This is a genomic window from Oceanimonas doudoroffii, from assembly GCF_002242685.1.
GTDB classification, from domain to species: Bacteria; Pseudomonadota; Gammaproteobacteria; order Enterobacterales; family Aeromonadaceae; genus Oceanimonas; species Oceanimonas doudoroffii.
The window spans coordinates 113,153-169,773 of the sequence record NZ_NBIM01000002.1; the positions used below are offsets into that span (position 1 = coordinate 113,153).

Below are 56,621 nucleotides of genomic sequence, written 5' to 3' on the forward strand. Positions count from 1 at the left end.
ATGGCAGGCCGACCGCCGGGCCGGCGACGGTGCGCAGTTCGTGAGGCCAAGGCTGTTGTGGCTGCCGCCGCCGGGAGTGGCGGCGCTGGTGGCGGGCCTGATGTGGCTGGTGACCGAATGGCTGCCGGCGCTGTCGGCAGGCTGGCCGGTCTGGCTGGCGTGGCTGCCGTTAACGGCGGGGCTGATGCTGATGATGCTGGCGGCGATATCCCTGTGGCGGGCCGGCACTACCCTGTTGCCCTTTGAACCCGAGCGTTCGTGCCGACTGGTGACCACAGGGGTATTTGCCCGCTCGCGCAACCCCATTTACCTCGGCGATCTGCTGCTGTTGCTGGCTTTTACCCTCTGGCTGCAAAGCTGGCCGGCCCTGCTCGGGCCGGTATTGTTTGTGCGCTACATGAACCGAGTGCAGATACGCGCCGAGGAACAGGCCCTGGCCCTGCGCTTTGGGCAAGCCTATACCGACTATTGCGCGCGGGTGCGGCGCTGGCTTTAACACCTTGTCTGTTAGCCCGAGCACCCTCGTTGGACCAAGCCCACGGCGAAGCAGACACGCTTTGCCCTCCTGGGCCAGACACAGAGTTGTTTGTCGAGATACTGTCAGACAGCGCCAAAATTTCACGAAGCAATGAAGCAATGAAGCAATGAAGCAATGAAGCAATGAAGCAATAGCGGGGATTGCCGGAACCGACCGTCACTTGCCATGGAAGGCATGTGCCGAGCGTCCATGGGGCGAGCTTGCTCGCCGTGACGAAGTAAAAAATCCTGACCGAACATTGAATATGTTCGCAGCAGGTTTTTTATGAGTGACCTTTAACGAAGCGTGTCGGTGGAGTGCAACCGCGCTGTTGCTTCGCGTGACGAGTCTTTCAACAATGCCAGCCCTTGCGGGGTGAGGGGCGGGGCCTTACACTGGCGCGCTTTGGCCAGGCCTGCTTGTAAACAGCCTTTGCCCGGCTGTTATGACATGACCACCGAAAGGGAGCCTGAGCCCATGACCGCAGACAACGGCGATACCCGCCTGAATAAATTCATCAGTGAAACCGGCATCTGTTCCCGCCGGGAAGCCGACCGGCTGATTGAACAGGGTCTGGTCAGGGTGAACGGCGAGGTGGCCGGCATGGGCGTGCGGGTCAGTGATGCCGATCAGGTCACCGTGCGCGGCAAGCCGTTGCGTGCCAAACCCAAGGCCGTGTATCTGGTCTATAACAAACCCATTGGCATTACCTGCACCACCGACCGTGCCATTCCCGAAAACATAGTGGATGCGGTTAATTACCATGCCCGCATCTTTCCCATCGGCCGGCTCGACAAGCCGTCCTGCGGGTTGATTTTGCTGACCAACGACGGCGATATCGTCAACAAGATACTGCGCGCCGGCAATGCCCACGAAAAAGAATATATCGTGTCCATGGACAAGCCCATTACCGATGACTTTGTCGCGAAAATGTCGGCGGGCGTACCCATTCTCGATACCGTGACCAAGCCCTGCAAGGTGCGCAAAATCGGCCCCAGAACCATCAATATCATTCTGACCCAGGGGCTGAACCGGCAGATACGGCGCATGGCGGAATACCTGGACTATCGGGTGACCAGCCTGAAGCGGGTGCGCATCATGAATATTCACCTTGGTGAGCTAAAGCCGGGCCAGTGGCGTTATGTCAGTGAGCAGGAGCTGGGGTTGATTAACCGTATGATTGCGGGCTCGAGCAAAACCGAGGAAGCCTCGGTGCTTGAGCAGCCCAAGGCGGCTCGCCAGGGGCCGCGTATTCGGGACAAGGCCCCGGCCCGGGGCCGGTCAGCCGACGACGGTCGGCGGGAAGGACGCCGAGGCCCGACCGGTGCCGGCCGGGCCAACGTCCGCACCGGCGGTAAGGCTGATCGTCCTGGTACCCGCTCCGGCGGCAAGGCCGGGGTCCGTTCCGGAGCGCGACCCGGCGCCAGGCCGGGCGGGAAAAAGCCCGGGCGTTAAGCGCCGTCCCGAACGAGTTCGTCTTCAAAACGCAGCAGGTGGAACTGCTTTTTGCCCCGGCGCAGGATCAGGTAGCGCCGGTGTAACCGCGGCAGGGTGAGAGTGTCGGCGCTAACCGGCGCGCCATTGACCGCGATGGCACCGCTGCCGATCAGCTCCCTTGCCTGGCGCAGCGAGCTGGCCAGGCCGGCCTGTTTCAGCAGCCCGCTGAGCGAGGGGGGCTCAGTAGCCGCCGTGGCTTCAATGCGGGTCATGGGAATGCCGTCCTGCTCCAGCTGCGCAAACTCCTCCACACTCAACCCGTTAAACTCACCGGAAAACAGCGCCTGGCTGATGCGCTCCGCCGCCGCTAGTGCCTGCTCGCCATGCACCAGCCGGGTCAGCTCCCGGGCCAGCACCCGCTGGGCCTCGGGCTTGCCGGCCCGTTGCCGGTCACTGGCTTCCAGGGCGGCGATGTCTTCGAGCTCGATAAAGCTGTAGTAACGCAGCAGGCGGTATACGTCGTCGTCACTGGTATTCAGCCAGAACTGGTAAAAGGCGTAGGGCGAGGTTCTGGCCGCATCCAGCCAGACGGTGCCGCTTTCGGTCTTGCCGAACTTGGTGCCGTCCGCCTTGGTGATCAGCGGCAGGGTCAGGCCAAACACCTGCCGGCCGTTGAGACGGCGGGTGAGATCGATGCCACTGGTGATGTTGCCCCACTGATCGTTGCCGCCAATCTGCAGGGTGCAGTCGTATTGCTGGTTGAGCATGACGTAGTCATAGGACTGCAGCAGGCTGTAGGAAAACTCGGTAAAGGAAATGCCCTGCTCGGGCCGGGCCAGGCGCTGGCGCACCGACTCCCGGGCGATCATGGCGTTGACCGAGAAGTGTTTGCCGATGTCCCGCAGAAAGGGCAGTACCTCCATGCCATGCATCCACTCGGCATTGTTCACCAGGCGCACGTTGGCTTCATTCACGGCGTCGTGACCTGTGTTCAGCAGCCGGCGTATCTGGGCGCTCAGCTCATTGCTCCAGGTTTGCACGGTGCCGGCCTCATTGAGGCTGCGCTCGCCGGCCTTGAAGCTGGGATCGCCAATCATGCCGGTGGCACCGCCCACCAGGGCCACCACCCTGTGCCCGGCCAGGCTGAACCGGCGCAGCATCAGCAGGGGCACCAGATGGCCGATGTGCAGGCTGCCGGCGGTGGGATCAAAGCCGCAATACAGGGTGCGCGAGCCTTGCTCAAGATGGGCCGCCAGGGCGGCGGCATCGGAAGACTGGGCGATCAGCCCGCGCCGGTGCAGGTCGTCCAGCAGGGACAGGGAATGGCTCATGCAGGGCTCCGTTGATAAAAGCCCGATACTGACTCGAACCGCCTTGCCCCGATATGTCCTTTTCAGGATAGTTTGCGATAATGACGGCGCGAGATTGTAACGGGGGCACCCCATGACCGAACTGGATGAAACCCTGCTGACCCGGACCATCAATGCCCTGGGCAGCGCCAGCTTTCCCCGCTGTCTGGCCCGGCTGCTGCAGGCCCGTATCGACTGTGACTGCCTGCTGATGGTGAGCTACCGCAACGGCGGCCCGGCGGTGTACCTGTTTGATAACCTGCGCCACAGGCGCGAGCTGCTGTTTCAGCGTTACCTCAACGGCCTGTATGCGCAGGATCCGTTTTGCCGGGCGCTGAGCCATGGCCTGAAGGACGGGGTCTATTCCCTGCGCACCCTGGCCCGGGACCAGGGCATGTCGCCCGATTATTCGGCGGCCTTTTATCAGGACACCGGCTGGCAGGAAGAGCTGGGGCTGGTATTCCGCCTGCCCGGCAATCAGTGGCTGATGATCTTTTTTGGTCGCTTGCAGGCCAGGCCCTTTACCCCGGCGGAGCAGGGGGCGTTGCGAAATCACCTGGCGCTGGTGCGGGCACTGTGTCATCGGCACTGGCCGGCGGGGGCCGGCCCGCTGGCGCAGTCGCCGCCGGCTCCGGCCCGAGTGGACACCCTGGTAAAGGCGGCCCTGGCCAGTTTTGGCCGGGGACGGCTGACCCGGCGCGAAGCGCAGGTGGCCGCCCTGCTGGTGCAGGGTTTAGACAACGAGGCCGTTGCCGCCAGCCTGGGCATAGGCGCGGGCACGGTCAGAAATCACCGCAAGCACCTCTATGCCAAACTGGGTGCAGACTCGCAAGGAGCTCTTTTTGCGCTATTTCTTAATCACCTGATCACCGGCGAAGGGGAGCGAACATAGCCAAAAGAGCAGTCCAGACGTCCTTTGGCCCTCGCTCAAATTCGGCACCGGTGTATAATGGCCGCCACTCTGGGCAATACCGACAAGGACAAAGGGGACGCAGGTCATGATCCCAAGGTTAGCGCTGCAACAGCAGACAACCCCCATCTACCATTCATTTCTAGAGGCCCTGGCCGACAGCGGCTTTCGCGGCGACATCGAGCGCAGCTACGCCAGTCGGCTGGCGGTGGCCACCGACAACAGCGTGTATCAGTGCCTGCCCCAGGCGGTGGTGTTTCCGCGCTCATCCCAGGATTTGGTGGTAATGCTGACTCTGGCCGCCAAGGACGCCTACAAGGACATACGCTTCTCCCCTCGGGGCGGCGGCACCGGCACCAACGGCCAGTCCCTGAACGACAATATCGTGGTAGACCTGTCTCGCCACATGACCCAGCTGCTGACCCTGGATGCCGATGGCCGCCGGGTGCGCATTCAGACCGGCATGGTCAAGGATCGGCTCAACCAGCTGGTGGCGCCCCACGATTTGTTCTTCTCGCCGGATCTGTCCACCAGCAACCGTGCCACCGTGGGCGGCATGATCAATACCGACGCCTCCGGCCAGGGCTCACTGGTGTATGGCAAAACCTCGGATCACGTATTGGGGGTGACCGCCGTGCTGGTGGACGGCACCCTTATCGAAACCGGGCCGGTATCCGGCGAGGACTTGAATAAAAAGCTGGAGGAAGACAGCCGGGAAGGGGAGTTGTACCGCTGCGTGTATCACAGTGTCACCGGCCATGCCGATGAAATTGAGCGGCGCTTTCCCAAACTGAACCGCTTTCTGACCGGTTACGATCTGCGCCATGTTTACGACCAGGCCAGCCACACCCTGGATCTGACCCGCATTCTGTGCGGCTCGGAAGGCTCCCTGGCCTTCATTACCGAGGCCTGGCTGGATCTGACCCCCATTCCCAATTTCCGTACCTTGGTCAACGTCAAGTACGACAGTTTTGAGTCGGCCTTGCGTAATGCCCCGCTGATGGTGGAAGCCAAGGCGCTGTCGGTGGAAACCGTGGACTCAAAGGTGCTCAACCTGGCCCGGGAAGACATTGTCTGGCACTCGGTGAGCGATCTCATTCAGGACGTGCCGGGCCGTGTGATGGACGGCCTTAACATGGTGGAATACGCCGATCAGGACGAAGCCGCCCAGCGTGAAAAAGTCGACGCCCTCTGCGCCCGCCTCGATGGCCTGATCGAGCGCGGCGAGGCCGGCGTTATCGGCTATCAGGTGTGCAACGATCTGGCGTCCATCAACCGCATCTATGGGATGCGCAAAAAGGCGGTGGGCCTGCTCGGTAATGCCAAGGGCCGCAAAAAGCCGGTGGCCTTTGTGGAAGACACTGCCGTGCCCCCGGAGCACCTGGCCGACTACATCATGGAATTCCGCCAGTTGCTCGACGATCACGGCCTGCAATACGGCATGTTCGGCCATGTGGACGCCGGCGTGCTGCACGTTCGCCCGGCCCTGGACATGACCGATCCGGAGCAGGAAGTGATGTTGCGGCGCATTTCCGATAAGGTGAACGCCCTTACCGCCAAATACGGCGGCCTGATGTGGGGTGAACACGGCAAAGGCTTTCGCTCCGAATACAGCCCCACCTTTTTTGGCGAGGTGCTGTTTACCGAGCTGCGCCGTATCAAGTCGGCCTTTGATCCCTTTAACCGGCTGAACCCGGGCAAAATCTGCACGCCGCTGGACAGCCTGGAGCAGCTGGTGTCGGTGGACGCCACCAAGCGCGGCTATTTCGACCGGCAGATTCCGGTGCACGTGCGCGACGGTTTTACCCAGGCCATGGATTGCAATGGCAACGGCCTGTGCTTTGATTTTGATGTGCGCTCGCCCATGTGTCCGTCGATGAAGCTCTCCGCCGACCGCCGGCACTCGCCCAAGGGCCGGGCCGGCCTGGTGCGGGAATGGCTGCGCCAGCTCTCGTCCCAGGGCTTTGACCCCATGGCCGGGGAGGCCGCGGTGCAAAGCCGCGGCACCAGCGTCAAGGACATGGTGCTCAGAGTGAAAAACACCCTGGACAAGCGCCGGGGCGAATACGACTTCTCCCATGAAGTGAAAGAGGCCATGGACGGCTGCCTGGCGTGCAAGGCCTGCTCCAGCCAGTGTCCGATCAAGGTGGATGTGCCTACCTTCCGCGCCCGTTTTCTGCAGCTGTATTATCAGCGCTACCAGCGTCCGCCTCGGGACTATCTGGTGTCCTGGGTGGAAAGCTATACCCCCTGGATGGCCAAGGCCCCGGGCCTGTTCAACCCCATCATGAACCACAAGTGGCTGCAGGGTGGAACGTCCTCATTGCTTGGCATGGTGGACATGCCGCAACTGAGCCAGCCATCGCTCAAGGCCCGCCTCGGCAAGGGGCCGGCGGCCCGGTTCGATCTGGAACAGCTGCAGGCCATGAGCGACGAGGAGCGCGCGAAAACCTTGCTGGTGGTGCAGGATCCCTTTACCTCCTTCTACGACGCCGGCGTGGTGCACGATCTGGTGCGCCTGGCCACGGCACTGGGCTTTAACCCTGTGGTGCTGCCGTTCAAGCCCAACGGCAAGCCGGCCCACGTAAAGGGTTTTTTGCGCCGTTTTGCCGCCATGGCCGCCGACAGCGCCCAGTTCCTCAATCGACTGGCCCGGCTCAATATTCCCATGGTGGGGGTAGATCCGTCACTGGTGCTTTGCTACCGGGATGAATACGCCAAGGTACTGGGCCCGGCCCGGGGCGACTTTGACGTCTTGTTGCCCCAGGAATGGCTGCTGACCGTGCTGGAGCGGATCCCGGCCCGAGAAACGACCGGTGAGCCCTGGCACCTGTTTGCCCACTGCACCGAGAAAACCGCCAAGCCCACCACCCATCAGGACTGGAGCCGTATTTTCACCCACCTGGGCGCCAAGCTGGAAGCCGTGCCTGTGGGCTGTTGCGGCATGGCCGGCACCTATGGCCACGAGCGGGAGCACGCCGAGGGCTCGCGCACCCTGTTCACCATGAGCTGGGCCGAGCCCCTGAGCAAACTGCCCAAAGAGCGCTGTCTCGCCACCGGCTTTTCCTGCCGCAGCCAGGTCAAGCGCATTGAAGGTGAGGGCCTTCGCCATCCGGTGCAGGCCTTGCTAAGCTTGTTGGCCTGAGGCTGGATGTGTGAGGACAGAGGACAGAGGACAGAGGACAGAGGACAGAGGACAGAGGACAGAGGGGAGAGGTGAGGGGTACACCTCACACCTTACCCCTCACTCCTCATCACAGGATAAGGAGCGTGTATGGGATTACTCTGGGGATTAATCATCGGTGGCCTGGCCGGCTGGATTGCCGGCAACCTGATGAAGGGGCAAGGCTTTGGCCTGCTGGGTAATATCGCGGTGGGCCTGGTGGGCGGCTTTCTCGGCGGCCTGGTATTTCGGTTGTTGGGGCTGGCGGCCACCGGTATTATCGGCTCGCTGGTGATGTCGGTGGTGGGCGCCGTGTTGCTGCTGTTTATCGTGGGCAAAATAAAAGGCCGACGATAAAGACGCGGCGAGGAGTGAAGGGAAAGGGTGAAGGGCCCATGCCCGTTCACCTCACCCCTCATGTTTTCCCCTCTCGCCTTACGTCTTAGCCCCCAAGTACTACCCCTCACCAGGGTTCTTTTATGTGGCAACGTGAATTTACGCTGGACAGTTTGAATCAACTGTCAGAGAATACGCTCGCAGCCCAGTTGGGCATGACCTTTTGTGAAGTGGGTCACGATTATCTACGCGGTACCATGCCGGTAGACCATCGTACTCACCAGCCTCTTGGCATGTTACATGGCGGCGCGAGTGTCGCGTTTGCCGAGACCCTGGGTTCAGTAGCTGCCAATATGTGCGTTGAAGCGGGTTTTTATTGCGTTGGGCAGGAAGTTAACGCAAATCACGTCCGCGCCAAACGAAGCGGCCTGGTAACAGGAACCGCACGTCCCCTCCATTTGGGCGCGACGACACAAGTCTGGCAGATCGACATCCATGACGAGCGTGACCGCCTGGTGTGTACCAGCCGGTTGACCATGGCGGTGTTGAGACAAAAACGGCCAGATTAGCCTTGTGTATTCATGTGTGACACCTTTCGTGTGAAGGAAAGCCCTCACCCAGTGTGAGTAGGGCTGTCCTCGGCCTTTTACTGTATCAGTCCGCCGACATTTTATTTATTCGGAACTGTTAAATGACAAATACCTCTGTAGTACCCGGTTTTGCCGATCTCGGCCTGGCGCCTGCCGTTCTTCAAGCTCTGACCGACATGGGTTACGAGCAGCCTTCTGCCATTCAGGCCGCCGCCATTCCGACTCTGCTGACCGGGCGCGACGTGCTGGGCCTGGCCCAGACCGGTACCGGCAAGACCGCCGCCTTTGCCCTGCCGATGCTGAGCCGCATCAGCGGTGGCAACGCCTACCCGCAGGTGCTGGTACTGGCCCCGACCCGGGAGCTGGCCATTCAGGTGGCCGAGTCCTTTGAAAACTACGCCAAATACCAGAAAGACATTCGCATTGTCTCCATCTATGGTGGCCAGGCCTACGACAGCCAGATCCGCGCCCTGCGCCGTGGCGTCGACATTGTGGTGGGTACCCCCGGCCGAGTGATGGACCACATGCGCCGTGGCACCCTCAAGCTCGACAACCTGCAGGCCCTGGTACTGGACGAAGCCGACGAAATGCTGCGCATGGGCTTTATCGACGACGTGGAGTGGATTCTGGAGCACACCCCGGACAGCCGTCAGATCGCCCTGTTCTCTGCCACCATGCCGCCGGCCATTCAGCGCGTGGCCCAGAAGTACCTGAAAGATCCGCAGGAAGTGCGCATCGCCAACAAGACCCGTACCAACGCCAGCATTCGCCAGCGTTACTGGTTTGTGCGTGGCATGCCCAAGCAGGAAGCCCTGTGCCGTCTGGTGGAAACCGAAGACATGGACGCCTGCCTGGTGTTTGTGCGTACCCGTAAAGACGCCGAAGACGTGGCCGAGCTGATGAGCCGTGAAGGCCACGCCTGTGAGGCCCTGCATGGTGATATTCCCCAGAAGCTGCGTGAAAAAGTGGTGGATCGCCTGAAGAACGGTCGCCTGAACATTCTGGTTGCCACCGACGTGGTTGCCCGTGGTCTGGACGTGGAGCGCATCAGCCACGTTATCAACTACGACATGCCCCACGACAACGAGTCTTACGTGCACCGCATTGGCCGTACTGGTCGTGCCGGCCGTGAAGGCGACGCCATTCTGTTTGTGACCGGCCGTGAAAAGCGCAGCCTGTACAACCTGGAGCGCCACACTCGTCAGCCCATCGAAGAGATGAGCATGCCGACCGCCGACGATATCAACAAGATCCGCGCCGAGCGCTTCAAGGCTCGTATTCGCACCAGCGTGGACGCCGACGAAAAGGCCCTAGCGCCCTTTGTGGAAATGGTGAGCGAGCTGCAGGCCGATGGCATGGACACCGCCGCCCTGGCCGCCGGCCTGGCCCGTCTGCTGCAAGGCGATCGCCCGCTGTTCGTGGAAGACAAGCCCATGGCTGCTCGTCGTCCGGACGTGCGTGAAGCCCGTGAGCCTCGTGCCCGTGGTGACCGTCCCGAGCGGGGCGAGCGTCCTCGTCGCGGCGGTAAGGATGACGTATCCGGTGTGACCATGGAAACCTTCCGCGTTGACGTGGGTCGAGTGCACGGTGTCAAACCGGGTCACTTGGTGGGCGCCATTGCCAACGAGGCGGATCTGGAGTCCCGTTACATCGGCCAGATCCAGATCCACGACGACTTTTCCACCGTGGATCTGCCCGAAGGCATTCCCACCGAGCTGCAGCAGATCCTGCAGAAGGTGCGCGTCTGTCAGCGTCCGCTGAACCTGGCCAAGTACGAGGGTGGCCCGCTGCCCCGTCGCCAGTTCCGCCAGAAGGACGATCGTGGCGGTGACCGCGGCGGCAAGTTTCGCCCGCGCCGCAACGACAAGCGCCTGAACGGCTAAGCCCGTTTCACGCCGATTAAAAAGCCCGCCGGTGTTCCCGGCGGGCTTTTTTATTGCGTGGAAGATGGAGGACCTTGGAGGAAAAACGTAAGGGGGGAGGAGGCAGAGTGAAGATAGCCTGTTTGTTTACTGGATCGGCGTTAGCCTGGAACAGCAGGCAGTGAAGCTGGGTGGTTTTCAGACGGTGATAAACGACGTTAACTCACCATATTTATGGTGAAGGTGGTTGCTCCCCGGTGTACTGGGCGGCCCATAATGGACACGTCTCACGTCTCACGTCTCACGTCTCACGTCTCACGTCTCACGTCTCACGTCTCACGTCTCACGTCTCACGTCTCACGTCTCACGTCTCACGTCTCACGTCTCACGTCTCACGTCCACGTCTCACATTTCACAGGCACAAAAAAGCCCCGCACGTTGGCGGGGCTTTGAAGGCTTGCTGTTGGTCGGCCTTAGTTGGCCAGTGACTCGGGCAGGTGCTCGCGAATGGTGGACAGCATCACCTTGAGCACCTTGGGGTTGGCACAGACCACGTTGCCGCTGCGGTCAAAATTGTGGCCACCCACAAAGTCGGTCACGATGGCACCGGCTTCGCGGGCGATCAGGCTGCCGGCGGCGGTGTCCCAGGGCTTCAGGCCCAGCTCCCAGTAACCGTCTACCCGACCGGCGGCCACATAGGCCAGATCCAGGCTGGCGGCACCGGCGCGGCGAATGTCGGCGCACTGCACGAACAGGCCCTGGAACATGGCCAGATAGGCCTCGGCCTGATGCTTTTGCTTGAACGGAAAGCCGGTGGCCAGCACGGTGTTGGTCAGATCCTTGGCCTTGCCGGTACGAATGCGGTAGCCGTTAAGCTGGGCGCCGGCGCCGCGGCTGGCGGTGAACAGTTCGTCACGAATGGGATCGTAAATCACGGCCTGCTCGGTGCGGCCTTTCACCCGCAGGGCGATGGACACGGCGAAATGGGGAATGCCCTTTACGAAGTTGGTGGTGCCATCAAGGGGGTCGATAATCCACTGGTAGTCGGGATTGCTGCCAGTCAGCTCGCCGCACTCCTCACCAATAATGGTGTGTTCGGGGTAGGACTTGCGAATGGTGTTTATTACGGCGTTTTCCGCGTCAAGATCGACATTGGTAACGAAATCATTCTGGCCTTTTTGACGAGTTTCCAGATTGTCCGGATTGGCAAAACCCTTGACGATAACCTGACCGGCGTTACGCGCAGCGCGCACCGCAATATTCAGCATCGGATGCATATGAGAAGACCCACTTGATGTTAAAGAACAAAATTCGAGCGCGAATTATACCAGCGTCCCCAAGGCAGGCAAGGATTAAAATGGATGGCTAAAATTTAATCAGGCTTGTAAGGATGAGGTAGGCCGGCATGAACAGGGTAAGCGGCTGTGTGTGGTTGGTGGTCATGCTGGCTTTACCCTTGCGTGCGGATCCTTCCCTGATGGTGTCGGGGGGGAAGGGCGACGACGCCGAACGCTACGGCATTGGGGTGGGCTGGCAGCAGGACTGGCGGGAGCTGGCCGGTGGGCGCCTCGATTTAGGCGTGGACCTGGACGGCAGCCGCTGGCGCCTGGGCGGCGACCACCTGACCCAGCTCAGCGTGGTGCCAAGCCTGGTATATGAAGGCGGCCGGCGCGGGTTGCGACCGCTGGCTTATGCCGGGGTGGGACCTGCCTGGATCAATCGAAGCCGGCTCGGTCCGCGTAATCTGTCCAGCCGGTTGCAATTTAACAGCCGGGCCGGGCTGGGGATGGCCGTGGGGCGCCACAGCCTGGCACTGGAGGCCTGGCACCTGTCCAATGCCGGGCTGAAAAAGCCGAACGACGGCCTCACCTCCTGGGGCGTCAGTTATCGTTACCGGTTTGATTAGAAAAACTGGGTCTGGCCATTATAAAAGCTCGCATGAATCTCGATTGCCAGTGAATCTCTCCGTTCTCTATGATGTGAGCCATATCACGTACCTTTTTTTTGGAGAGAGTGGCCATGTCGGGCCTGTCCTTGGTGTTGCTTACCGTATTGATGGTGGCGGCGGGTCAGATGACCCAAACCCTGTATGTGCCCGCCATGGGCGATATGGCCGATGCGCTGCAGGTCAGCGGCCAGGCGCTGCCCCTGGTGATGGCGTTTTATCTTATTCCCTACGGCCTGTTTCAGTTTGTTTATGGTCCGCTGTCGGACCGATATGGCCGGCGTCCGGTGCTGCTGGTAGGCCTTGGTATCTATGTGCTGGGCTCGGCGCTGATCCTGCTGGTGCCGACTTATCCCATGCTGCTGCTGGGCAGCTTTGTGCAGGGGGCGGGCACGGCAGCGGCGGGCAGCCTGTGCCGCAGCTTGATGCGGGATCGCTTTGAGGGCGCCGAGCTGGTGCGTTACAACGGCTATGTGTCCATGGGCATTATGCTGGCGCCGTTGCTGGCGCCCCTGGCCGGAGGCTGGCTTAACCTTCACTTTGGCTGGCAGTCGATGTATGGCTTTCTGCTGGCAACCGGGCTGGTGATCCTGCTGGTGATGAGCCTGTGTTTTCGGGAAACCCTGCCCGCCGAGCGTCGTCATGTGCAGCCCATGCTGCCGGCCTATCAGTACGTATTGCATCACGGTGGCTTTCGTCGTCAGCTCGGCATGCTGATCGCTACCTTTGCCGGCCTGATCCTGTACGAGGCGGTGTTCAGTGTGCTGGCCGGCCGGCAGGGCAACCTGACCAGTGCCGAAATCAGCCTGCTGTTTATTCTGCCATTGCCGCTGTATTTCGGCGGGGCCATGCTGGCGTCGATGAAGGCGGCGGTATGGTCGGTGCGACGCATGCAGTGGCTGGCCAGTGCCGGGCTGCTGGGTGGTGCCGTGCTGGTGTTGGCGGGTGGGCTGCTGCCGGAACTGGGTCTGTTTATGCTGGTGCTGGGTGGGGGCCTGTATTTTGCCGGAGCGGGCCTGCTGTTTCCGGTGGCCACCTCCAAGGCGGTGGCGCCCTTTTCACAGCATGCCGGTACCGCCGGCGCCCTGCTCGGGGGCAGTGCCAACCTGGGGGGCGGTTTATTCCTGCTGGTGCAGGGCCTGTTGCCGGAGATGGATCAGCGCGTGCTGGGCGGGTTATTACTGGCCTGTGCCGGCCTGGTGGTATGGTTTCTGCTACCTGAGGAAGAAGCCCTGCCCGCACCCGGGGTGTGAGCTTCGGAATATGAACCCATGAAAAAGCCCCGGTCTTCTGGATCGGGGCTTTTTGTTCAGGCGTGATGCAGCAGCACGAACTTATCCCATAACTGCTCTTCGCTCTCCCGGTGGTCGGGGTCGTCAATAATGCAGTCGATGGGACAGACGCTGATGCAGGTCGGCTTGTCGTAATGCCCGACACACTCGGTGCACAGATCCGGGTCTATCTCGTAGATCTCCGGACCGTAATAAATGGCACCGTTCGGGCACTCCGGCTCGCACATGTCGCAGTTGATACAGTTATCCTTGATTAACAGCGCCATCGGCTTGCTTCACATGAGGGTTGCGGGTGTCCTGCTGGTCACCCAGGTTGCGCATCAGAATACCGTAGGTCACGTCAATGTTGGCGTCGAGGGGAATGTACATCACATGGCCGTTGCCCGGGGCCACCTCTACCTGCTCGCCCTTGCGGTTTTTCATTTGCTCCAGGGTAAAGGTGAGGTTGCCCTTTGGCGTCATCAGCTCCAGGCTGTTGCCTACCAGAAACTTGTTTTTGACTTCCACTTCCACCCAATCGCCGTCGCGGCCGGTGATCTCGCCCACAAACTGCTGGCTGGTGGACACCGAATAGCCATAGTCGTAATTCTGGTAATCGCCGTGGGCATGGCGCTTGAGGAACCCTTCGGTGTAGCCGCGATGGGCCAGGTTTTCCAGGGTGCTCATCAGGGTGGTGTCAAAGGGCTTGCCGGCCACGGCGTCGTCAATCGCCTTGCGGTATACCTGGGCGGTACGGGCCACGTAATAGAAGGACTTGGTACGGCCTTCAATCTTGAGGGAGTGCACACCCATGCCGGTCAGGCGCTCCACATACTGCACCGCGCGCAGATCCTTGGAGTTCATGATGTAGGTGCCGTGCTCGTCCTCATAGGCGGCCATGTATTCGCCCGGACGGTTGCCTTCTTCCAGCAGCACCGGCTCATCATGGGGCTTGCCGGCCCCAAGAGTGGGGGTGATGTCGCTTTCCACCGGCTGTACCATGATCGGCTCCTGCTTGTGCACGATCTGGCCGGCGTCGTCTTCCTTGGCCTCGTGCACCTTGTATTCCCAGCGGCAGGCGTTGGTGCAGGTGCCCTGGTTGGGGTCGCGCTTGTTGATGTAGCCCGACAGCAGGCAGCGGCCGGAGTAGGCCATGCACAGGGCGCCGTGTACGAACACTTCCAGCTCAATGGTGGGGCAGTGTTGGCGGATTTCCTCGATCTCTTCAAGGGACAGCTCCCGGGACAAAATCACCCGCTCGATGCCGTAGTCCTGCCAGAATTTCACCGAGGCCCAGTTGACCGCATTGGCCTGCACCGACAGGTGAATGGGCATCTCGGGAAAGTGCTCGCGCACCAGCATGATAAGACCCGGGTCGGACATGATGAGGGCATCGGGGCCCATGTCCACCACCGGCTTCATGTCGCGCAGAAAGGTTTTCAGCTTGGCGTTGTGGGGCTGAATATTGACCACCACGTAGAACTTCTTGCCGAGGGCATGGGCTTCGTTGATGCCAATCTGCAGGTTCTCGTGGTTGAATTCGTTGTTGCGCACCCGCAGGGAGTAGCGGGGCTGGCCGGCATACACGGCGTCGGCGCCATAGGCAAAGGCGTAACGCATGTTCTTGAGGGAACCGGCGGGGGAAAGCAATTCGGGTACAAACATGATGATCTCGTCTGATGTCAGGTCAGCGGGCCGCCACCTGATGGCGGCCGGGGCCGGCATTTTACTCCCATGCGCCGGTGATTTCGAGTTATCGTTACCGATAAGCGGGCCGTACCCGTTCCACTTCCAGCTTCACCCGGCGTTTGTCCCGGTCCACCTCGGCCCAGATCAGCAGCTGGCCCCGGCGGTGGCGGCGCAGCTTGCGCCAGTCGTCGTCATCCATGTCGATTTTGATGGTGCCGGTGCTGTCGCGGAACAGAAATTCGTCGTCATTCAGCCGCCGCACAATATGGCCGGACAGAATAATGCGGCTGTCATCGGCCAGCCGCCGAGCCTCGGCCACGGAGGTGACGGGCAGGCGCTCCCGGCGATATTCGTTACGGTACTCATGGCGGTATTCCCGCTCATATTCATGGTGGTGCCAGCGCTGATCGTCGTGGGCCGAGGCGGCGCCGGCCGCCAGCCATAGCAGTCCCAACAGGCCGGCAAAAGAAGAAGGGCGCATGGTTGAACTCCTGCAAATGCGATGGTGAGCCACCATAGCCGTCGCCCGCGAAGAAAACCGTCGTTAGCAGTCAGTGATATATGAAAAGGGCCGTAAACACGAGAAGCGTGGGACAGCTTTGGTCATATACGTGCGGAGAAGGCCCCACTGTCGTGGGGCAAAGGGTGGTTTGTTGGCGGGGTTGCTCGGCTGAAGCCAGTCCTTGATTAACGGCTTTCCTCGCCGCCCATGGCGTCAATCAGCTCGGGAATAAAGCGGGACAGTTCTCCGGTGACCAGGGCGAAGTCGGCGTCGAAGCGGGCGGCCGGGTCTTCACTGGTGACGTCGTCGTTTTGCTCGCGCAGCTCTTCCGAGAACTTGAGTCGCTTGATGCTCATGTCGTCGCCCAGAATAAAGCTGATGGTATCGCCCCAGTTCAGCGCCAGCTTGGTCACCAGCTTGTCGGCGTCGAGGTGGGCCTTCATTTCGTCGCTCAGCAGATCCTGCTGCTTGGCGCGAATAATGCCGCCGTGCTCCAGCGCCGAGCGGAGTTCGGCCTCGTCTTCCAGGGCAAACCCGGCGGGGGCGGCCCCTTCTTTGAGCCAGTCGGTCAAGGTCAGCTCGGGGGGCGTGGTCATGGCCAGGGGGACTACCGGCAGGCTGCCAATGCATTTGCGCAGCAGTGCCAGCAGATCTTCGGCACGCTTGGCGGAGCTGGCGTCCACGGCAATAAAGCCATCGTCGGGGTTGATCCAGGCAAAGGTTTGCTGAAAGCGGCTAAAGGCGCGAGGCAGCAGGCTGACGATCACCTCTTCCTTGATGGCGTCCTTTTCCTTTTTCTTCAGGGCCCGGCCCTGCTCGGCTTCCAGGCTTTCCACCTTTTCGGCCACTTCATCGTTCACCACCGAGCCCGGCAGCATTTTTTCTTCCTTTTTGGCGCACAGCAAAATCTGGTTGCCGGCGCTGTGAGTCAGGGCCTGACCGCGCTTACCCAGGGGGGAAATCCAGCCCACCTTGGCCTGATCCTGGCTGCCGCAGGGGCTGAAGGTCATGGCGTCAAGCTGCTTTTCCAGCTCTTCCAGGCTGAGCTCAAAAGGGCGGGTAAAACGATAAATTTGCAGATTTTTAAACCACATGGAGTCCTCGGTGACAGGCCGGAAAAGCGGCATTGTACTGCAATCCGACTTTGTGATCAGTCAGTCATTCCTGCACAACAAAGACGGATCCCGCTCACAGGAGTGAACAAATTCGGGCTGGCCGGGCTTCGGCCGCCATACACTGGACTCAGATGCCGGTGAAAGGGGAAAGCATATGATACGACAGGCCAGGCCGGAGGATACCGAGGCCATTCTGAATGTCTGGCTATTGGCCTCGCTGCAGGCGCATGACTTCGTGCCTGCCGCCTATTGGTGGCGGCAGCAGGAGCAGATGCGGGCGCGCTATCTGCCGTCGGCGGAGGTGTGGGTGTGCGAGCGGGAGGGAGAAGTACAGGGGTTTATTGCCCTGGCCGGCGATTATCTGGTGGCGCTGTTTGTGCGCCCCGACTGCCAGAAAAAGGGCATTGGCAAGGCACTGATGGCGACCGCCAAGCGGCTGCGTCGTCAGCTTACCCTTAAGGTATTTTGTGAAAATGACATTGCCGTGCATTTTTATCGCCGGCATGGCTTTGCCATTACCGAGGAGCATCTTGACCCGGGCACCGGCCAGCCTCAGCTGTGCATGGATTACGATTCCCCCTGAGAAAAGCTTCGTTTGAAACCTTCGCGTCACAATTTCATAAAACTGTCATACTTGCTTCCAATAATGGGCATGAACACAAAACCATAGCAGAAGGCGGTTGAAGAATGACACGGAAAATACTGGTGGTGGAAGACGAAGCGCCCATTCGGGAAATGCTGTGTTTCGTGCTGGAGCAAAAGGGATTCTCAACCCAGGAGGCGGAGAGCTACGATCAGGCCCTGGAGCTTATCAAGGAGCCCTACCCGGAACTGATCCTGCTCGACTGGATGTTGCCTGGCGGTAGTGGCATACAGCTTATCAAGCACCTCAAGCAGGACGAGCTGACCCGCCAGATCCCGGTGATCATGCTGACCGCCCGGGCCGAGGAAGAAGACAAGATAAAGGGCCTGGACGTGGGCGCCGACGACTACATCACCAAGCCGTTTTCTCCCAATGAACTGACCTCCCGTCTCAAGGCGGTGTTGCGCCGAGTGGCGCCCACCTCGGTGGAAGACGTGATCGAGGTGCAGGGGCTGCGCCTGGACCCGCTCAGCCACAGGGTCAGCGCCGAAAACCAGCAACTCGACATGGGGCCCACCGAATTCAAGCTGCTGCACTTTTTCATGACCCATCCGGAGCGGGTATACAGCCGCGAGCAGTTGCTGAATAATGTGTGGGGCACCAATGTCTTCGTGGAAGACCGCACCGTGGACGTGCATATTCGCCGGTTGCGCAAGGCCATTTCGGCCTGTGGCCACGACAAGCTGATCCAGACGGTGCGGGGTGCAGGTTACCGTTTCTCCGTTCGCCCATGAGGCTCCCATGCAGCAACAGAATACCAACCGGGGCAGGTGGTGGCAGTTGGGACTGTTCTATACGGTCTTTGGTCTGCTCGGCCTGCTGCTCGACAATCTGGCGCTGGGGCTGCTGGCCGGCACCCTGATCCAGCTGGCCATCTTTTATCGTTATCAGCATACGCTGCTGGTGTGGCTGTGGCGGGATCGCAGCCTGACGCCACCCGAGGGCAAGGGCAGCTGGGAAGATATCTTCAACGGCATTTACCGGCTGCAGCAGCGCCAGCGCTCGCGCCGGCGCGAGCTGGGGGTGTTGGTGCGTCGTTTTCGCGAAGGGGCCGAGGCCTTGCCCGATGCCGCCGTGGTCATTCGCCGGGACGGCAGCATTATCTGGTGCAATAAGCTGGCCCAGCAGTTGCTCGGGTTTCGCTGGCCCGACGATGCCGGCCAGCACATCGGCAACCTGATCCGCACGCCGGTATTTATCACCTATATGAAGCGGGGAGATTTTCGCGAGCCGCTGGAGATGCCCTCGCCGGTAAGTGAAGAGCGCTTGCTGGAATGCCGCATCATGCCTTACACCGAAGATCAGGCGCTGCTGGTGGTGCGGGACGTGACCCGGCTGCGCAGCCTGGAGCAGGTGCGCAAGACCTTTGTGGCCAACGTTTCGCACGAGCTGCGCACGCCGCTGACGGTGCTCAAGGGCTATCTGGAAATGCTCGAAGAGCCGCCGTCCGAGCCCATGTGGCGCAAGACCCAGAAGGTATTGGTGGAGCAGACCCAGCGCATGGACGCCCTGGTCAACCAGTTGATGACCCTGAGCCGCTACGAGGCCGCCACTCAGCCCGATTTTACCCGGGTGGTGGACATGCCCGGCATTCTGCACATGCTGGAGCAGGAAGCGCTGGCGCTCAGTGGTGAGCGCGGCCATGAGTTCAGCTTTGAGGTGGAAGCCGGCCTGCGGCTCAGGGGCGATCCCGAACAGATGCGCAGCGCCATGTCCAACCTGGTGTATAACGCCGTGCGCCACACCCCGGCGGGCAGTCACATTCGAGTGCAATGGTGTCGCCAGGGCGAATTTGGCCGCTTTGCCGTCAGTGATGACGGTGACGGCATCGCCCCGGAGCACATCGCCCGGCTCACCGAACGGTTCTATCGGGTTGACAAGGCCCGTAGTCGCCAGACCGGCGGATCGGGCCTGGGGCTGGCCATCGTCAAACACGCCCTCAGTCACCACGATAGTCATCTTGAGATAGAGAGCCATCCCGGAAAGGGAAGCTGCTTCAGTTTTCGCCTGCCCGCTCGCCTGTTGGTGGCCGACGCCGGCGTGCAACAGAGTGCCTGAGGTGGGGAGTGACACTTCCATGACATTGCGCTCTTCTGTCATAAAAGCGTCACCTAGGATTAATAGGATTGTCACCGCTGCCGGCAATACTGGCCGCGTCTTGAAAGACCGAACTTATTGGAGATTAAGGATGAAACTGAACAAACTGGCAAGTGCACTGGGACTGACCGTGGCCATGGCCGCCACTTCCGCCGTTGCAGCGGTGGATGCTTCACTGCCCGATTACCAAAAAGTCAGCGGTGTGTCCGGCAACGTATCTTCTGTTGGCTCCGACACCCTGGCCAACATGATGACCCTGTGGGCCGAAGAGTTCAAACGCCAGTATCCCAACGTCAACGTGCAGGTCCAGGCCGCCGGCTCTTCCACTGCGCCGCCCGCCCTGACCGAAGGCACTTCCCAGTTCGGCCCCATGAGCCGCGCCATGAAGAGCAATGAAATCGAAGCCTTTGAAAAGCGTTACGGTTACAAGCCCACTCCGGTTCGTGTGGCCATCGATGCCTTGGCGGTGTTCGTACATAAAGACAACCCCATCGAAGGCCTGAGCATGGATCAGGTGGATGCCATCTTCTCCAGCACCCTGAGCTGCGGCCTGTCCGAGCAGATCACCAAGTGGGGCCAGACCGGCCTGGACGGCGACTGGAACAGCCGCGACATTCAGCTCTATGGTCGTAACTCCGTGTCCGGCACTTACGGTTACTTCAAGGACGAAGCCTTGTGTAAGGGTGACTTCAAGAACAATGTGAACGAGCAGCCCGGTTCCGCCTCCGTGGTGCAGTCCGTGTCTTCTTCCCTGAACGCCATCGGTTACTCCGGCCTGGGCTACAGCACCTCCAGTGTGCGCGCCGTGCCGCTGGCCGATGCAGGCTCCACCGACTATGTGGAAGCCAACTCTGAAAACGCCATCAGCGGCGAGTATCCGCTGTCCCGTTTCCTGTACGTGTACGTGAACAAGCACCCCAACAAGCCCCTGGGTCCGATGGAAGCCGAATTCATCAAGATGATGCTGTCCAAGCAGGGTCAGGAAATCGTCGACAAGGACGGCTATGTGCCGGTACCTGCCGCCGTGGTTGAGGCCGACCTGAAGAAACTTGGCCTGATGTAAATACGTTTTACCGTTCTGGTTGCTGTTTGAGCCCCGGCTTCGTCCGGGGCTTTTTTATGCCTGCAGCACGGGTAAATCCACGTATTCCGCAGCAAGCCACTTTTTAATTGTGCACAACTGTGGCTATATAAGGGGGCAAAGCAGACAGGCAGTATGTGAAGCAGGAGCAATTATGGAAATCAGGAAGATCCGCAGTGGTGAAACGAGCAGTATCTGGCAGTTGTTCCACGATACGGTGCACCGGATCAACCAGGCCGATTACAGCGAACACGAACTGGCGGTATGGGCCCCTGACGAATACGACGAACCGCGCTGGGTCAGCCGCTTTATTCGTACCCGGCCCCTGGTAGCGATGGAAGGCAAGCGCTTGTTGGGGTTTGCCGAACTCGACGACGATGGCCGCATTGACTTGTTTTATGTGCACCACGCCCGCCAGGGCGAGGGGATTGGCCGGGCGCTGATGCAGCGGCTCAAGGCCGAGGCCGCTTCTCGCGGGCTGTGCCGGCTGTATTGCGAGGCCAGCATCAATGCCCGCCGTTTCTTCGAGGCCATGGGCTTTATGGAGGTCGAGCGTCGCCGGCGCGAGCGGCGTGGCCAGCCGGTGCAGGTGTTGCTGATGGAGTACCGGGCGTAACACCCTGAGTGATGAGGTGGCTCCATGGACCGTGCACACGGGCCATGGAGCCATCAAAACATATCATCAGCGGCAGGCCGTAAAAACCGCCATAAGCGAGACGGGCTTTTCTGGAAGTCGATACGCTCGTGTTGATTAGCATTAAACGCAAAAAGCCCACCATAAGGTGGGCTTTTTAGGATGATTTGGTCGGCGTGAGAGGATTTGAACCTCCGACCCCTGACACCCCATGACAGTGCGCTACCAGGCTGCGCTACACGCCGAATCGGGAGCTACTATAAGGTTCCGCCCGCCCGGCCGCAACCCCCTTTTTTCCTTCCTGAGTGCGTTTGCCGCTTTATTGATCGCAATGGCGCTTTTTTGGGCCAGGGCGGGCCGTGCTTGCAGCCGGGCCGGCTTTTGCCATAATAGCCGCCTTCAGGAGGGGCGATGAACGAGCAAGATGAATACTGGATGCGCCGGGCCATGGCGCTGGCGGCACGGGCCGAACAGGAAGGAGAGGTGCCGGTAGGTGCCCTAGTGGTGCATGAGGGCGAATGTGTGGGTGAGGGCTGGAATCGCTCCATCGGCCATCACGACGCCACCGCCCATGCCGAGATCATGGCATTGCGCCAGGCCGGCGAGCGCCTGGGCAATTACCGGCTGCTCAACAGCACCCTCTATGTCACTCTGGAGCCGTGCATGATGTGCGCCGGCGCCATGGTGCACAGCCGCATACGGCGCTTGGTGTACGGTGCCGCCGACGCCAAGACCGGTGCCGTGGATTCGGTGCTGCAACTGCTGGCCACGCCTGGGCTCAATCACCGTATCGACTGGCAGTCGGGTGTGCTGGCCGAGGCCTGCTCCACCCAACTGAGCGATTTTTTCAAACGCCGCCGAGCGGAAAAAAAGGCCGCCCGCAAGCAGGCGGCCGAACTCCCTGCATCAGTCGACAAGACGGGGGTAAGTGGCGGCTAAGCTGAGGGGTTAAGTCCGCACCAGCGTCAGCTTCCAGCCGGCCCTGTCCTGGTAGGCTTGCTCCCGCTCCAGGGTGGTCAGCAGCAGGGCGTTGTGAGCGCACCAGTCGGCGGGAAGGTGCAGGCGCAGTTCGTCTTCGGCGGCCGGCTTCAGCACCAGAGGTGGCAGCACGCCGTCCTGGCGCCGGCGGTTCAGCGCCACCGCCATACGCAGCAACCTTACCAGTCGCCACAATTGCTGCTCGGGCAGGTAGTTCAGCGGCTCCAACTCGGACAACTTGAGCGCCTTGCGATGGAAGCGCACCAGTGCCGCCAACGCCTTTTGCTGCTCCTGGGTAAACCCGGGCAGATCGGTATTGCCGACGATATAAGCGGAATGGCGATGAACACCGGTGAAGTTGATGTGCAGGCCAATTTCGTGCAGCCGAGCCGCATGACCCAGCAGGTCACCTGAGTTCGCATTCAGCCGCCAGTTATCACATACCTGGACAAATAGTTGTCTGGCGGTGTCCTGCACCCGGTCGGCCTGCTGCCGATCGATGTCGTATTCCCCGGCAAGGGCCTGCAGGGTGTTAAGCTGAATATCGTGATGTTTGGCACGGCCGAAGACACTGTACAGCAGCCCTTCGCGCAGGGCGCCATCGGAAAAGCCCATGCGATCCAGATTGAAACTGTGGTAGATGCCAAGCAGGATGGACAGCCCGGCGGCAATCAAGGGTTTTCGATCCTCACTCAGGCCGGCCATGTCGACCTGATCAATATGCCCGGCCTGTACCAGCCGTTGCTTGATATGCTTCAGGCCGGTCAAGTTAATGACCGGCTCGCCGGTGGCGGCGGTACACATTTCCAACAGTGTCTTGATGGTGCCGGAGCTGCCGAGCACCTGATCCCAGCCCAGGGCCAGATAACGACCCAGTATCGGCACCAGCTGATATTCCGCCGCCTCGATTGCCTGTTGGAAGCGGGCCTCGCTGAGTACACCATCGGCAAAATACTTGCGGGTAAAACTGACACAGCCCATGCTGCGGCTGGAGACCTGACGGCAATCGAAATCCTGGCCGATAACCAGCTCGGTACTGCCGCCACCAATGTCGATCACCAGCACTTGGCCCTGGGTCTGCTGGGTATGCGCCACCCCCTGATAAATCAGCCGGGCCTCTTCGTTGCCACTAACAATATCAATGGGAAACCCCAGCACTTGCTGGCCCCGGCGCACGAACTCCTGGGCATTGACGGCCTCACGCAGGGTATAGGTGCCCGCCACCCTGACACGAGTGGCGTGAAAGCCGTTCAAGCGCTCGCCGAACAGCCTGAGGCAATCCAGTCCTCGGGCCATGGCGTCCTCGCTAAGGCGATTACCATCGTCCAGGCCATCGGCCAGGCGTACCCGCTGTTTCAGCCGGTCGACGATGCGCAGGCCGTCGCCGTGGTAACGGGCGATCACCATATGAAAGCTGTTGGATCCCAGATCCATGGTGGCCACATACTGATCGGTCATGGGCGCTTACTCCTCCAGCGCTTTGAGGTAGTCATAGGTGGCAGTCTGGGAGCGCACCTTGCGCCGGTTGCCCCGGCTGACATAACGGTTGCCCTGGCCGGCGTCCAGCACGCGGGCCTTGGTGGTGTCATTGAGCTGCAGTTCCAGCAAATCCATGACGCGCCGGCGCAAGCTTGGCTCCAGTATGGGCGTGGTGACTTCCACACGAAAGTCCATGTTGCGGGTCATCCAGTCGGCGGAAGAGAGATAGACCCTGGGCTGGCCATTGTTGTGAAACACCATCACCCTGGGGTGTTCCAGATAGCGATCGACAATGCTGATGGCACGAATGCGTTCACTGACCCCGGGCACGCCCGGCAGCAATGAGCACATGCCGCGAATGATGAGATCGACATCTACCCCTGCCTGGCTGGCGGCATAGAGCCGGTGGATTAGCCCCTTGTCGACCAGGTTGTTGAGCTTTAGCACAATGCGTGCCGGCAGGCCCTGGCGGGCGTGGGCGATTTCGGCATCTATCATGGCATACAGCCCTCGGCGCTGGTTGAGGGGAGACACCAGCAGGTGCTGAAACTTGCTGCGGCGATAGGGCTGACGAATAAAGTCGAACACCGCCGCCACTTCCTGGGTGAGTTCCTGATTGGCGGTGAGCAGGGAAAAGTCGGTGTAGATATTGGCGGTTTTTTCGTTGAAGTTGCCGGTGCCGACATGGGCATACTGCACCAGACGGCCTTCTTCCCGGCGAGTGACCAGACACAATTTGGAATGCACCTTGAGGCTGGGCACGCCAAATTCCACCGTGATGCCGGCCTCGGTAAGTTGTTTGGCCCAGTCGATGTTGGCGGCTTCATCAAAGCGGGCGCGCAGCTCGATCACCACGGTCACCTGTTTACCGTTGTTGGCGGCGTCCATCAGTGAATACATGATGCGAGACAGCGACGCTACCCGATACACGTTCATTTTGATGCTGACCACCGCCGGGTCAAAGGATGCCTGACGTACAAACTCGGTGACGTGGCTGAAGCTGTGGTAGGGAAAATACAACAAAATGTCGCGCCGGCGAATGGCGTCAAAGGACGAGGGGCTGTCGCGAAACTCCCGGCACTTGAGTGGCGGCAGTGGCCGGTTGACCAGGTGTTGTCGGCCCACGTTGGGAAAGCCGATAAAGTCCTTGAAGTTGTGGTAGCGGCCACCGGGCATGACGGCATCATGATGCTGTATGTCGAGCTTGTGCAACAGGTTGGCGAGCATGTCGGCGGGCATGTCCCTGTCGTGTACAAAGCGCACCGGCAGGGCGGTCAGCCGTTGCTTGAGGCCGTCGCTCATCTTTTCCAGCAGGCTTTGGTCGAGCTGATCCGACAGATCGTATTCCGCGTCCCGGGTCATCTTGAAGGCGTGGGCCGTGATCTGGTCGTAGTCAAAAAAGCCGGCGAACAGCTCGTTCAGGCACAGGCGAATGACGTTGTCCATGATGATGATGCTTTTCTTGCGCCGGCTTTTGCCCGGCGGCAGCACCACAAAACGGGGCAGTACATCGGTGGGAATCTCCACCAGGGCGTAGTGATGATGGTGGTTCTTGCTCATGCCTACGCAGAGGTAGGTATGCTCATCTTTGAGAAAGTGCACCGGATTGATGCCGGCATTCAGTACGATGGGGGAGAGGTAGGCACGGACCTCGTTTTCAAAATAGCGCCTGAGCCAGTGTTCCTGATCGGGGTCGATCTGGGACTCGTTGAGCAGGAAAATATTCTGCCGGGCCAGGGTGACAATCAGCTCCTTGTAGGTCTCGTCGAAGATTTCTCCCAGCCGTACCACCTTTTGCTGAATTTGTTGCAACAGCGAGGCAGCGCCATTGGTCCGCCCACTGTCGGCGTCTATCATCACCCGGCGCTTGACGTCGGCCACACGCACCCTAAAAAACTCATCCTGATTGTTGGAAAAAATGCCCAGAAAGCGTACCCGCTCGATCAGGGGTACGCTCTTGTCCATGGCCTCCTGCAATACTCGCTCATTAAACGACAGCCAGCTGAGCTCTTTCTCCAGGTACCATTTTTCCGTGCCCATTGTGTTTTCCGGTATTTTTCATTTGTCATTTTTGGCACTGTTTATGACAAACAAGTATGACATTTTTATTACGACTCAAATGAGTTCAATGTCAACGACCAGATCGTCGCTCAGGGCCTCCAGCCGGCTTTGCAGGTCCCCCAGGGTCTGGCCGTGGGGCAAGGTCAGGGTGCTCTGGGCCTCAAACAGCATGATGCCGGTAACGGGCGCCGGGTGGCTGTCGGTTTTCAGGTTTTTCACGCTGATGTTCTGGCTGTTGAGAATATCGGTGACCTCGTCGACGATACCAACCCTGTCGTTGGCGGTCACCGTGAGTTTCAGCTGTTGGCCACGAAGCGCGGAGCCCTGGCCTTCCACCAGTTGCACCTGAAAGTCTGGCAGGGCCTTCAGCGCCTGTTCCAGGCCGGCGCTGTGCTCGGCGGGCACGCGAATTTCCACAATGCCGGCAAAATAACCCGCCAGCTCGCTCATGGCACTGCCCTGCCAGCTGCCGTGGTGTTTGCGAATAAGGGCGGCCAGTTGCCGGACCAGGCCGGTTTTATCGGGGCCGATAAGGGTGGCGACCAGGGTTTTCATGGTTTCTCTCCTTGAATGACATGATCAGTTCACTGTTCAAGATACACGCCGGCACTTTTTTTTACAGGGTTACTTGCGGCTTTTGTGCTCTGTAACAAAACTGTCATTTCCCCGCCATAGAATGCGGGCAACCGAAAAAGCGAACGGAGTGACGATATGTCGGCTCAAACTCAAACCATGGCTCTGTCGGGCAGCCGTAAGCGCTGGCTCAAAGACAGGCTGGCCCAGGCGGGCGTGACCGCAGGCGGCATCGTCGTGCTGGTGGCGCTGCTGCTGATCTTTTTTTACCTGCTGTATGTGGTCAAGCCCATCTTCGATGGCGCCAGCGTGGAGCCTGTGGGCGAGTTTGCCCTGGACGGCGACGGTGCTCCCCTGGTTCTGGGGGTGGAAGAGCAAAACGAGCAGGCATACACCTTCTCCGAAGACGGCACCGTGCATTTTTATTCCCTGCTGGAACAGGGCCGGGTGCTGAGCAGCGTTTCGGTGGAAGGAGAGATCACCACCGCCGCCGCCAGTGACAGCAAGCCGATGGCGGCCTACGGCCTGAGTGACGGTAGCATGCGGGTGCTGGCGCCCAAATTCGATGTCAGCTATCCGGACAATGTGCGTACCATTACTCCCGGCCTGACCTATCCCTTTGGTTCGTCGCCGCTGCAGGTGGACGAGCAGGGCCGGGCGCTGGAGCAACTGAGCTTCGCCACCAATGGCGAAGACCTGCTGGTGGCGGCGGTGGTTGCCGGCGGCGACATCGTACTGACCCGCTTTTCCGGCAAGGAAAATTTTCTCACCGGCGAGCTGGAGCTGAGCCCCACCCAGGTGGCCATTCCCGGCCTGCCGGCGCGGGTGGAGCAGGTGCTGGTCACCCCCAACCTGCGTTTCATGTTCGTTCGCAGCGGCAACGAGGTATCGGTGTATGACGTGCGCAACATCAACAAACTGCGGCTGCGCTCCGTCATTCCCATGAACGCCCGGGGCGGCAACATCTCCGCCATGACGCTGCTGGCCGGCGGTAACTCCCTGCTGGTGGGCAACGATAACGGCGTGGTGTCCCAGTGGTTTGAGGTGGCAAAGGACGGCAAGCGTGAATTTACCTTTATTCGCGAATTCGAGGCTTCCGGTCCGGTGGCGCACATCGCCAACGAGATCAACCGCAAGGGCTTTGTGACCGTCAGCACCCAGGGTGAGGTGGATATTTTCCACACCACCGGAAACAGCCATCTGTTTTCCGAAAAACTGGCCGGCGAGGGCGTGTCTGCCCTGTCCTTTTCTCCGCGCAACAACCTGTTGCTGGTGGCCGAACAGGGCCGGCTGTCCACCTTTGAGGTGGACAATGAACATCCTGAGGTCACCTGGAAGGCGATGTGGACCAAGGTCTGGTATGAAGGCTATCCCGAGCCTCAGTATGTGTGGCAGTCCACCTCCGGCAGCAGCGATTTCGAGGCCAAGCTGAGCCTGGTGCCCATTTCCTTCGGCACCATCAAGGCGGCTTTCTATGCCCTGCTGTTCGCCGTACCCATCGCCATTGCCGGCGCCGTGTATACCGCCTACTTCATGTCTCCCGGGCTGCGCAAGGTGGTCAAGCCCACGGTGGAAATCATGGAGGCCCTGCCTACCGTTATCCTCGGCTTTCTGGCCGGGTTGTGGTTGGCGCCGCTGATTGAAACCCATCTGCCGGGTGTGGTCATGGTGCTGGTGCTGATGCCGGCGGGGGTGCTGCTGACCGCCTTTATCTGGCACCACCTGCCCAAGCACATCAAGAACGCCGTGCCCGACGGCTGGCAGAGCCTGTTGCTGCTGCCGGTGGTATTGCTGGTCGGCTGGGCCTGCTTCGCCTTCAGCCCCGCGGTGGAAAGCGCCTTTTTCGGCGGTGATGCCCGCGGCTTCCTCACCAACGAGCTGGGCATCGGCTTTGACCAGCGCAACTCTCTGGTTGTGGGCATCGCCATGGGCTTTGCGGTCATTCCCACCATCTTCTCCATTGCCGAAGACGCCGTATTCTCCGTGCCCCGGCACCTGACCAACGGTTCCCTGGCGCTGGGCGCCACGCCCTGGCAGACCCTGACCCGGGTGGTGATGCTGACCGCCAGCCCCGGCATTTTCTCGGCGGTGATGATGGGCCTGGGCCGGGCCGTGGGTGAGACCATGATAGTGCTGATGGCCACCGGTAATACGCCGGTGATGGACTTCAGCATCTTCAACGGCATGCGTACCCTGGCCGCCAACATTGCGGTGGAAATGCCGGAAGCGGAGGTGAACAGCTCCCATTACCGGGTGCTCTTCCTGGCAGCCTTTGTGCTCTTTGTGTTCACCTTCCTGTTCAACACGGTTGCGGAGTTCGTGCGTCAGCGGCTGCGTGACAAGTACAGCTCACTGTAAGGGGCGAAACAAATGAGTAAGTGGTTCAAATCAGGTGCGCCCTGGATATGGATGACCGGCGGGGCGGTAAGCCTCAGCCTGGTGGCGGTACTGGGCCTGTTGCTGATGATCGGCTGGCGTGGCCTGACCTATTTCTGGCCGCACACCATCTATGAGTGGCAACTGAGCACGCCCGAGGGCGAGCGTTATACCGTTATCGGTGAAATTCACGACCGCGAGGCCGTGCCGGTGTCCCAGCTACGCGGTGCCGGCCTGGCGCTGGAAGGCGTGACCGAAGACAACCTGACCCGTTACCTGGTCAAAACCGGTAACCGGGAGTTCGTGCCCCTGGACTTTCGCTGGATCCTGGAAACCGACATCGTGTCCCGCAGTGAGCCGGGCCAGCTGGCGGTGATCGAGCGCTCCCACAACGGCAATTTTTACGGCTACGTGGAACGGGTGCTGGAAAATGACAGCGCCGTGGCCGGCGACACCCGCGCGCAGTTGCTGGCCCGTATTGAACGGGTAGACGAACTCAATGAGCGCATGAACGATCTGCAGCGCGGCGATATCGGTGCCATCAACCATCAGCTGGAACGGCTGCGGCTGGAGCAGCGCAAGCTGGAGCTGGATGGCGAGCTCACCGAGGAGGCGCTGGCCGCCATTCAGGCCGAGGAAGCGCAGCTGCGCGCCGACTACCAGGTGCTGGAAAAGGAGCTGTTTGCCCTGCGTGAGGAAGCCCGCCGCGACAGCGTGGTGGTGCGTGACATGCGTGGCCAGGAAGTGACCCTGTCGTTGGGGGATGTGCTGGATGTGGCCTGGCCCAACGACATGAACCTGCTGGCCCAGACCGGACACTGGTTTGGCGAAATGGGCAAGTTCATCAGCGGTGAGCCGCGGGAAGCCAACACCGAGGGCGGCGTGTTCCCGGCCATTTTCGGTACCGTGTTCATGGTGATCCTGATGGCCATTATCGTTACCCCACTGGGGGTCGTGGCCGCCATCTACCTGCATGAATATGCCGGCAAGAACAACCTAACCAAGATCATTCGCATTGCGGTCATCAACCTGGCGGGCGTGCCCTCCATCGTCTATGGCGTTTTTGGCCTGGGCTTCTTCGTGTACATGCTGGGCGGTTCCATCGACAAGCTGTTTTACCCGGAAGCCCTGCCCACGCCCACCTTTGGTTCGCCCGGGGTGCTGTGGTCGGCACTGACCCTGGCTATCCTTACCCTGCCGGTGGTGATCGTCTCCACCGAGGAAGGCCTGTCGCGCATTCCCGGGTCGGTACGGCAGGGCTCCCTGGCCTTGGGGGCGACCAAGGCCGAGACCCTGTGGCGCATTGTGATCCCCATGGCCAGCCCGGCCATCATGACCGGCCTGATCCTGGCCATTGCCCGGGCCGCGGGCGAAGTGGCACCGCTGATGCTGGTGGGCGTGGTGAAGCTGGCACCCAACCTGCCGGTGGACGGCAACTTCCCCTACCTGCATGTGGATCGCAAGTTCATGCACCTGGGCTTTCATATTTATGACGTGGGCTTTCAAAGCCCCAACGTGGAGGCGGCGCGTCCCCTGGTATATGCGACCTCCTTCCTGCTGGTGACGGTGATCGTGGGACTTAACCTGACCGCCATCGGCATTCGCAACCACCTGCGTGAAAAATTCCGCTCGCTGGATCAGTAAACCGGCCGGCCAACGTTTAGAGGTATAGAAACATGATTAACGTCGCTACCCCCCTTGGTCAGGACTCGACCCTGGATGTCAGCCGCCTGAGCGAGGAGCAGACTGCCCTGGAAGTGCGCGGACTCAACCTGTTCTACGGTGCCAAGCAGGCCCTGTTCAACGTGGACATGAAAATTGCCAAGGGCCAGGTTACCGCCTTTATCGGCCCGTCCGGCTGCGGCAAGTCCACCCTGCTGCGCTGTATCAATCGCATGAACGATCTGGTGGAGACGTGCCGCATTGAAGGAGAGATTCTGCTGCACAACCAGAATATCTATGGCAAGGAAGTGGATGTGGCCGCCCTGCGCCGCCGGGTGGGCATGGTATTTCAGCGTCCCAACCCCTTTCCCAAGTCCATTTACGAGAACGTGGTCTACGGCCTGCGGCTGCAGGGCATCAACGACCGTCGCCGACTGGACGAGGCAGTGGAGCGCTCCCTGCGCGGTGCCGCCCTGTGGGACGAGGTTAAGGACCGGCTGCATGATAACGCCTTTGGCCTGTCCGGTGGTCAGCAACAGCGTCTGGTGATTGCCCGGGCCATTGCCATCGAGCCGGAAGTGCTGCTGCTCGATGAGCCCACCTCGGCGCTCGATCCCATTTCCACCCTGGTGATCGAAGAGCTGATCAACACCCTGAAAGAGCAGTACACTGTGGTCATCGTGACCCACAATATGCAGCAGGCGGCGCGGGTGTCGGATCATACGGCCTTTATGTACATGGGTGAGCTTATCGAATATTCCGATACCAACAGCCTGTTCACCACCCCCAGCAAGAAGAAGACCGAAGACTACATCACCGGTCGCTACGGCTAAGGAGCCTTCAGGATGGACAAGCAGAATCTCAACAAGCATATCTCCGGTCAGTTCAACGCCGAGCTGGAAGGGGTGCTCAACCAGGTATTGGTGATGGGCGGACTGGTGGAGCAGCAACTCAACGACGCCATTACCGCCATTCACGACCAAAACATGGACCTGGCGCGCCAGATCGTGGCCAATGACCACAGGGTCAACGCCCTGGAAGTACAGATCGACGAAGAGTGCACCCGCATTATCGCCAAGCGTCAGCCGGCGGCTTCGGATCTGCGTCTGGTGCTGGCCATTATCAAGACCATTACCGATCTGGAACGCATCGGCGATGTGGCCAAGCGTATCGGCATGATGCTGCTCGACAACGCCAACAAGAAGCAGCCGCCGCTGGTGTCGATGGAGAACATGGGCCGGCGTACCGTACGCATGTTGCATGAGTCCCTCGACGCCTTTGCCCGCATGGACGTGGAAGCCGCCATTGAAGTGCACAAGGAAGACGACAAGGTGGACCGGGAGTACGAGTCCATCATTCGCGAGCTGATGACCTTCATGATGGAAGATCCCCGCTCCATTCCCCATGTGCTCAATGTACTCTGGTGTGCCCGTTCTCTGGAGCGGGTAGGGGACCGGGTACAGCATATCTGCGAATACATCATCTATTTCGTCAAGGGCAAGGACGTTCGCCACACCAGTGACGAAGACATTCACAGCATGCTGGATTGAACAGCCTGATCATTGCTGAGATGGCTTTGATTGACACCAAAACGCGCTTCGGCGCGTTTTTTGTTTTTGACGTGGCCGAGGGGAGATGGAAAGGGCCGGCAGATGGGGAGAGGAGAAGGCCCCAGAGCGGATCCTGCCTGATCCTGAAGCAGGGGTATAAAACACTGCGCGTAGACATTATCTCATTGAATTGTATTGGACATTACAAAGTGCGTGATTTTTTATTCACAATTTGTGAAGATCCTGTGACCATAAATCGCAATTCCGCTTTGCCTCCACCGGTCTTCACGAGGTAAACTATCGCTCCCAAGCAATCAGGGTTAGTGATCGGAAGATTGAACACTACTGACAACTAGAATAGAAGAAGCAACTATGACGGAACGTACTCATCTCGGCACTTTGCAAGTCGCTACCGTTCTTCATGATCTGGTAGTAAACGAAATCATTCCCGGTACCGGCGTTGAGCCCGCCGCGTTCTGGAGTGGCATGGAGCAGATCGTCAACGATCTGGCCCCCAAGAACCGCGCCCTGCTGGAAAAGCGTGACGCCCTGCAGCAAAAGATCGACGAATGGCACAATGCCAACGCCGGCCAGCCTCACGATGCTGCTGCCTACAAGCAATTCCTGACCGACATCGGCTACCTGGTGCCGGAAGTGGAAGACTACCAAATCACCACTACCAATGTTGACGCCGAACTGGCCACCCTGGCCGGTCCGCAGCTGGTGGTGCCGGTGAACAACGCCCGTTACTGCCTGAATGCCGCCAACGCTCGCTGGGGCAGCCTGTACGATGCCCTGTACGGCAGCGACGCCATTGCCGAAACCGATGGCGCCGAAAAAACCAAGACCCTGAATCCTCGCCGCGCCGAAAAGGTGATTGCCTGGGGTCGCAACCTGCTGGATCAGGCCGCGCCCCTGGCCACCGGCAGCCACGCCGACGCTACCGCCTATCAGGTAGTGAATGGTCAGCTGCACATCACCCTGGACAACGGTGACACCACTACCCTGGCCGATGCCGACAAGTTCGCCGGTTACAAGGGTGACACCGCCGCCCCGGCTTCGGTACTGGTGCGCAATAACGGCCTGCACATTGAGCTGCAGTTCGATGCCGCCAACCCGGTTGCCCAGCTCGACAAGGCCGGCATCAAGGATCTGATCGTTGAAGCCGCCCTGTCCACCATCATGGACTGCGAAGACTCCGTGGCCGCCGTGGACGCCGAAGACAAGGTTGGCGTATACCGCAACTGGCTGGGCCTGATGAAGGGCACCCTGACCCAGAAGGTGAAGAAGGGCGACAAGGAAATCATCCGCTCCCTGAACCCGGATCGCGAATACCTTAACCCTCAGGGTGAAGCCTTTACCCTGCACGGCCGCAGCCTGCTGTTCGTGCGTAACGTGGGTCATCTGATGACCAACGAAGCGGTACTGGACAAAGACGGCAACGAGGTGCCGGAAGGCATCATCGACGGCCTGGTTACCTGCCTGATCGCCATTCACGATCTTAAAGGTAACGGCAAGTTCCGTAACTCCCGTACCGGCAGTGTTTACATCGTCAAGCCCAAGATGCACGGCCCCGAAGAAGTGGCCTTTGCCGTTGAGCTGTTCGAGCGCATTGAGCAGGTACTGGGTCTGGCCAAGAACACCCTGAAAGTGGGCATCATGGATGAAGAGCGCCGTACCAGCGCCAACCTGAAGTCCGCCATTTATCAGGCTCGCGAGCGAGTGGTGTTCATCAACACCGGCTTCCTGGATCGCACCGGTGACGAAATTCACACCAGCATGGAAGCCGGCCCCGTTGTTCGCAAGGGCAATATGAAGCAGCAGGCCTGGATCCAGTCTTACGAGAACAATAACGTGGACGTGGGTCTGGCCGCCGGCCTGCAGGGCAAGGCGCAAATCGGCAAGGGCATGTGGGCGATTCCCGACAACATGGCCGACATGTTGGAGCAGAAGATCGCCCACCCGCTGTCCGGTGCCAACACCGCCTGGGTTCCGTCTCCGACCGCCGCTACCCTGCACGTGACTCACTACCACCAGGTGAACGTGAAGTCCCGTCAGGATGAGCTCAAGTCCCGTGAACCGGCCAACCTGGATGACCTGTTGACCATTCCGCTGCTGACTCAGGCCGACAGAGATGCCCTGACCGCAGAAGAGATTCAGAACGAACTGGATAACAACGCCCAAGGCATTCTGGGTTATGTGGTTCGCTGGATCGACCAGGGTGTTGGCTGCTCCAAGGTGCCCGACATCAACCACGTGGGCCTGATGGAAGACCGCGCCACCCTGCGTATCTCCGCTCAGCACATCGCCAACTGGCTGCGTCACGGCATCTGCTCCAAGGAGCAGGTAATGGAGTCCATGAAGCGCATGGCCGCCATTGTGGACCAGCAGAACGCCGGTGATCCGCTGTATCGCAACATGGCGCCGGGCTTTGATGGCGTGGCTTTTGAAGCCGCCTGCGCCCTGGTATTTGAAGGCACTACCCAGCCCAGTGGTTACACCGAGCCGCTGCTGCACGCCTACCGTCGCAAGCTGAAAGCCCAGGGCTAACAGCCGCATTCAGGCAAGCTAAAACCCCCGGCCCCAGGCCGGGGGTTTTTGTTTTTGCGGGACCGCCGCGGGGCATGCCTCGAGAAAAGTGATCCATCCCCGATATTGAGCGCTCAAGACTTGTTCAGGGCTGCCGAATGCTGTCACTCTGAACGCCTTTGTTTTCACGTTCAGACCGTTACCCGCCATGATAAAACGTCTGGTCATATCCCTGTCGTCGCTGATCTTCAGCGTCTTTCTGCTGATGGGGGGCAATACCTTCGTGATGACCTTGCTCGGGGTCAATCTCGGACTCAAACAGGTGGAGCCGACGCTGATCGGCAGCATCATGGTGTGCTATTCGGTGGGCTTTATGCTCGGCTCCCTGTACGGACCCGGGGTGATCAAGCGGGTCGGGCACATTCGCGCCTTTGCGGTGTTCAGCGCGGTACTGGCCAGCTCCACGCTGATTTTCCCGCTGACCGACAGCATCATCGTCTGGGCGCTGCTGCGGGCGCTGAGCGGTATTGCCGTGGCCGGCAGTTTTGTGGTGATTGAAAGCTGGTTCAGTGCCGTGGCCAGCAGTGACAACCGCGCCACCCTGTTTTTTGCCTATCAGATCTGCGCCTATTTGGCGGCCACCGCCGGTCAGTTGCTGATTGGCTTTACCGATCCGGCCGCCTTTGTGCCTTTTACCATAGGCGCCATTCTGCTGACCGCCGCCCTGGTGCCGCTGTCACTGACTCGCATGGATGCGCCCACGGTGGAGCACAGCGAACGCATCAGCCTGAGATCCATCGTGCGCAGTGCGCCGGTGGGGTTGGTGGCGGCCCTGTGCAGTGGGGTGCTGATCAGCAGCTTCTACTCCATGGCGCCGGTGTATGCCATTCAGGTGGGATTGCCGGTGGATCAACTGTCCTGGTTTATGGCGGCCTCCATCTTTACCTTTATCCTGTTCGCCTGGCCCCTGGGACGGCTGTGTGACCGCCTTAATCGCGGCACCATCATGCTGGCCATCAACCTGGTTATCGCCCTCAGTGCCGCCGGCGTGATTGTGGGGGGCGGCTATCATATTGGCATTCTTATCGGTTTCTCCGCCCTCTACATGGGCATGGTGGCGTCCATTTATCCGGTGGCGGTGGCCATTACCAACGATCGCATGGAGGCGCACCATATTGTGGCCGCCAGCACCACACTGCTGCTCAGTTACGGCCTCGGCAGCTCGCTGGGGCCACTGTTCAGCTCCGGCATGATGACCTGGCTTGGTCCTCAGGGGCTTTATCTCGGCTGCGGTGGCGTGGCCCTGCTGCTCAGCGGCTACACCCTGTGGTGGCAGTGGCGCACTCCGGCGGTACCGGTGGCCGAGCAGGCCGCTTATATTGCCACTCCGGCAGATACTCCGGGTGTGATCACCGAACTTGACCCCCGTAACGACGAGTTTGTGGACGTGCCCATGGAAGAGGTTTTTCCGGATCTGGAAGAAGAAGCGGTGGCCCAGGCGCAGGCCAGCCAGATGGAGCTGGAGCTGAGTGAGCCGGCGTCGGCGGCCGAGGATGATCTCGAGGCGCAGCCCCGGCCGTGATTGGCATTCATTGTTTAAAGTCTGTACTGTCATCAAACCGTCAATCGGTATGGTTACCCTGAGTTCGGTTTCAATCAGTGAGGACAAGTCCAGTGAATAATGTGCCGCGTATGAGTGCCGTCTCTGCCCCGTCGCCCTGCATCTGGTCGGCGGACGATTGTTACCCTGCCAAAATGCTGCACTGGCTGCAGCAACAGTCTGCCGAGGCCAAGGTGACCCCCGTGCTCACCGAGCCAGAGCTGGAAGTCGTCTGAATTTTGACCCCTGAATGCCGCCCCGGTCGTGCAAACGGCCGGGTTTTTTCTTTTTAGGGCTGCATCACTGCCTTCGCCATTCCCCTTGCTTTCAATCCTCGTTAGACTTGGGCCTGAATTCTGACAACGGGCGCCAAGCCCGCATCCAGCAGGAAGCAGACAGCAATGATTCGACTCGCCATCAACGGTTATGGCCGCATCGGCCGTAGCGTGTTGCGTGCCTTTTACGAGCGCGGCCTGGACCGGCGCATGAAAATCGTGGCCATTAACGAACTGGCCGAGCCCGAGGCCATGGCCCACCTGACCCGCTACGACTCCAGTCACGGCCGCTTTGCCCGGGAAGTCAGCCTGGACCATGAGGGCATGCGAATTGGCGACGATCACATTCGGCTGTGTCATGAGCCCGATGCCGGCCGCTTGCCTTGGGCCGAGCTGGGGGTAGATCTGGTGCTGGACTGCACCGGGGTGCTGTCCAGCCGGGCCGACGCCGGCCTGCACCTGGCGGCGGGAGCGGGGCGCGTGCTGTTTTCCCATCCGGCCGACAGCGACGTTGACGCCACCATTGTCTATGGCGTCAATCACCAGCAGCTCACCGGTGATGAAACCATTGTCTCCAATGCGTCATGCACTACCAACTGCGTGGTGCCCGTGATCGAAACCCTGCATCGCGTGTTCAACATCAAATGCGGCAATATCACCACCATTCACTCGGCCATGAACGATCAGCAGGTGATCGATGCCTATCATCCCGATCTGCGCCGTACTCGCGCCGCCAGCCAGTCCATCATTCCGGTGGATACCAAGCTGGCCAAGGGTGTTGAACGCATATTGCCGCACTTTGCCGGCAAGTTCGAAGCCATTTCCGTGCGAGTACCCACCATCAACGTGACCGCCATGGATCTCAGCATTATTGTGGAAAAACACGCCTCGGTGGACGAAGTCAATCGAGTGCTGCGCGAGGCAGCTCACGGGCCGCTCAAGGGTATTCTCGATTACACAGAAGCACCGCTGGTGTCGGTGGACTTCAATCACGATCCCCATTCTTCCATTATTGACGGCACCCAGACTCGGGTGAGTGATGCCAACCTCATCAAGATGCTGATGTGGTGCGACAATGAATGGGGCTTTGCCAACCGTATGCTGGATACCAGCCTGGCCTGGCTGGCGGCAAGGTAAGCAAATTAACAGATTCGGTTAACAACAGTACTGCCAATTAGAGGACGCATTATGTCTGTCATCAAAATGAATGAACTCGATCTGTCCGGCAAGCGGGTGCTGATCCGTGCCGACCTGAACGTGCCGGTGAAAAACGGCAAGGTCGGCTCCGACGCCCGCATCCTGGCCTCGCTGCCCACCATTGAGGCGGCCATGGCCCAGGGCGCCAAGGTGATGGTGACCTCGCACCTGGGACGTCCTACCGAAGGGGAATATGCCGACGAGTTCTCGCTGCAGCCGGTGGTGGACTACCTGGCCGCCAAGCTGGACGCTCCGGTACGCCTGGCAACCGACTACCTGAATGGCCTGGAACTGGCCGAAGGCGAGCTGGTGGTACTGGAAAACGTGCGCTTCAACAAGGGCGAGAAAAAGGACGACGAAACCCTGTCCCGTCAGTATGCGGCCCTCTGTGATGTGTTCGTAATGGATGCCTTCGGCACCGCCCACCGCGCCCAGGCCTCCACCCACGGTGTGGCCAGGTTCGCCCCCGTGGCCTGTGCCGGCCCGCTGCTGTCCGCCGAGCTGGAGGCCCTGGCCAAGGCCATGGACAAGCCCGCCCGCCCCATGGTGGCCATTGTCGGCGGCTCCAAGGTATCCACCAAGCTGACCGTGCTTGAGTCCCTGTCTCAAGTGGCCGACCAGCTGGTGGTGGGTGGCGGCATCGCCAACACCTTTATCGCCGCCGCCGGCCACTCGGTGGGCAAGTCGCTGTATGAGCCGGAGCTGCTCGACACCGCCAAAAAACTGGCCGCCGAGTGCGCCATTCCCCTGGCCACCGACGTGGTGGTGGGTACCGAATTCTCCGAGCAGGCCGAGGCCGCCATCAAACCGGTGAGCGAGGTCAATGCCGATGACATGATTTTTGATCTCGGCCCCGACTCTGCCGAGGCCCTGGCCAAAATCCTGAAGGAAGCCAAGACCATTCTGTGGAACGGCCCGGTGGGCGTGTTTGAATTCGACCAGTTCGCCCAGGGCACCGAAGTGGTGGCCCGCGCCATCGCCGAGAGCGACGCTTTCTCCATCGCCGGTGGCGGCGACACCCTGGCGGCCATCGACAAGTTCGGCATCAAGGACAAAGTATCCTACATTTCCACCGGTGGCGGCGCCTTCCTGGAGTTTGTGGAAGGCAAGATCCTGCCGGCGGTGGCCATGCTTGAGCAGCGCGCCAAGGACTGAACCCCATTTATTTAACACGGCCGGTTTTACCGGCCGTGAACAAGCTTACAGGAGCAAAACAATGTCCCAGAAAATTTCCGACGTGGTCAAGCCGGGTGTGGTCAGCGGCGATGACATGCAGAAAATTTTTGAAATCGCCAAGGCCAATCAGTTCGCCCTGCCGGCGGTGAACGTGGTGGGCACCGACTCGGTCAACGCGGTGATCGAAGCCGCCGCCAAGGTGAAGTCGCCGGTGATCGTGCAGTTCTCCAACGGCGGCGCCGGCTTTTTTGCGGGCAAGGGCCTCAAGCTGGAAGGCCACCAGGCCGCCATTCTGGGCGCCATTTCCGGCGCCCGCCATGTGCATGCGGTGGCCGAAGCCTATGGCGTGCCGGTGATCCTGCACACCGACCATGCCGCCAAAAAGCTGCTGCCCTGGATTGACGGCCTGCTCGACGCCGGTGAAAAGCACTTTGCCGAGACCGGCAAGCCGCTGTTCAGCTCCCACATGATCGATCTGTCCGAAGAGAGCCTGGAAGAAAACATCGAGATCTGTGCCCAATATCTGGCGCGCATGAGCAAGATCGGCATGACCCTGGAGATCGAGCTGGGTTGCACCGGTGGTGAGGAAGACGGCGTCGACAACACCGGCATGGACAGCTCCCTGCTTTACACCCAGCCGGAAGACGTGGCCTACGCCTACGAGAAACTGAGCGCGGTCAGCGACAAGTTCACCATTGCCGCTTCCTTCGGCAACGTGCACGGCGTGTACAAGCCCGGCAACGTCAAGCTGACCCCGCAGATCCTGGACAACTCTCAGAAGTACGTCTCCGAGAAATTCGGCCTGGCGCCCAAGTCCCTGAACTTTGTGTTCCACGGCGGCTCCGGCTCTTCTGCCGAGGAGATCAAGGAATCTATTGAGTACGGTGTGATCAAGATGAACATCGACACCGACACCCAGTGGGCCACCTGGGCCGGCGTGATGGACTATTACAAGGACAAGGAAGCCTATCTGCAGGGCCAGATTGGTAACCCGGATGGCGACGACAAGCCCAACAAGAAGTACTACGATCCCCGCGTCTGGCTGCGCGAGGGCCAGCTCAGCATGATCGCCCGCCTGGAGCAGGCGTTCCGCGAACTGAACGCCGTCAACGTGCTGTAAGCCACCAGTAAGCGCAAACAAAAATACCGGCCATGAGGCCGGTATTTTTTTAGCTTGTTTGCAGGCCCAATTTTTGGGGCAGTGCCCGGCTTGAGCGGGGCCTTGTCAGCCTTCCAGCTCGCCGCAGAAGCGGTAGCCTTCACCGTGAATGGTGGCGATGATTTCGGGCGTGTCCGGTACCGATTCGAAATGCTTGCGAATGCGGCGAATGGTCACGTCCACGGTGCGGTCGTGGGGTTTGAGCTCACGGCCGGTCATCTTCTTCAACAGCTCGGCACGACTCTGGATCTGGCCCGGATGCTCGCAGAAGTGCACCATGGCACGGAACTCACTGCGGGGCAGCTTGAACATTTCACCGTTGGGGCTGATCAGGGCGCGGCTGTTGATGTCCAGGGTCCAGCCGTTGAAGCGGTAGGCTTCCACCTGCTTTTCTTCTTCCTGGGTATCGGGCGCCTGCATGGTGCGACCCAGCAGGTTGCGGGCGCGAATGGTGAGCTCACGGGGATTGAACGGCTTGGTGATGTAGTCGTCGGCGCCGATTTCCAGGCCCAGGATCTTGTCGACCTCGTTGTCGCGACCGGTGAGGAACATCAGCGCCAGGTTGTGCTGTTCGCGCAGCTCCCGGGCCAGCAGCAGGCCGTTCTTGCCGGGCAGGTTGATGTCCATGATCACCAGGTTGACCTTGTGGCTGGACAGGGCCTTGTACATTTCCTCACCGTCGGTGGCTTCCAGCACGGTGTAACCTTCCGCCTCAAAAATGCCTTTAAGGGTATTACGGGTGACCAGTTCGTCTTCAACGATAAGAATGTGTGGAGTCTGCATGAGCTTACCTGTTCTATGAATGTAAAAATACTGTCGCTGGTACCGGGGTGAAGGCCGTCAACATGGGCCGGCATTGAATGTAACAAGTTTACACCATTCCGCCCATCGCCACGGGCTTGCACCTGTCCCGATACCGTTATTGTTTTTATATGCGTCCCATGCAGTTACTGCGTCATACCCAACAGACTTGAAAACGGGAAGAACAGAGGTCCTTTTAAAAAATTGGTGTTATTTTAACAGTTAACAGGGGCATAACAACAGTTTGCAATGGATAATGTTACATAGTTTTATGAAGGGGCTTGATCCAGGTCAAGCCCGAAATTCATACGATTCCGTGGTTGTTGCCGCAAGGCCCTTGGCGCTTCGGTCAACGTACCGGAACACTGTGTTTGACAACGGAGAATGAAATGCTCGATTTGCTGCCGGATCTGTGTGATGAGCACGCAGACAAAATAAAGGTGCTGGACCCGGTTTTTAAGGACTTTGGAGGTTCGGCCCTGTTCTGGGGACAGGCGGTCACGGTGCGCTGCTATGAAGACAACTCCCGAGTGCGGGAGCTGGTGTCCCAGCCCGGCACCGGCAAGGTGCTGGTGGTGGATGGCGGTGGCCTGCTGCGCTGCGCCCTGATGGGCGACATGCTGGCGGAAAAGGCCCTGGAAAACGGCTGGGAAGGCATTGTGATTCACGGTGCCATTCGTGACGCCGGTACCCTGGGTGCATTGTCGCTGGGCATCAAGGCGCTGGCGGCCTGTCCGATCCGCTCGGAAAAGCGCGGCGAAGGCGTGGTGGACGTGCCGGTCACCTTTGCCGGCGTTACCATACAGCCGGGCGACTATGTGTACGCCGATCTCAACGGCGTGCTGGTGTCCCGCGAGCCCCTGAGCCATCCGCAGCTGTAATTTCTGTGTGAGGGGAAAGGAGACAGGAGTGAGGGGAGTAACTGCTTCACCTCACTCCTCACGACTTTCACCGTACTTGTACCTGAACCGTTGCCGGCACTGGTAGGGGAAAATATCCCCCACCATGCCGCTTTCAATGTTGTGTTGCTGCCTGCGCCAGTATTCGGCGGTAAACAGCTCCATATGCTGTTCACTAAAGGCGGCGCGCACTCGCGGCTTGTACAGCAGAAAGGTTTTGAACTCTTCCGGAAACACATCATTCGGTCCCACCGAATACCAGGGCTCGGGGCAGAGTTGATCCTGAAGGTGGTCGGTTTTGGGAATGGCGCGAAAATGGCACTCGGTCATGTAGGCGATTTCGTCATAGTCGTAGAAAATCACCCGGCCGTGACGGGTGACGCCAAAGTTCTTGAACAGCATGTCGCCGGGAAAGATATTGGCGGCGGCCAGCTGTTTGAGGGCGTTGGCGTATTCGTCCAGGGCATCGTGCAACTGCTGATCGCCGGCCTGCTCCAGGTGAAGGTTAAGCGGAATCATGCGCCGTTCGGTATAAAGGTGATGAATGATCAGCCGGTCATCCCTGAGGGTGAGTTGTGACGGTACTTCCCGCTGCAATTCGTCGAGCAGTTCTGGGCTGATGCGGTTCAGGGGCAGCTCGAAGTTGGTAAATTCCATGGTGTCGGCCATGCGGCCCACCCGGTCGTGTTGTTTGACCAGCCGGTACTTGGCCTTGACGGTGGCGCGATCCACGGTTTTGGGCGGTGTGACCTTGTCCTTGATTACCTTGAATACCACGTCGGATGACGGCAGGGTAAACACGCTCATGACCATGCCCTTGATGCCTTCCGCCGGCACGAACCGATCCCGTGAAGCCTGTAGCTGCTGCAGAAACTCTCGGTAAAAAATGGTTTTGCCGTGCTTTTGCCAGCCGATGGCGTTGTAAATTTCGTAGTCCGACTTGTTGGGCAGCAGCGGCCGCAAAAACTGCACCAGCAGTGATGGTTGAGGGCACCACACCATGAAATAGGCGCGGGCAAAGCCAAACAAAATGGAGGCGTCGTCATGGCTTAGCAGCAGGGTGTCGATCACCAGGCCACCCTGCTCATGCAATATCGGCAGAATAAAGGGCAGGGGACCTTCGGGCCGCTCCAGCCGGCCAATGAGGTAGGCGCCCTTGTTGCGGTAAAACAGGGTGTTGATAACGGTCAGCCGCAAGGGCATATCGGCCAGCCCCTGCTCGGCCAGGGTGCGCCGAACATGCTCCAGATCCCGAGCCAGGTGAATAAAGGGGGGGGCCAGCCGCAGGCGCGCCAGCAGGTGCTGTAGGGTGCCGACCAGAGCCCCCGGTGCGATCTGGTAGTGCCAGGTGACGGGCGCAAGATCCTGCTCCCCCGGCTGAGGCACGAAGGGGTGCACATAGAGGTTTTCGGCACGAATGCTGCGGTGGCGGGTGGAGCGGCGGTAGACCGAGTTGTAGAAGGATTCGGCCATGTCGGCATTGGCATGGTTGATCAGCAGATCGTTAAAGGCCTGCTTCAGTGCCTTCAGCTCCTGATGGCGCAGGGGGCTGCGGTTGTAGTCGAGCACGGCCCGCACCGTGTTGTTGACGTGCTCGTCATACAGCCAGATGCGTCTGCGGGCGGCCTGTTGCACGCCCTGCCAGTCCTGGCGTTCAAAACGGGCCCTGGCCCCTTGAGTGAGCACCAGAAAATAACGGTGAAAGTCGTCGAAACCGCGCATGACGATATGCGCCATTTCCCGAGTTCGGCTGTTCATGACCATGCTGCTCCCGATAAAGACCGAAAAGCATGTTAATGAACCGCAAGGGAAAAAAGCCAAGGGGCAGTGAGCGTTTTGTGGTCTGCCGCAAGTTGCGGAGAAGGGAAAGCGGGAAATCTGTGACCTGGTCATGCATCTGGAGCGCCCCGGTGGGCGCTCCAGACACAGGATGCGTTACTTCAGCTCGTCGGTGAGCTTGACCGCGCGGCCGATGTAGTTGGCCGGGGTCAGTTGCTTGAGCTCGTCTTTCACGGACTCGGGCAGTTCCAGGCCGTCGATAAAGGCGCGCATGCCGTCACCGTCTACCCGCTTGCCCCGGGTCAGCTCTTTCAGCTTCTCGTAGGGCTTTTCGATGCCGTAACGGCGCATTACGGTTTGTACCGGCTCGGCCAGCACTTCCCAGTTCTGATCCAGATCGGCGGCCAGCGCCTGGGGGTTGGCTTCCAGCTTGCTGATGCCCTTCAGGGTGGCCTGATAGGCGATCAGTGAGTAGCCCACGGCCACGCCCAGGTTGCGCAGCACGGTGCTGTCGGTCAGATCCCGCTGCCAGCGGGAAATGGGCAGCTTGGCGGCCAGGTGATTGAAAATGGCATTGGCCAATCCCAGGTTGCCCTCGGAGTTTTCAAAGTCGATGGGGTTGACCTTGTGGGGCATGGTGCTGGAGCCGATTTCGCCGGCCACGGTTTTCTGCTTGAAATAACCCACGGAGATATAGCCCCACACGTCCCGATCGAAGTCGAGCAGAATGGTGTTGAAGCGGGCAAGGGCATCAAACAGCTCGGCGATGTAGTCGTGGGGCTCGATCTGGGTGGTGTAGGGGTTCCAGGTCAGGCCCAGGCCGGTGACGTACTGCTCGGAGAAGGCGTGCCAGTCTACTTCCGGATAGGCGGAGATATGGGCGTTGTAGTTGCCCACGGCGCCATTGATCTTGGCCAGCAGCTCCACGCTCTGGATTTGCTTGAGCTGACGCTCCAGACGGTAGGCGACGTTGGCCATTTCCTTGCCCAGGGTGGTGGGCGAGGCGGGCTGGCCGTGGGTGCGGCTCAGCATGGGCAGATCGCGATATTGGGCGGCCAGGCGCTTCACTTCGTCGATCAGTTGCTGGCAGTAGGGCACCACCACGTCATCGCGGCCGGCCTTCAGCATCAGGGCGTGGGCGTTGTTGTTGATGTCTTCACTGGTGCAGGCAAAGTGAATGAACTCGCTTACCGCGGCCAGCTCGGGCAGGGCCTCAACCTTTTCCTTCAGGAAGTATTCCACGGCCTTGACGTCGTGGTTGGTGGTGCGCTCGATGTCCTTGATACGCTGGCCGTCGGCCTCGCTGAAGTTGGCGACAATGCTGTCGAGCAGGGCGTTGGCTTCATCTGAGAAGGCCGGTACTTCGGCAATGGCGTCCTGGGCGGCCAGGGCCTGCAGCCAGCGAACTTCCACCTCTACGCGAAAGCGCAGCAGGCCGAATTCGGAGAAAATGGCGCGCAGCGCCTCGGTTTTGCTGCCGTAACGGCCATCGACCGGGGAAATGGCCGTTAATGCTGACAATTCCATGAACTGAAACTCCTGAAGGTTGGGGGGTAGTTAAAGCAAATTGGTTAAAACAAATCAGTAACGCAGCGCGGCCTGGGCCTGAGCCACCAGTCGCTTGCGGGAAAACAGAATATGACGGCGTTTGCCGCCGAGCTGGCGCCACAGCACGGCGCTGCGAATGCCCGCCAGCAGCAGGGCGCGGATCTGGTGCTGCACCAGCGGCTGCTGCAGAAAGCTGGGGTTACCGGCCACCTGAATGCGCGGCCCCAGCGGGCTGATAATGTCGCTGTAAATGCCGGCCAGGTTGCCCAGCACCTGTTCGTCGAGCAGCTCGAAATGGTGCAGCTGGCGCTTGACCTGGCTGATGCGCTCACCCAGCATCGACAGCAGATCCCGGCGCTTGGACAGCTTGCGCTCCAGCGCCACCAGTCCCACCAGATAGCGGGTAAGCTCGGCGTTTTTCTTGCTGCTGTCGGGGCTGAGCTGTTCGATCAGGGTTTGGTAGCCCAGGCGCAGGTGGTCGTGGCCGCCGTAAATGTCCGCCGACTGGGCGGCATCGGTCACCATGATGCTGTTCAGGGTGGTGGCCAGTACTTCTTTGTCTTCGATAACGCCCTGGCGGGCCACCTGTTGCACCAGGCTTGCCGCCTGACAGATACCGGCAAAGGCCAGGGTTTGACTTTCCAGACTGTGACTCACGCTTGATCCTTGTTGAACCGGGTTTCAATAATGCCGCCGCCCAGGCAGACCTCGCCGTGGTAGAACACCGCCGACTGGCCCGGAGTGACCGCCGCCTGAGGCTCGTCAAACAGCACGCGAATGGTGTCGGCATCTACCGGCTCAATGGTGCAGGGAATGTCGGTCTGGCGGTAGCGGGTTTTCACGCTGCAGCGCACCGGCTCGGTGATCGGCTGGCGATTCACCCAGTGCAGCTGGCGGGCGATCAGGCCGTCGGAGTAGAGGCGGGGGTGATCGCCTTGGGCCACCACCAGCACGTTGCGTTCCACTTCTTTGTCGACCACGTACCAGGGCTCGTCGCCGGCATTTTTCAGGCCGCCGATGCCAAGGCCCTTGCGCTGCCCCAGGGTGTGGTACATCAGGCCCTGATGCTGGCCGATGATGTCGCCGTCCACGGTTTCAATGTTGCCGGGCTGAGCGGGCAGGTAGCGGGCCAGGAAGTCGGTGAACTTGCGCTCGCCGATAAAGCAGATGCCGGTGGAGTCCTTTTTCTTGGCGGTGACCAGCTCCAGCTGTTCGGCGATGCGGCGCACCTCGGGCTTTTCCAGCTCGCCCACCGGAAACAGGCTTCTGGCCACCTGTTGAGAGCTCAGGGTATAGAGGAAATAACTCTGATCCTTGTTGCCGTCGAGGCCGCGCAGCAACCTGGGCTCGTCGTCAAAGCTGCGGCGCACATAGTGGCCGGTGGCGATGTAATCGGCACCCAGATCCTCGGCGGCGAACTCCAGGAACGCCTTGAACTTGATTTCCTTGTTGCACAGGATGTCGGGATTGGGGGTGCGGCCGGCCTTGTATTCCGCCAGAAAATGCTCGAACACATTGTCCCAGTATTCGGCGGCAAAATTGATGGTGTGCAGTTCGATGCCGAGTTTGTCGCACACGGCCTGGGCGTCGCGCAGATCTTCCGCCGCGGAGCAGTACTCGTCGGTGTCGTCTTCTTCCCAGTTCTTCATGAACAGGCCTTCCACCTGATAGCCCTGCTGTTGCAGCAGGTAGGCCGAGACCGAGGAATCCACACCGCCGGACATGCCGACAATCACTTTCAGCTGACTGTTATCGCTCATAACGCCCATTAACTCGATTGCAAAACGGGCGCTATTTTACCAGACAAATGTCGTGAGGGGTAATGGGGAAGGAGGGAGGGATATAGCTCCGTTTCTGATCGTTATATGCGCCATCATTACCCCCATGAAATGAGGCCTATCGCGGGGCCGGTTTCAGCGCCGACAGCGGAAACCGTTCGCCTTTGAGGTAATCCTGCAGGGAGGCCAGGATCAGCGGGCTGCGCAGCCGATCGCCCAGGGCTGCTATCTCCGCCAGGGTCAGCCAGTGGCAGCGAATAATGTCACCGTCCGGGTCCTGTGGATAGGTAGCCAGTGGCTCGGCCACTTCGGTGCAGAAGGTAAAGCGCACAAAGTGCTTGCCGTTGTCCGGCGCCGTGTATTGATACACACCCACCGCTTCTGTCAGCGGCAGCGCCAGGCCGGTTTCTTCCAGCAGCTCGCGGCGGGCGCCGTCCAGCAGGTTCTCACCCGGCTCAAGGTGGCCGGCGGGCTGATTGAACATCACTTTGCCCTGCTGCCATTCTTCCACCATCAAAAAGCGCTCATTGGCGCGCACGATCACCGCCAGGGTTACCGCATGACTCATAGTTTTCTCCATTGCCCGGGTGGCAGGTCGTCCAGGGTCCAGTTGCCCACGGCGTAGCGAATAAGCCGCAGGGTGGGAAAGCCGATATGGGCGGTCATGCGCCGTACCTGGCGATTGCGCCCCTCGGTGATTTGTATCTCCAGCCAGGTGGTGGGAATGGCCTTGCGCTCGCGAATGGGCGGGTTGCGCGGCCAGACTGCCGGCTCGTCCATGCGCCGTATCTTGGCCGGCAGGGTGGGGCCGTCCTTCAGCTCCACGCCCTGTCGCAACTGGTCGAGTTCAACTTCGGTGGGGTCGCCTTCCACCTGCACCCAGTAGGTTTTGGCGGTCTTGCGCCCGGGCTGGGTCAGGCGGGCATTGAGGGCGCCGTCATTGGTCAGCACCAGCAGGCCCTCGCTGTCCCGATCCAGCCGGCCGGCAGCATACACCCCAGGCACGTCCACGTAGTCGGCCAAAGTCTCGCGACCGTCTCCGTCGGTAAACTGGCACAGCACCATATAGGGCTTGTTCAGCAATAAGGTAACCGGTGGGCCTGAGGGCTTTTTCGGCGCGGGCTTGCGGGGGCGACGGGTAACGTTGGGCTTCATGGAGGTTATTCGGGGTATGGGGAACAGGGAGTGGGAAAAGGTTGGGATTTACGTTGCTCATCCCAACCTACTTCAGTTTTTAGCTTTCGGCGGTGATGATTCGCGGCAGGTTGTCGTCCTGCCGCAGGGTCAGCACTTCACAGCCGGTTTCGGTCACCAGCAGGGTGTGCTCATACTGGGCCGACAGGCTGCGATCCTTGGTCACCACGGTCCAGCCGTCGTTCAGCATCTTGCTGTGGCGCTTGCCCACGTTGATCATCGGCTCAATGGTCAGACACATGCCGGCCTTCAGTACCTCGCCGGTGCCCGGCTTGCCGTAGTGCAGCACCTGGGGCTCTTCGTGGAACTCCTTGCCAATGCCGTGACCGCAGTATTCCCGCACCACGGAATAGTTGTGGGCCTCGGCGTGCTTTTGAATGGCGGCGCCGATGTCGCCCAGGTGCACCCCGTCCTTGACCATTTTAATGCCAAGTTCCATGCACTCCTGGGTCACTCGGCACAGGCGCTCGGCCATGATGCCGGGCTTGCCCACGATGAACATTTTGGAGGTGTCGCCGTGGTAGCCGTCCTTGATCACGGTAATGTCGATATTGAGAATGTCGCCGTCCTTGAGTTTCTTGTCGGACGGAATGCCATGACAGATCACGTGGTTGACCGAGGTACAGATCGACTTGGGAAAACCGTGGTAGTTCAGCGGCGCCGGAATGGCCTGTTGCTCATTCACGATATAGTCATGGCAGATCCGGTTGAGTTCGTCCGTGGTCACGCCGGGCTTTACATGGGGCTCGATCATTTCCAGCACCTCTGCGGCCAGGCGGCCGGCCACGCGCATTTTTTCGATTTCTTCCGGGGTTTTTATGACTATGCTCATACTCGTCTCTGTGAAATGGCTGGGCGATTAGCGGGCGTACCCGTGAGAGGGTCAAAAGTGTACCCTTGCCGGCCGCCAACTTCCAGCGCCGAAATCGCACCCGGCGCTGGTGCGGGCGGGGCAAATGTGGTATAAAGCGCGCCGTGATGCCGGGTTGCGTCTGTTGAGCAATTCCGCCGTCACCAACATTCACTTTTTTAACACACACACACATCGGCACATGCTCCAGGGTGCCTTCGGGTCGGAGTCATGGGATGTGTGGAGGCCTAACCCAATACATATTTGAGGAAATCATGGCACAAGTATCTATGCGCGACATGCTGAAAGCCGGCGTTCACTTCGGTCACCAGACCCGTTTCTGGAACCCCAAGATGAAGCCTTACATTTTCGGCGCCAGCAACCGGGTTCACATCATCAACCTGGAAAAGACCGTTCCCCTGTTCAACGATGCGCTGAACTACCTGGGCAACGTTGCTTCCAAGAAAGGCAAGATCCTGTTTGTTGGTACCAAGCGCGCAGCTTCTGAAGCCGTTAAAGAAGCCGCTACCAAGTGCGACCAGTTCTACGTCAACCACCGCTGGCTGGGCGGTATGCTGACCAACTGGAAAACCGTACGTCAGTCCATCAGCCGCCTGAAGGATCTGGAAGCCCAGTCTCAGGACGGTACCTTTGAAAAGCTGACCAAGAAAGAGGCGCTGATGCGTACTCGCGAAATGGAAAAGCTGGAAAAGTCCCTGGGTGGTATCAAGGACATGGGCGGTCTGCCCGACGTACTGTTCGTCATCGATGCGGATCACGAGCACATCGCCATCAAGGAAGCCAACAACCTGGGCATCCCCGTGGTATCTGTAGTTGACACCAACTCCAACCCGGACAACGTGGACTACATCATCCCCGGTAACGATGACGCCATCCGTGCCGTTCAGCTGTACCTGAGCGCCGCTGCCGATGCCGTGAACGCTGCCCGCGCGCAAGACCTGGCCGTGCAAGCCGAAGACAACTACGTCGTAGAAGAATAATAAAGACTGAGCTCAGCTCACGCCTTTATTAACCATACGCAAGTTACAGGTTAACAGGGGCCATGTGCCCCTGTTTTCTTAACAAGACCGAGGACATTACGAATGGCAAACATTACCGCTGCCCTGGTAAAAGAACTGCGCGAGCGCACTGGCGCCGGCATGATGGATTGTAAAAAAGCCCTGATCGAAGCCAACGGTGATATCGAGCAGGCCATTGAAGACATGCGCAAGTCCGGCCAGGCCAAAGCCGCCAAGAAAGCCGGCCGCATCGCCGCCGAAGGTATCATCCTGGCACGCCAGGCCGGCAACGTTGCCGTGCTGGTAGAAATGAACAGCGAAACCGACTTCGTTGCCAAGGACGCCAGTTTCCGCGCCCTGGGTGAGCAGATCGCCGATCTGGCCCTGGCCAACAAGATCAACGATGTTGAAGTACTGAAGGCCGCCGAGCTGGCCAACGGTGAAACCGTTGAAACCGCCCTGACCAACCTGATCGCCAAGATCGGTGAAAACATGAGCCTGCGTCGCGTCGTGCTGGTGGAAGGCGACAACGTGACCACTTACCTGCACGGCACCCGCATCGGCGTTATCGCCAACCTGCAGGGTGGCGACGAAGAGCTGGCCAAAGACGTGGCCATGCACGTGGCTGCTTCCAGCCCGCAGTTCGTTAAGCCCGAAGACGTGTCCGCCGAAGTAGTGGCCAAAGAGCGTGAAATCCAGGTGGAAATCGCCGTTAACTCCGGCAAGCCGAAAGACATCGCCGAGAAGATGGTTGAAGGCCGCATGAAGAAGTTCACCGGCGAAATCTCCCTGACCGGTCAGCCCTTCGTTAAGGATCCGTCCATCTCCGTGGGCGACCTGCTCAAGCAGAACGGCGCCGACGCCCTGGGCTTCGTACGTTTCGAAGTGGGTGAAGGTATCGAGCGTAAGGAAGAAGACTTCGCTGCCGAAGTACAGGCTCAGATCGCCGCTTCCAAGGGTTAATTCCCGCCCTTTTTAATGCTGTTCGGACCGCGACATTTCGTCGCGGTCTTTCTATGACCAGGAATAGAAAGCATGAGTACCAATCCGAAACCCGCATACAGACGCATTCTTCTCAAACTCAGCGGTGAAGCGCTGCAGGGAGAGGAAGGCTTTGGTATCGACCCCGCCGTACTGGAGCGTATGGCTCAGGAAATCAAGGAACTGGTAGAACTGGGCGTACAGGTAGGCCTGGTGATCGGCGGCGGCAACCTGTTCCGTGGTGCGGGCCTGGCCAAGGCGGGCATGAACCGCGTGGTGGGCGACCACATGGGTATGTTGGCCACCGTGATGAACGGCCTGGCCATGCGCGATGCCCTGCACCGTGCTTATGTGAATGCCCGTCTGATGTCAGCCATTACCCTGGAAGGCGTGTGCGACAGTTATAACTGGGCGGATGCCATCAGCCTGCTGCGCAAGGGCCGAGTGGTGATCTTCTCTGCCGGCACCGGCAACCCCTTCTTTACCACCGATTCGGCCGCCTGTCTGCGAGGCATCGAGATCGAGGCCGACGTGGTGCTCAAGGCCACCAAGGTCGATGGTGTGTTCAGTGAAGATCCGGTCAAGAACCCCGACGCCGAGCTGTATCATCACCTCGGTTACGATGACGTGCTCGACCGCGAGCTCAAGGTCATGGATCTGGCCGCCTTTACCCTGGCGCGGGATCACAACCTGCCCATTCGTGTGTTCAACATGAACAAGCCGGGTGCACTGCGCCGGGCCGTCATGGGTGAAACCGAAGGCACCCTGATCAGCAACAAGCTCTGATAAACTGTGAGGGGTGAGGGGGAAGGTGTGAGGAGAACAGACCAAACAGGTGCCGACTGTTGGTTTTACCCCTCACTCCTCACTCTTCACTCCTCACCGAGACAAAAAGGATAACGACCGTGATAAACGACATTAAAACCGACGCCAAGGCACGCATGGAAAAAAGCGTGGAAGCGCTGAAAACCCAGATGAACAAGGTGCGTACCGGCCGTGCTCATCCCAGCCTGCTCGACAGCATCAGTGTTGACTACTACGGCGCTTCTACCCCGCTCAACCAGCTGGCCAACATCACCACCGAAGACTCCCGCACCCTGGCGGTGACCGTGTTTGACCGCTCCATGATTCAAGCGGTGGAAAAGGCCATCATGATGTCGGATCTGGGTCTGAACCCGTCCAGCGCCGGTGCCATGATCCGCATTCCGCTGCCGCCGCTGACCGAGGAGCGCCGCAAGGACCTGATCAAGGTAGTGCGTAACGAAGCCGAACAGGGCCGGGTGGCCATTCGCAACATTCGTCGTGACGCCAACAGCAGCCTGAAGGCCCTGCTGAAGGAAAAGGAAATCTCCGAAGACGACGATCGTCGCGCTCAGGATGACGTGCAGAAGCTGACTGACCTGTACATCAAGCAGGTGGATGACGCCCTGGCCGCCAAGGAAAAAGAGTTGATGGAAATCTGATAGTTACATCAGGTATAGTAGCCGACGCCGTGTAGCTGCCTGCACGGCGTTTGTTTTTGTGCAGGAGAGACTATGCCAGCTACGGCAGCAACAGACGAACAGTCCCGCCTACCCCGTCACGTCGCCATCATCATGGACGGCAATGGCCGCTGGGCCGAACAACGGGGCAAATTCCGGGTATCCGGCCACAAGGCCGGGGTGAAGTCGGTTCGGGCGGCGGTCAGTTTTGGCTACCGGCTCGGCCTTGAGGCCCTGACCCTGTTCGCCTTTTCCAGCGAGAACTGGCGCCGTCCCCAGGATGAGGTCAGCGCCCTGATGAGCCTGTTTATCGCCGTGCTGGGCTCGGAAGTGCGCAAGCTGCACCGCAACAACATTCGTCTGCGCATCATAGGGGATCGCAGCGCCTTCGCGCCGCACCTGCAGCGCAAAATCGACGACGCCGAACGCCTCACCGCCAACAATACCGGCCTGACCCTCAATATTGCCGCCAACTACGGTGGCCGCTGGGACATTACCCAGGCGGCCCGGGCACTGGCCGAACGGGTGGCCGACGGCAGCCTGAGCCCGGCAGACATCGACGAGGCCGCGCTGCATCAGCAGATCCAGCTCAGCGATCTGCCGGCGGTGGACCTGCTGATCCGCACCGGCGGCGAGCAGCGCATCAGCAACTTTCTGCTGTGGCAACTGGCCTATGCGGAGCTCTATTTTACCCCCGTGCTCTGGCCCGACTTTGGCGAAGAGGCGTTCAGCGACGCCATTGCCGCCTTTGTGGGTCGGGAACGGCGTTTTGGCTGCACCGGCGCTCAGATTAGAGAGCTGCTGGAGCACAAGGCTGGCGCCGACAACGAATAATAACGATAAGGGTGAGCATGCAAGGCGAAAGGCCTTCACCCTCGAAGAGAGGACATTTCTTGCTAAAGCTTCGTATCATCACGGCCCTGTGCCTGATCCCTGTGGTGCTGGGGGCCATTTTTATGCTGCCCCTGCCGTTTTTTGCCCTCTTTGCCACCGCCGTCTACCTGCTGGCGGGGCGGGAATGGGGTCATTTTATCGATGCCGGAAAAACCAATGTGGTCATGGTGTTCCTGGCCCTGGTGCTGGTGGCACTGATGGCCAGCGTGCCCATCGAGCATATCTGGGCCGACGGCCTGCACGGCTGGATTGACCTGGTACTGAACGCCGGCGCCTTGTGGTGGCTGTGCGCACTGCCGCTGGTGCTGCGTTATCCGGCCAGTCGTGCGCTGTGGCAGGGCCGGCCCTGGCTCAAGGCGGTGTTTGCCCTGCTCAGCCTGGTGCCGTTTTTCTGGTCGCTGCTGGTGTTGCGCAGCTATCAGTATGAGCAAAACCCGCACTACGGCGCCTGGCTGCTGCTGTTTGTCATGGCCCTGGTGTGGGCCGCCGATACCGGCGCCTATTTTGCCGGTAAGGCACTGGGCCGGCACAAGCTGTGCCCCAGCGTCAGCCCGGGCAAAACCATTGAAGGCATGATCGGCGGCGTACTGGCCGCCTGTGTCCTGGCACTGGTGGTGACGCAGGCGGTGGCACTGCCTGCGGCCCAGACCCAGGCGGTGCTGCTGGCGTCCGTGGTGGCGGTGTTGGCCTCGGTGCTGGGAGACCTGGTAGAAAGCATGTTCAAGCGTGAGGCCGGCCTCAAGGACTCGGGCAGCATTTTGCCCGGTCACGGCGGCATCATGGATCGCATCGACAGCCTGACCGCGGCACTGCCCATCTTCGTGGTGGTGTACCGGCTGGCGGGGCAGGGTTGACATGCAACAGCTGACCATACTCGGAGCCAGCGGCTCCATTGGCCAGAGTACGCTTGGGGTGGTACGCCGCCACCCCGAGCGTTTTGGCGTTTTTGCGCTGACCGCCAGCCGTCAGGTTGAACGCATGCTGGCAGACTGCCTGGAGTTCGCGCCCCGTTTTGCGGTGATGGCTGAGCCCGCCGCCGCCGCCGAGCTGCGCCGGCGGCTGAATGAGGCCGGCAGTCGCACACAGGTGCTGGACGGCGCCGAGGCCCTGTGTCAGGTGGCCGCCGAGCCCGAGGTCGATACCGTGATGGCGGCCATAGTGGGCGCCGCCGGCCTGCTGCCCACCCTGGCGGCGGTGCGGGCCGGCAAGCGGGTGCTGCTGGCCAACAAGGAAGCCCTGGTGATGAGCGGCGAGCTGTTTATTGATGCCGTGCATCACAGCGGTGCCGAACTGCTGCCGGTGGACAGCGAGCATAACGCCATCTTCCAGTGCCTGCCCCCCGAGCTGCAACGTACCCCGGGCAGAGGGGACCTCGCCGGCGCCGGTATCGGCAAGATCCTGCTGACCGGCTCCGGCGGACCCTTTCGCTATACCCCGGTAGAGCAGCTTTCCGAGGTAACCCCGGCCGAGGCGGTCAATCACCCCAACTGGTCCATGGGGCCCAAGATTTCCGTGGACTCCGCCACCATGATGAACAAGGGGCTGGAATACATCGAAGCACGCTGGCTGTTTAATGCCGCGCCACACCAGATAGACGTGCTGGTGCACCCCCAGTCGGTGATCCATTCCATGGTGCAGTACTCGGATGGTTCCGTCTTGGCCCAGCTCGGTCAGCCGGATATGATGACTCCTATCGCACACAGCCTGGCCTGGCCCGAACGCATCGAGTCCGGGGTGGCGCCGCTCGACTTCACACGTCTTGGTGAGCTGAGCTTTATGGCACCCGACATGGCCCGTTACCCCTGCCTGCAGCTGGCCATCGACGCCTGTGGAGCGGGGCAGGGCGCCACCACGGCGCTGAATGCGGCCAACGAGGTGGCGGTGGCGGCCTTTCTGGAGCGGCGGCTGGCCTTTATGGCCATCGCCGGTATTAACCAAAAGGTCATGGACAGCCTGGGCGCCAGCCGGGCTCGGTCGCTGGAAGACATTCTGGCCCTGGACGCGCAAGCGCGGCGGCTGGCCGGGCAACTGATCGGGAAGCAAGCATGATCGGCATATTGTGGAACCTGGGCGCCTTTATCGTCGCCCTTGGCATACTGGTGGCGGTACACGAATACGGCCATTTCTGGGTGGCCCGGCGCAATGGCGTGCGGGTCGAGCGCTTTTCCATCGGCTTTGGCAAACCCATCTGGCGCAAGACCGGCCGTGACGGCACCGAATATGTGGTGGCCATGATCCCCCTGGGCGGTTACGTCAAAATGCTCGACGGCAGGGTGGACGAGGTGCCCGCCGAGCTGGCGGATCAGGCTTTTGATCAGAAGTCGGTATGGACGCGCATGGCCATTGTCGTGGCCGGGCCCATGGCCAACTTTCTGTTTGCGGTGTTCGCCTTCTGGCTGATGTTCATGATCGGCGTGCCCTCGGTCAAGCCGGTGCTGCGGGATGTGACCGCCGAGTCGCCGGCGGCCATGGCCGGCCTGCAGCCGGGCATGCAGATCACCGCCATCGATGGCAACGACGTGCTTACCTGGGAAGATGTCAACTTTGCCCTGATCGGCCGTATTGGTGCCGAGCAACTGATCATGCAGGTACAGGATGCCGACGGTCGCAACCAAAGCCTGACGGTGCCGCTGAGCAGCTGGCAGTTCGACCCCGACAGTGAATCGCCCATTTCCGCCCTGGGCCTTCGGCCCGAGGGGGCGACTCCTACCCTGGCCCTGGAGCAGGTGCTGGCGGGGGGCGCCGGCGAACAGGCGGGGCTGCTGCCCGGCGACACCCTGTACAGCGCCAATGGCGAAAAACTCGCCGACTGGGATCAGTTTGTGGCCCTGGTGCAGTCCTCGCCCGGTATTCCGGTGGAACTTGTGGTACAGCGGGGCGGTCAGAGCCTGGACCTGACGCTGACCCCGGCGTTGCGTGAGACCGACGACAGGGCCATTGGCTATGTCGGACTGGCGCCGTCGGTCACCCCGGTGGACGAACGCTACCGTTTCGAGCTGAGCTACGGGCCGGTCAAGGCATTGTGGGCGGGCATGGATCGCACCTGGGAACTGACGGTGCTGACTTTTAACATGATTGGCAAACTGCTGACCGGCATCGTCTCCGTCGACAACCTGAGCGGGCCCATCTCCATCGCCAAGGGCGCCGGTGCCAGCGCCGGGTTCGGCCTGGTGTATTTTCTCAGCTTTATGGCGCTGGTCAGCGTCAACCTGGGCATCATCAACCTGCTGCCCCTGCCGGTGCTCGACGGCGGCCACCTGCTGTTTTACCTGGTAGAAGCGGTGACCGGCCGGCCGGTGCCGGAGCGCGTGCAGGAACTGGGTTTTCGAATAGGAGCGGCCCTGCTGATATTGCTGATGGGGCTGGCACTGTTTAATGACATTGGTCGCCTGTAAGGCGACAAGACACAAGGATCAAGTCAGGCTATGGCAAAAACAAGGGCTATAACCAATACGCTCGCCGCGTCCTGCCTGCTGGGAGCCAGCATGCTGGCTCAGGCACAGGGCGGCATCTCCCCCTTTGTGGTAGAAGACATTCAGGTCAAGGGCCTGCAACGGGTCACCCTGGGGGCCGCGCTGCTCAGTCTGCCGGTACGGGTGGGCGAAGAAGTGGATCAGGCCCAGCTGGCCGAGGCCATTCGC

Annotated in this window: 53 protein-coding genes, 1 tRNA gene and 1 pseudogene (2 of these 55 running past the window's edge); 37 read left to right on the plus strand and 18 right to left on the minus strand. The window is 60.2% G+C overall.

Going from position 1 to position 56,621, the window contains the following annotated elements; all coding sequences use genetic code 11:
- The 3 genes from B6S08_RS10180 to rluF form a co-directional block, all read left to right on the plus strand.
- Positions 1–44, plus strand: partial view of a SulP family inorganic anion transporter gene (locus tag B6S08_RS10180; protein WP_094200703.1) — the 3' end only. Its footprint begins 1,684 nt before the window's first position; only the last 44 of its 1,728 coding nucleotides appear in the window; its start codon lies off the left edge, out of view; its stop codon occupies positions 42–44.
- On the plus strand, positions 41–496 hold the full coding sequence (locus B6S08_RS10185) for a methyltransferase family protein (protein ID WP_245849850.1): 456 nt from the start codon (positions 41–43) through the stop codon (positions 494–496). Before B6S08_RS10180 ends, B6S08_RS10185 begins: the two co-directional genes overlap by 4 nt.
- Positions 497–994: 498 nt before the next feature.
- Positions 995–1,972, plus strand: a complete 978-nt coding sequence (rluF, locus tag B6S08_RS10190) for a 23S rRNA pseudouridine(2604) synthase RluF (RefSeq protein WP_094200704.1) — start codon at positions 995–997, stop codon at positions 1,970–1,972.
- Here the strand turns inward: rluF and tyrS are convergent.
- Positions 1,969–3,285, minus strand: coding sequence for a tyrosine--tRNA ligase (gene tyrS, locus B6S08_RS10195; protein ID WP_094200705.1), 1,317 nt, complete (start codon positions 3,283–3,285; stop codon positions 1,969–1,971). The genes rluF and tyrS overlap by 4 nt on opposite strands.
- Positions 3,286–3,397: 112 nt before the next feature.
- Here tyrS and B6S08_RS10200 point away from each other — a divergent pair, with 112 nt between their 5' ends.
- From B6S08_RS10200 to B6S08_RS10220, 5 genes are all read left to right on the plus strand, one after another.
- Positions 3,398–4,195, plus strand: coding sequence for a helix-turn-helix transcriptional regulator (locus B6S08_RS10200; protein WP_094200706.1), 798 nt, complete (start codon positions 3,398–3,400; stop codon positions 4,193–4,195).
- Between the two features lie 106 nt (positions 4,196–4,301).
- Positions 4,302–7,358: a D-2-hydroxyglutarate dehydrogenase YdiJ gene (ydiJ, locus tag B6S08_RS10205; protein WP_094200707.1), complete on the plus strand. Its 3,057-nt coding sequence runs from the start codon at positions 4,302–4,304 to the stop codon at positions 7,356–7,358.
- Positions 7,359–7,487: 129 nt separating this feature from the next.
- Positions 7,488–7,733 (plus strand): GlsB/YeaQ/YmgE family stress response membrane protein, encoded by a 246-nt coding sequence (locus B6S08_RS10210; RefSeq protein ID WP_094200708.1) that lies wholly within the window; start codon positions 7,488–7,490, stop codon positions 7,731–7,733.
- Positions 7,734–7,855: 122 nt separating this feature from the next.
- Positions 7,856–8,281: a hotdog fold thioesterase gene (locus B6S08_RS10215; RefSeq protein ID WP_094200709.1), complete on the plus strand. Its 426-nt coding sequence runs from the start codon at positions 7,856–7,858 to the stop codon at positions 8,279–8,281.
- Positions 8,282–8,403: 122 nt separating this feature from the next.
- A complete protein-coding gene (locus tag B6S08_RS10220; protein WP_094200710.1) occupies positions 8,404–10,185 on the plus strand; it encodes a DEAD/DEAH box helicase in 1,782 nt (593 codons plus the stop codon).
- Between the two features lie 452 nt (positions 10,186–10,637).
- Here the strand turns inward: B6S08_RS10220 and suhB are convergent, their stop codons facing one another.
- The gene (gene suhB, locus B6S08_RS10230) at positions 10,638–11,441 is read right to left on the minus strand and encodes an inositol-1-monophosphatase (protein ID WP_094200712.1); all 804 of its coding nucleotides are present in this window, start codon (positions 11,439–11,441) and stop codon (positions 10,638–10,640) included.
- A gap of 128 nt (positions 11,442–11,569) precedes the next feature.
- On the opposite strand from suhB, the gene B6S08_RS10235 reads away from it, so the two are divergent.
- Positions 11,570–12,070, plus strand: a complete 501-nt coding sequence (locus B6S08_RS10235) for an acyloxyacyl hydrolase (protein ID WP_094200713.1) — start codon at positions 11,570–11,572, stop codon at positions 12,068–12,070.
- 113 nt (positions 12,071–12,183) lie between these two features.
- Positions 12,184–13,362: an MFS transporter gene (locus B6S08_RS10240; protein WP_094200714.1), complete on the plus strand. Its 1,179-nt coding sequence runs from the start codon at positions 12,184–12,186 to the stop codon at positions 13,360–13,362.
- A gap of 56 nt (positions 13,363–13,418) precedes the next feature.
- Here B6S08_RS10240 and B6S08_RS10245 read toward each other — a convergent pair whose 3' ends face one another.
- From B6S08_RS10245 to rdgC, 4 genes are all read right to left on the minus strand, one after another.
- Positions 13,419–13,667 (minus strand): YfhL family 4Fe-4S dicluster ferredoxin, encoded by a 249-nt coding sequence (locus B6S08_RS10245; protein ID WP_094200715.1) that lies wholly within the window; start codon positions 13,665–13,667, stop codon positions 13,419–13,421.
- A complete protein-coding gene (gene trhP, locus B6S08_RS10250) occupies positions 13,645–15,045 on the minus strand; it encodes a prephenate-dependent tRNA uridine(34) hydroxylase TrhP (RefSeq protein WP_094200834.1) in 1,401 nt (466 codons plus the stop codon). Before trhP ends, B6S08_RS10245 begins: the two co-directional genes overlap by 23 nt.
- Positions 15,046–15,139: 94 nt before the next feature.
- Entirely contained in the window at positions 15,140–15,550 is a 411-nt protein-coding gene (locus B6S08_RS10255) for a YgiW/YdeI family stress tolerance OB fold protein (protein ID WP_094200716.1), read from the minus strand.
- 206 nt (positions 15,551–15,756) lie between these two features.
- Positions 15,757–16,665, minus strand: a complete 909-nt coding sequence (rdgC, locus tag B6S08_RS10260; RefSeq protein ID WP_094200717.1) for a recombination-associated protein RdgC — start codon at positions 16,663–16,665, stop codon at positions 15,757–15,759.
- Positions 16,666–16,840: 175 nt separating this feature from the next.
- On the opposite strand from rdgC, the gene B6S08_RS10265 reads away from it, so the two are divergent.
- From B6S08_RS10265 to B6S08_RS10285, 5 genes are all read left to right on the plus strand, one after another.
- Positions 16,841–17,269, plus strand: a complete 429-nt coding sequence (locus B6S08_RS10265; protein WP_094200718.1) for a GNAT family N-acetyltransferase — start codon at positions 16,841–16,843, stop codon at positions 17,267–17,269.
- 104 nt (positions 17,270–17,373) lie between these two features.
- Positions 17,374–18,063, plus strand: a complete 690-nt coding sequence (gene phoB, locus B6S08_RS10270) for a phosphate regulon transcriptional regulator PhoB (RefSeq protein WP_094200719.1) — start codon at positions 17,374–17,376, stop codon at positions 18,061–18,063.
- 7 nt (positions 18,064–18,070) lie between these two features.
- A complete protein-coding gene (gene phoR / locus B6S08_RS10275) occupies positions 18,071–19,387 on the plus strand; it encodes a phosphate regulon sensor histidine kinase PhoR (RefSeq protein WP_094200720.1) in 1,317 nt (438 codons plus the stop codon).
- Between the two features lie 130 nt (positions 19,388–19,517).
- On the plus strand, positions 19,518–20,489 hold the full coding sequence (locus B6S08_RS10280; RefSeq protein ID WP_094200721.1) for a PstS family phosphate ABC transporter substrate-binding protein: 972 nt from the start codon (positions 19,518–19,520) through the stop codon (positions 20,487–20,489).
- A 172-nt stretch (positions 20,490–20,661) separates the two neighbouring features.
- Positions 20,662–21,123: a GNAT family N-acetyltransferase gene (locus tag B6S08_RS10285; RefSeq protein WP_094200722.1), complete on the plus strand. Its 462-nt coding sequence runs from the start codon at positions 20,662–20,664 to the stop codon at positions 21,121–21,123.
- A 186-nt stretch (positions 21,124–21,309) separates the two neighbouring features.
- Here the strand turns inward: B6S08_RS10285 and B6S08_RS10290 are convergent.
- Positions 21,310–21,386: transfer RNA gene (locus B6S08_RS10290), tRNA-Pro, on the minus strand.
- Between the two features lie 166 nt (positions 21,387–21,552).
- Between B6S08_RS10290 and tadA the strand changes: the two genes are divergently transcribed.
- Positions 21,553–22,080 carry a tRNA adenosine(34) deaminase TadA gene (gene tadA, locus B6S08_RS10295; RefSeq protein WP_094200723.1) on the plus strand — a complete coding sequence of 176 codons (528 nt, stop codon included), beginning with the start codon at positions 21,553–21,555 and terminating at the stop codon, positions 22,078–22,080.
- Positions 22,081–22,089: 9 nt separating this feature from the next.
- Here tadA and B6S08_RS10300 read toward each other — a convergent pair whose 3' ends face one another.
- The 3 genes from B6S08_RS10300 to B6S08_RS10310 all read right to left on the minus strand — a co-directional run bounded on the left by B6S08_RS10300 (position 22,090) and on the right by B6S08_RS10310 (position 26,214).
- Complete coding sequence (locus tag B6S08_RS10300; RefSeq protein WP_094200724.1) at positions 22,090–23,577, minus strand: Ppx/GppA phosphatase family protein; 1,488 nt, start codon at positions 23,575–23,577, stop codon at positions 22,090–22,092.
- Positions 23,578–23,583: 6 nt separating this feature from the next.
- A complete protein-coding gene (ppk1, locus tag B6S08_RS10305) occupies positions 23,584–25,638 on the minus strand; it encodes a polyphosphate kinase 1 (protein WP_094200725.1) in 2,055 nt (684 codons plus the stop codon).
- Positions 25,639–25,713: 75 nt separating this feature from the next.
- A complete protein-coding gene (locus B6S08_RS10310) occupies positions 25,714–26,214 on the minus strand; it encodes a glycine cleavage system transcriptional repressor (RefSeq protein WP_094200726.1) in 501 nt (166 codons plus the stop codon).
- Positions 26,215–26,370: 156 nt separating this feature from the next.
- On the opposite strand from B6S08_RS10310, the gene B6S08_RS10315 reads away from it, so the two are divergent.
- The 11 genes from B6S08_RS10315 to fbaA all read left to right on the plus strand — a co-directional run bounded on the left by B6S08_RS10315 (position 26,371) and on the right by fbaA (position 39,717).
- Positions 26,371–28,590: an ABC transporter permease subunit gene (locus B6S08_RS10315; RefSeq protein ID WP_094200727.1), complete on the plus strand. Its 2,220-nt coding sequence runs from the start codon at positions 26,371–26,373 to the stop codon at positions 28,588–28,590.
- Between the two features lie 12 nt (positions 28,591–28,602).
- Positions 28,603–30,252, plus strand: coding sequence for a phosphate ABC transporter permease PstA (gene pstA, locus B6S08_RS10320; protein WP_094200728.1), 1,650 nt, complete (start codon positions 28,603–28,605; stop codon positions 30,250–30,252).
- 32 nt (positions 30,253–30,284) lie between these two features.
- Complete coding sequence (gene pstB, locus B6S08_RS10325; protein WP_094200729.1) at positions 30,285–31,103, plus strand: phosphate ABC transporter ATP-binding protein PstB; 819 nt, start codon at positions 30,285–30,287, stop codon at positions 31,101–31,103.
- 12 nt (positions 31,104–31,115) lie between these two features.
- Positions 31,116–31,820, plus strand: a complete 705-nt coding sequence (gene phoU / locus B6S08_RS10330; protein WP_094200730.1) for a phosphate signaling complex protein PhoU — start codon at positions 31,116–31,118, stop codon at positions 31,818–31,820.
- Positions 31,817–32,116, plus strand: a complete 300-nt coding sequence (locus B6S08_RS18235) for a hypothetical protein (RefSeq protein WP_141202189.1) — start codon at positions 31,817–31,819, stop codon at positions 32,114–32,116. The genes phoU and B6S08_RS18235 overlap by 4 nt, the downstream gene beginning before the upstream one ends.
- Before the next feature lie 76 nt (positions 32,117–32,192).
- Positions 32,193–34,370, plus strand: a complete 2,178-nt coding sequence (locus B6S08_RS10335) for a malate synthase G (protein ID WP_094200731.1) — start codon at positions 32,193–32,195, stop codon at positions 34,368–34,370.
- A 187-nt stretch (positions 34,371–34,557) separates the two neighbouring features.
- Complete coding sequence (locus B6S08_RS10340; RefSeq protein WP_094200732.1) at positions 34,558–35,931, plus strand: MFS transporter; 1,374 nt, start codon at positions 34,558–34,560, stop codon at positions 35,929–35,931.
- Between the two features lie 110 nt (positions 35,932–36,041).
- Positions 36,042–36,185: a hypothetical protein gene (locus B6S08_RS18425; RefSeq protein WP_169716395.1), complete on the plus strand. Its 144-nt coding sequence runs from the start codon at positions 36,042–36,044 to the stop codon at positions 36,183–36,185.
- Positions 36,186–36,350: 165 nt separating this feature from the next.
- Positions 36,351–37,361: an erythrose-4-phosphate dehydrogenase gene (gene epd, locus B6S08_RS10345; RefSeq protein ID WP_094200733.1), complete on the plus strand. Its 1,011-nt coding sequence runs from the start codon at positions 36,351–36,353 to the stop codon at positions 37,359–37,361.
- A 51-nt stretch (positions 37,362–37,412) separates the two neighbouring features.
- Complete coding sequence (locus B6S08_RS10350; RefSeq protein WP_094200734.1) at positions 37,413–38,576, plus strand: phosphoglycerate kinase; 1,164 nt, start codon at positions 37,413–37,415, stop codon at positions 38,574–38,576.
- A gap of 61 nt (positions 38,577–38,637) precedes the next feature.
- The gene (gene fbaA, locus B6S08_RS10355) at positions 38,638–39,717 is read left to right on the plus strand and encodes a class II fructose-bisphosphate aldolase (protein ID WP_094200735.1); all 1,080 of its coding nucleotides are present in this window, start codon (positions 38,638–38,640) and stop codon (positions 39,715–39,717) included.
- A gap of 105 nt (positions 39,718–39,822) precedes the next feature.
- Here fbaA and arcA read toward each other — a convergent pair whose 3' ends face one another.
- Entirely contained in the window at positions 39,823–40,539 is a 717-nt protein-coding gene (arcA, locus tag B6S08_RS10360) for a two-component system response regulator ArcA (protein ID WP_094200736.1), read from the minus strand.
- Positions 40,540–40,946: 407 nt separating this feature from the next.
- Between arcA and B6S08_RS10365 the strand changes: the two genes are divergently transcribed.
- On the plus strand, positions 40,947–41,438 hold the full coding sequence (locus B6S08_RS10365) for a putative 4-hydroxy-4-methyl-2-oxoglutarate aldolase (protein ID WP_094200737.1): 492 nt from the start codon (positions 40,947–40,949) through the stop codon (positions 41,436–41,438).
- A gap of 51 nt (positions 41,439–41,489) precedes the next feature.
- Here B6S08_RS10365 and aceK read toward each other — a convergent pair whose 3' ends face one another.
- From aceK to map, 7 genes and pseudogenes are all read right to left on the minus strand, one after another.
- Entirely contained in the window at positions 41,490–43,214 is a 1,725-nt protein-coding gene (gene aceK / locus B6S08_RS10370; RefSeq protein WP_094200835.1) for a bifunctional isocitrate dehydrogenase kinase/phosphatase, read from the minus strand.
- Positions 43,215–43,391: 177 nt separating this feature from the next.
- Positions 43,392–44,762: an adenylosuccinate lyase gene (purB, locus tag B6S08_RS10375; protein ID WP_094200738.1), complete on the minus strand. Its 1,371-nt coding sequence runs from the start codon at positions 44,760–44,762 to the stop codon at positions 43,392–43,394.
- A gap of 54 nt (positions 44,763–44,816) precedes the next feature.
- Positions 44,817–45,440, minus strand: a complete 624-nt coding sequence (gene hflD, locus B6S08_RS10380; RefSeq protein ID WP_094200739.1) for a high frequency lysogenization protein HflD — start codon at positions 45,438–45,440, stop codon at positions 44,817–44,819.
- On the minus strand, positions 45,437–46,543 hold the full coding sequence (mnmA, locus tag B6S08_RS10385; protein ID WP_094200740.1) for a tRNA 2-thiouridine(34) synthase MnmA: 1,107 nt from the start codon (positions 46,541–46,543) through the stop codon (positions 45,437–45,439). The genes hflD and mnmA overlap by 4 nt, the downstream gene beginning before the upstream one ends.
- Before the next feature lie 136 nt (positions 46,544–46,679).
- Positions 46,680–47,129 carry an NUDIX hydrolase gene (locus tag B6S08_RS10390; protein WP_094200741.1) on the minus strand — a complete coding sequence of 150 codons (450 nt, stop codon included), beginning with the start codon at positions 47,127–47,129 and terminating at the stop codon, positions 46,680–46,682.
- A pseudogene (locus tag B6S08_RS10395) lies at positions 47,129–47,716 on the minus strand (pseudouridine synthase); the annotation flags it as partial. The gene B6S08_RS10390 and the pseudogene B6S08_RS10395, both read right to left, overlap by 1 nt.
- Positions 47,717–47,795: 79 nt before the next feature.
- Positions 47,796–48,587 (minus strand): type I methionyl aminopeptidase, encoded by a 792-nt coding sequence (gene map, locus B6S08_RS10400; protein ID WP_094200743.1) that lies wholly within the window; start codon positions 48,585–48,587, stop codon positions 47,796–47,798.
- 293 nt (positions 48,588–48,880) lie between these two features.
- Here map and rpsB point away from each other — a divergent pair, with 293 nt between their 5' ends.
- The 9 genes from rpsB to bamA form a co-directional block, all read left to right on the plus strand.
- Positions 48,881–49,606: a 30S ribosomal protein S2 gene (gene rpsB, locus B6S08_RS10405; RefSeq protein ID WP_094200836.1), complete on the plus strand. Its 726-nt coding sequence runs from the start codon at positions 48,881–48,883 to the stop codon at positions 49,604–49,606.
- A 102-nt stretch (positions 49,607–49,708) separates the two neighbouring features.
- Positions 49,709–50,587: a translation elongation factor Ts gene (tsf, locus tag B6S08_RS10410; RefSeq protein ID WP_094200744.1), complete on the plus strand. Its 879-nt coding sequence runs from the start codon at positions 49,709–49,711 to the stop codon at positions 50,585–50,587.
- A gap of 72 nt (positions 50,588–50,659) precedes the next feature.
- Entirely contained in the window at positions 50,660–51,391 is a 732-nt protein-coding gene (pyrH, locus tag B6S08_RS10415) for a UMP kinase (protein ID WP_014293058.1), read from the plus strand.
- A gap of 119 nt (positions 51,392–51,510) precedes the next feature.
- Positions 51,511–52,068, plus strand: coding sequence for a ribosome recycling factor (frr, locus tag B6S08_RS10420; protein WP_094200745.1), 558 nt, complete (start codon positions 51,511–51,513; stop codon positions 52,066–52,068).
- 72 nt (positions 52,069–52,140) lie between these two features.
- On the plus strand, positions 52,141–52,920 hold the full coding sequence (gene uppS / locus B6S08_RS10425; RefSeq protein ID WP_094200746.1) for a polyprenyl diphosphate synthase: 780 nt from the start codon (positions 52,141–52,143) through the stop codon (positions 52,918–52,920).
- Positions 52,921–52,979: 59 nt separating this feature from the next.
- On the plus strand, positions 52,980–53,834 hold the full coding sequence (locus B6S08_RS10430; protein ID WP_094200747.1) for a phosphatidate cytidylyltransferase: 855 nt from the start codon (positions 52,980–52,982) through the stop codon (positions 53,832–53,834).
- 1 nt (position 53,835) lies between these two features.
- Positions 53,836–55,029: a 1-deoxy-D-xylulose-5-phosphate reductoisomerase gene (gene ispC / locus B6S08_RS10435; protein ID WP_094200748.1), complete on the plus strand. Its 1,194-nt coding sequence runs from the start codon at positions 53,836–53,838 to the stop codon at positions 55,027–55,029.
- Positions 55,026–56,375 carry a sigma E protease regulator RseP gene (gene rseP / locus B6S08_RS10440; RefSeq protein WP_094200749.1) on the plus strand — a complete coding sequence of 450 codons (1,350 nt, stop codon included), beginning with the start codon at positions 55,026–55,028 and terminating at the stop codon, positions 56,373–56,375. Before ispC ends, rseP begins: the two co-directional genes overlap by 4 nt.
- Positions 56,376–56,405: 30 nt before the next feature.
- Positions 56,406–56,621, plus strand: partial view of an outer membrane protein assembly factor BamA gene (gene bamA / locus B6S08_RS10445; protein ID WP_094200750.1) — the 5' portion only. 2,190 nt of this gene lie beyond the right edge of the window; only the first 216 of its 2,406 coding nucleotides appear in the window; the start codon lies at positions 56,406–56,408; its stop codon lies off the right edge, out of view.

What these genes read in the sequence shown, in the direction of transcription:
- B6S08_RS10215 (WP_094200709.1), top strand. Translation starts at nt 7,856, where the DNA reads ATGTGGCAACGTGAATTTACGCTGGACAGTTTGAATCAACTGTCAGAG.
- B6S08_RS10335 (WP_094200731.1), top strand. Translation starts at nt 32,193, where the DNA reads ATGACGGAACGTACTCATCTCGGCACTTTGCAAGTCGCTACCGTTCTT.
- rdgC (WP_094200717.1), bottom strand. Translation starts at nt 16,665, where the DNA reads ATGTGGTTTAAAAATCTGCAAATTTATCGTTTTACCCGCCCTTTTGAG.
- B6S08_RS10300 (WP_094200724.1), bottom strand. Translation starts at nt 23,577, where the DNA reads ATGACCGATCAGTATGTGGCCACCATGGATCTGGGATCCAACAGCTTT.
- B6S08_RS10350 (WP_094200734.1), top strand. Translation starts at nt 37,413, where the DNA reads ATGTCTGTCATCAAAATGAATGAACTCGATCTGTCCGGCAAGCGGGTG.
- rluF (WP_094200704.1), top strand. Translation starts at nt 995, where the DNA reads ATGACCGCAGACAACGGCGATACCCGCCTGAATAAATTCATCAGTGAA.
- phoR (WP_094200720.1), top strand. Translation starts at nt 18,071, where the DNA reads ATGCAGCAACAGAATACCAACCGGGGCAGGTGGTGGCAGTTGGGACTG.
- purB (WP_094200738.1), bottom strand. Translation starts at nt 44,762, where the DNA reads ATGGAATTGTCAGCATTAACGGCCATTTCCCCGGTCGATGGCCGTTAC.
- B6S08_RS10365 (WP_094200737.1), top strand. Translation starts at nt 40,947, where the DNA reads ATGCTCGATTTGCTGCCGGATCTGTGTGATGAGCACGCAGACAAAATA.
- uppS (WP_094200746.1), top strand. Translation starts at nt 52,141, where the DNA reads ATGCCAGCTACGGCAGCAACAGACGAACAGTCCCGCCTACCCCGTCAC.
- B6S08_RS10220 (WP_094200710.1), top strand. Translation starts at nt 8,404, where the DNA reads ATGACAAATACCTCTGTAGTACCCGGTTTTGCCGATCTCGGCCTGGCG.
- pstB (WP_094200729.1), top strand. Translation starts at nt 30,285, where the DNA reads ATGATTAACGTCGCTACCCCCCTTGGTCAGGACTCGACCCTGGATGTC.
- B6S08_RS10200 (WP_094200706.1), top strand. Translation starts at nt 3,398, where the DNA reads ATGACCGAACTGGATGAAACCCTGCTGACCCGGACCATCAATGCCCTG.
- B6S08_RS10340 (WP_094200732.1), top strand. Translation starts at nt 34,558, where the DNA reads ATGATAAAACGTCTGGTCATATCCCTGTCGTCGCTGATCTTCAGCGTC.
- B6S08_RS10390 (WP_094200741.1), bottom strand. Translation starts at nt 47,129, where the DNA reads ATGAGTCATGCGGTAACCCTGGCGGTGATCGTGCGCGCCAATGAGCGC.
- pyrH (WP_014293058.1), top strand. Translation starts at nt 50,660, where the DNA reads ATGAGTACCAATCCGAAACCCGCATACAGACGCATTCTTCTCAAACTC.
- trhP (WP_094200834.1), bottom strand. Translation starts at nt 15,045, where the DNA reads ATGTTTGTACCCGAATTGCTTTCCCCCGCCGGTTCCCTCAAGAACATG.
- B6S08_RS10235 (WP_094200713.1), top strand. Translation starts at nt 11,570, where the DNA reads ATGAACAGGGTAAGCGGCTGTGTGTGGTTGGTGGTCATGCTGGCTTTA.
- suhB (WP_094200712.1), bottom strand. Translation starts at nt 11,441, where the DNA reads ATGCATCCGATGCTGAATATTGCGGTGCGCGCTGCGCGTAACGCCGGT.
- B6S08_RS10245 (WP_094200715.1), bottom strand. Translation starts at nt 13,667, where the DNA reads ATGGCGCTGTTAATCAAGGATAACTGTATCAACTGCGACATGTGCGAG.
- ydiJ (WP_094200707.1), top strand. Translation starts at nt 4,302, where the DNA reads ATGATCCCAAGGTTAGCGCTGCAACAGCAGACAACCCCCATCTACCAT.
- B6S08_RS18425 (WP_169716395.1), top strand. Translation starts at nt 36,042, where the DNA reads ATGAGTGCCGTCTCTGCCCCGTCGCCCTGCATCTGGTCGGCGGACGAT.
- pstA (WP_094200728.1), top strand. Translation starts at nt 28,603, where the DNA reads ATGAGTAAGTGGTTCAAATCAGGTGCGCCCTGGATATGGATGACCGGC.
- B6S08_RS10310 (WP_094200726.1), bottom strand. Translation starts at nt 26,214, where the DNA reads ATGAAAACCCTGGTCGCCACCCTTATCGGCCCCGATAAAACCGGCCTG.
- tsf (WP_094200744.1), top strand. Translation starts at nt 49,709, where the DNA reads ATGGCAAACATTACCGCTGCCCTGGTAAAAGAACTGCGCGAGCGCACT.
- aceK (WP_094200835.1), bottom strand. Translation starts at nt 43,214, where the DNA reads ATGAACAGCCGAACTCGGGAAATGGCGCATATCGTCATGCGCGGTTTC.
- phoB (WP_094200719.1), top strand. Translation starts at nt 17,374, where the DNA reads ATGACACGGAAAATACTGGTGGTGGAAGACGAAGCGCCCATTCGGGAA.
- B6S08_RS10280 (WP_094200721.1), top strand. Translation starts at nt 19,518, where the DNA reads ATGAAACTGAACAAACTGGCAAGTGCACTGGGACTGACCGTGGCCATG.
- epd (WP_094200733.1), top strand. Translation starts at nt 36,351, where the DNA reads ATGATTCGACTCGCCATCAACGGTTATGGCCGCATCGGCCGTAGCGTG.
- rpsB (WP_094200836.1), top strand. Translation starts at nt 48,881, where the DNA reads ATGGCACAAGTATCTATGCGCGACATGCTGAAAGCCGGCGTTCACTTC.
- B6S08_RS10255 (WP_094200716.1), bottom strand. Translation starts at nt 15,550, where the DNA reads ATGCGCCCTTCTTCTTTTGCCGGCCTGTTGGGACTGCTATGGCTGGCG.
- arcA (WP_094200736.1), bottom strand. Translation starts at nt 40,539, where the DNA reads ATGCAGACTCCACACATTCTTATCGTTGAAGACGAACTGGTCACCCGT.
- ppk1 (WP_094200725.1), bottom strand. Translation starts at nt 25,638, where the DNA reads ATGGGCACGGAAAAATGGTACCTGGAGAAAGAGCTCAGCTGGCTGTCG.
- mnmA (WP_094200740.1), bottom strand. Translation starts at nt 46,543, where the DNA reads ATGAGCGATAACAGTCAGCTGAAAGTGATTGTCGGCATGTCCGGCGGT.
- B6S08_RS10285 (WP_094200722.1), top strand. Translation starts at nt 20,662, where the DNA reads ATGGAAATCAGGAAGATCCGCAGTGGTGAAACGAGCAGTATCTGGCAG.
- tadA (WP_094200723.1), top strand. Translation starts at nt 21,553, where the DNA reads ATGAACGAGCAAGATGAATACTGGATGCGCCGGGCCATGGCGCTGGCG.
- map (WP_094200743.1), bottom strand. Translation starts at nt 48,587, where the DNA reads ATGAGCATAGTCATAAAAACCCCGGAAGAAATCGAAAAAATGCGCGTG.
- tyrS (WP_094200705.1), bottom strand. Translation starts at nt 3,285, where the DNA reads ATGAGCCATTCCCTGTCCCTGCTGGACGACCTGCACCGGCGCGGGCTG.
- phoU (WP_094200730.1), top strand. Translation starts at nt 31,116, where the DNA reads ATGGACAAGCAGAATCTCAACAAGCATATCTCCGGTCAGTTCAACGCC.
- B6S08_RS10210 (WP_094200708.1), top strand. Translation starts at nt 7,488, where the DNA reads ATGGGATTACTCTGGGGATTAATCATCGGTGGCCTGGCCGGCTGGATT.
- fbaA (WP_094200735.1), top strand. Translation starts at nt 38,638, where the DNA reads ATGTCCCAGAAAATTTCCGACGTGGTCAAGCCGGGTGTGGTCAGCGGC.
- B6S08_RS10265 (WP_094200718.1), top strand. Translation starts at nt 16,841, where the DNA reads ATGATACGACAGGCCAGGCCGGAGGATACCGAGGCCATTCTGAATGTC.
- ispC (WP_094200748.1), top strand. Translation starts at nt 53,836, where the DNA reads ATGCAACAGCTGACCATACTCGGAGCCAGCGGCTCCATTGGCCAGAGT.
- rseP (WP_094200749.1), top strand. Translation starts at nt 55,026, where the DNA reads ATGATCGGCATATTGTGGAACCTGGGCGCCTTTATCGTCGCCCTTGGC.
- B6S08_RS10240 (WP_094200714.1), top strand. Translation starts at nt 12,184, where the DNA reads ATGTCGGGCCTGTCCTTGGTGTTGCTTACCGTATTGATGGTGGCGGCG.
- B6S08_RS10315 (WP_094200727.1), top strand. Translation starts at nt 26,371, where the DNA reads ATGTCGGCTCAAACTCAAACCATGGCTCTGTCGGGCAGCCGTAAGCGC.